The following is a 57671-nucleotide window of genomic DNA, read 5'->3' as shown; positions in this document are numbered from 1 at the left end:
AACGACTCGGAATAGCTCGCGTAGGGCGCCAGGCCGTTGTCTGCCAGGTACATCACACCGGTCCGCCACGTGAAGGCGTGATCGCGCTGCTTGAGGTCTGCCGCCGTATCGGTGGCGTAATGGACCGTTTTCGAGCGTGCCCAGTCTTGGCGACCGCCCAGGTTGAAGACCCAATGCTCGTCGAACTTGAGCTGTTCCGAGAGATACACACCCGCCTGGTCTAGCTGACGACGCTGGTTGATGTCGTAAAAAGCGTCCAGGTCGCTGTAATCCTGGTGATAGACCGGCGCATACATATCCAGGGGATCAACCACGTTGCCACCCCCCAACTGGTTGGTACTGGCGTGTTGCAAATCGATACCGACCAGCGTTGTATGTTCGAAACGGCCGGCGTTCCACTGGGCCTGGAAGTGGTTATCGAGCAGGGCATTCTTCACCTTTTCGTGGCCCAGATAACCGAAGCGGCCCACGGTGCGCTGGTCGTCATCCAGGCCGTACTGGTAAATCGTGCGCTGTTCCTGATAGGAGCGGCTGTAACGGGCGTTCTGGCGGAATGTCCAGATATCATTGAGGTGATGTTCAAACTGATACCCCAGTGACCACTGTTCTACATCGTACTTGTCGAAGTCAGGGTCGCCGACAAAACGATCCGTAGCGATCCGTCCGTAACGCGAGCTGTCGAGGGTGCCTATCCGCGGCAACGCGTAGTAGCCCAGCACATTGCGGTCTTTTTGAAAGGACGCCAGCACCGTCAGCGAGGTGTCGTCCGAGGGGCGCCAACTGATTGCCGGGGCGATGAATTGACGGTCATCACGGGCGTAGTCGATTTGCGTACCGCTGTCTCGCCACAGCCCGGTGAGGCGATAAGTCAAGACGCCGTCCTCGCTAAGCGGCCCGCCGAAGTCCGCAGCCAATTGCTTGCGATCAAAACTGCCTGCCTGCGCCACCAGTTCATGCAGCGGCTCATCGGTGGGACGCTTGCTGATCACGTTGACCATGCCGCCCGGCGAGCTTTGCCCGTAGAGCACCGACGATGGCCCGCGCAGCACTTCCACGCGCTCCAGCCCATAGACTTCACCCACGGCACGGCTCTGGTTGGCAAAGCTGTACTGGCGCAGGCCATCGCGATAGATACCACCGCCAGTCGTCGCGTCAAAGCCACGAATACTAATCGTGTCGCGCCGGGTATCGACACCGTTGGCTTCACCATTGACCCCGGCGGTGTAGCGCAGCACCTGCCCGATGCTTTGTGGCTGCTGGGCATCGATCTGCTTACGGGTGACCACGCTGATCGATTGCGGCGTTTCCATGATCGACGTATCGGTCTTGTTGGCACTCATGGTCCGGCTGGCGACCAGGCCATCGTTGCGGCCCAACGAGGTGTCGTATGCGGTGCCACTGATCGCAGTCGGCGCTAACTCCAACACGTCGCCGTTGCTCGGTACCAGCAGCAGGCTACCGTCGTCCTGGCGCTCATAGGTCAGCCCCGAGCCGAGCAAGAGCTGCGTCAGGCCGGCCTCAGTACTGAAATCGCCTTGCAGCCCCTGGGTTTTCTTGCCAGCCGTCAGCGTTGAGCTGCCCGCCATGGTAATCCCTGCCTGTGCGCCGAAACGTGACAGCGCAGAATCCAGGGGGCCAGCGTCGATGCTGTAATGCTGCGAACTACCCGCGGCAAAGACTGGAAGGCTGCAAAGCGGTTGCACGCTGAGCAACAACAGTCCAAGCGTACGGGCACGCAGGGCGCGGGAAGGTGAAGTCATACGGGGCTCCTAAGGGGTCAAGACCCACCTCTGGCGGGTGGGTGATCCCTATAGGCCAAGCGAGTACGAAAAAACTATCGTGCAGCGGAAAAAATATTTCAGGCGGGCACGATCGAGACCCAATAACGCGTCATGCGCTCGATACGCACCGGCAGCGTGCGCGCTACCAGGGTCAAGGCTGCGTCGGTGTCATCCAGCGAAAAACTGCCTGTGAGGCGTAACCCTGAGACTTGCTCATGACAACGTAAAACACCGGGACGATAACGCGAGAGTTCCGCCACCAAGGCATCCAGGCGCAGGCGATCCGCCGGCAGAATCCCGCGCAGCCAGGCCTGGGCGACCAGCAGGTCGGGGCGGCTCGGTACGCCGATACCCAGGCGATCCACCCGTGCCTGCCATCCGGCCTCAAGTGAAGAGGACGTTGGCTGGCCGCGTGAGTGCACCTGCACCTGGCCGCCCATGACGGTGACCTGCGTGCCCTGCCGGTCATGGCGCACTTGCAACTGCGCATCGCGGCTCTGCAGGATCGCGTCCGGCGTGATCAACTGCAGCGGGCGCGATTCTGCTCGCACATTCAAGGCCAGCTCGCCCTCTATCATCTGGATGCGCCGCACCTGATCATTAAAATCCAGGTTCACCGCACTGGCCGTGTTCAGCCATAGCGAGCTGCCATCAACCAGGGTCCACTGGTGACGCTCGCCTGTTCCTGTGCGGTGGTTCGCCAGCGCGGCGCGCACTGGCGTGGACCCCGCGCCTTGCCAGGCAACGGTGCCAACCGCACCAAGGACCAACAGGCGCTTGAGTAACTGCCGACGTTTCTGCATTTCCGGCCCAGCCGACGCCAGTGCCCTGCGCGCGGTGGCATCGCGCAAGAGATTCGCTCCGGGCTGCTGCAACAGCGGCAAGCTGGCGACACGTTGCCAGGCCTGCTCATGCTCATCGCTCGCCTCGCGCCAACACCGCAATGCCTCCAGATCAGGCGCACTCATAAGCCCGGACTGCGTCCTGACAAGCCAATCAATGGCGATATCGCGCACCTGCGGATTAATCTCGGCCCTCATTCGAAACGGCTCGCATAGCAAACACTGAATGCCTTACCCATGGCCCGTTGCACTTGAGCCACAGTCAAACCCAACTGCGCAGCGATCTGCGGGTACGTCAGGCCGTCGAGCTGGGACATGAAGAAAATCTGCCGTATGCGCTCAGAGAGCCCAATCAGCAGCGAGTCGAGTTGCAACAAGGTTTCGATCACCAGATACCGGTCCTCGGGTGACGATTCCCCCCCTTCGGGCCGAGCAGCCAACGCTTCAAGATAAGCCCGCTCGATCTCCTGGCGGCGCCAGCGATTGACCAGCAGTCCATTGGCAATCGCCGCGAGAAACGCCATGGGCTGGCGCAACTCGCACACCTGCTGAGGGGTGCGCAGCACACGGATGAACGTGTCGTGGGCCAGATCCTCGGCGTCGGCACTGTGCCCCAACCGCCGGTTCAGCCAGCCCTGCAGCCAGCCGTGATGATTCTCGTACAACTGTTCGACGGACGATGTTGGGCTGGCATCCTGCATGTGAGGCTCGCACTGCGTGAATGATAATGCTTCTCATCGTATTGATCGGGCGCATGGTTGTACAGTGTTTACACCTGTTTGATGGGGTGGAATTCTCCGTCCATATTCCTGACGGCCTTTGAATTACCCTGGCCGGGTTTGTTTTCTTGCAGTTGCCGATATTCATTCAAACGCCAAATAGCACCAAGCCCCGAGTTACGGGGCTTGGTGCTGTGGTGCGCTTCGCGGTCACCTTGCAAACTAGAGGTCGCTCGATACGGATACGCAGTGATAACCAGCTCCCGGCAATCGAGTACTGGAGACGCTTTCCCTGCATGAGGGAACGCTCCAGCATTCCCAGGCTGTTGAGAATGTGGAAGACGGCTGCCTCCCCCAATTCCCAATCAGTGGCGTTGCCGGCATCAGTATCTGCAATGTCTTTCTGCACGGCTTTAAATGCCAGCACTCAGCGGTCACGTAGCGGCTCCAAGCCCGCTGCAGGGGGGTATTGACGATCTCGGTCGGTCGCCCGCGCCAGTTGATCCAACTCGCTGACAAGTTCGGGCTTTACTCGGAAAGACAGAACGGGAGAGGCTGCCATAACGTTGTTCCACACGTGTTCTGTATGCGCTGTGTACATGGTATGCGGACGTTATGCTTCGGCTGGTAGTCGGCCACCAATAGCGGTTTGTCGGTTTGGGGAAGGATTTACAGGCGAGCGACTGGGTTGTATTAACCCAGAAACAACAAAGCCCTCACATTTCTGTGAGGGCTTTGTTTTGTATGGGCACCAGACGAACGGTATGTTCCGGGGAGGCTAGGTTTTCTGCGGGTCTGGAAGTCAGTGGAAAATTTGGCGTGCCCCAACTAGTAACTATAAATAAATCAGCTAGTTATGGCGTTCGGTGGAATCGAATCGGGATTTTTGAAATGTCAGTACGTTGTCGGTCTGCAAGTAGTTCAGAGCCGCATACGGAATGGTAAACCTCCTGAGATCGAACGTTGTCGATCATCCCCTCCGTAGAAAATAGGCAGGAGTCTTCCAGAACCTACCCGTGGCGACAGGCAGCAGACGGCCGATTGTGTTGAAAAAGTCGGCTTCGGTTTCCACGGCAGAAAAGTATTCCTCGCCCAATGTCGCCTGGAATTTATGGCTCTGCATTATCTGTCGGGAAGCTCGCTGAAGAACTCAAGGAGGTGCTTAAGGCATAAATCCAGCGGAAGAAGCCATACGCTGCTAGCCTTCGAGGATGCCTGATATCGGAAAAAGGCTGCATCAATCGATTGCACATTGACATCATAGAGAAACGCGCCGAAACTCAAAAATAACCCCATCAGCGATAGGGATATCTCATAATGAAAAAGCGTCCTTTTCTGCTTCCTCTGGCTACTCTGGCCGCAGCCATTGTCACAGAACAAGCTTCAGCGATAGCTACCCATGAGGTTGTCGAGCCCAGTACCGACGCCACGAACACGCTCCAGGCCGATGCCCAAGGCGAAAACCTTTTGGTACGCAGTGGCAATGATCAATTCGCCTTTGTTCTCAAACGCGGGGACCAAGGTCAGATGATGGCCTACCACAGTTCTCACAGCTCTCACGCCTCTCACGTTTCTCATGCCTCCCATACCTCGGGCTCCTGATGGCACTCTCGGATATGCTTGTCTTTGACGAGCGGCTTTATGACGCGCAGGTTCTGCAAAAAGCCGCTTATCGCTCAATCAATTCGCTGACGGTTGATATCACATCAACAGGGGGGCAATTTTTCTGTGCCTTATCCTCGAACATTGGTGTTGACGAGACTTCCTTTCTGACTGCCGTTCAAGAGTTCAAGAAGGACGTACTCGACTACCAACTGCGCCACCAGCTGAATGCTGAGACGCAGCCGATCAAGAACCTGATCCTTGGGCTGGCTTTTTCAAAAACCGGGCTGACTAGTGAGTAAATTCCAGAAGCTGGAGTTCTACGCGCAGCAACACACCTATGAGTTGCTGCCCTTCAAGTTTGACCGCCTGAATGACGATGAGTACGTCATCACCAACATGGTAGGCGAGTTTCACGTCATACCGGCACCGATGCTTGAGCCGATCATAAGCAAGTCGCTTGCACTTTCATCAGAACTGATCGCTACGCTGCGGTCCAAACAGTTCATTCGCTTCACCAACGAGCAGGCGCCACTTCAGCTTCTGGCACTCAAGATTCGCACGCGCTTGTCCAGACTGGCCCAGTTCACCAGTCTACATATCTTTGTTGTGACCCTTCGCTGCGACCATAGCTGCCCATATTGCCAGGTATCGAGACAGTCGGAGAACAAAGGCGAATTCGACATGACCACGGAGATGGCAGACAAGTCGTTAGATTTCGTTTTCAGATCTCCGAATTCGGCCATCAAAATTGAATTTCAGGGGGGCGAGCCGCTGCTGAACTTCGAGATGGTGAAGTACGTCGTTCTTGAGGCAAAAAAACGTAACCTCAAGGAAGGACGTGACCTGCGGTTCGTCATTGCGACTACTTTATCGTTACTGACGGATGACATGCTCGATTTCTGTAAGCAGCACAACATCGTGCTTTCATCTTCTCTCGATGGGCCAATGGATCTGCATAATGCAAATCGCCCACGCCCAGGTCGAGATAGTCACCAGCGTTTCGAGGAAGGCTTGAAGAAAGCCCGTGCGGCCCTCGGCTATGACCAAGTGTCAGCCCTGATGACAACCACAGATAAGAGCCTGCCACGAGCACGTGAGATCATTGATGAATACTTGCGCCTGGGCTTTGATGGCATCTTCCTGCGCACGCTTTCCCCTTACGGCTTTGCTATCAAGACCAAGAAATTCATGTCGTATGACACGGAGCGCTGGCTGGAATTTTACAAGGAAGGTCTTGAGTACATCATTGAGCTAAACAAGTCGGGCATACGATTTGTTGAGCAGTATTCCGCGATCGTGCTGACAAAAATGCTGACATCAGGGGACCCCGGGTTTGTTGATTTAATGAACCCTGCCGGTGCTGGTATCGCAGCCATCGTGTTCAACTATGACGGATCGGTCTACGCCTCAGATGAAAGCCGTATGCTTGCCGAAATGGGTGATCATACGTTCCGGTTGGGGAGCATTCTTGAGCATTCATATGAGGAGATCATCCTCTCGGATCAGCTTCTGGATGCACTGGAAAACTCCTTCACTTTAAGTGCCCCCATGTGTTCTGACTGTGCATTCGAACCTTACTGTGGCGCTGAGCCTGTCTACCATCACGCAATACACAAGGATGTGGTGGCAAGAAAGCCTGAGTCTGCTTTCTGCAAACGGAATATGTCGATCTTCAAACACCTCATAGAACTGATGGGAAGCGATGAGCAAACGAAACGGATTTTTATGGGGTGGGCCAACCGATGCTGAAGCTCGGCGGAAAGATTATCCGAATACATGCGGTTGATGTTGATAAGACCATCGCCTTGGCCAAAGTATCAACCAGTCGGAATTTGCCTGAAGTTTTGCGACGAGAAATGGCCTACCTGGTTTCCGATAACCAGATCCCCCAAGGATTCGCGCACTATCTGCTGGTTGAGAAACATCGGTATCTGGTTGATGCGCTCCCTTTGAACTCTGATTTTTCAATTCTGCCGAATGACTACAGCTATATCGGTGATGGCGACGTTATCCGGCTTTCAGCGGATCGTCAGAGCATCCGAGTGTTGTTTCGTGCATCGTCGCCCCACAACAGTATCCTGGTCACAGAGCAGTGTAATCATTACTGCCTCATGTGTTCCCAACCGCCGAAAGCCGCTGATGACTCATGGATACTCGACGAAATCGAGAGCCTGATTCCGCTGATTCCAAAAGATACCCGCGAGCTGGTGTTTACCGGAGGCGAGCCGACGACCAGCCGGGAGCGTTTCCTTAATATTATCAACCTGACAAAAAGTTATCTTCCAAGAACCGCGATTCATATACTCTCGAACGGGCGCAGTTTCAAGGACCCAGCGTTCGCTGAACGGTATGCGCAGATTGAATTGCCCGACGCTATGATCGGAATCCCTGTCTATTCAGACGATCCAACTCTGCATGACTACATTGTCCAGGCTCAAGGCGCGTTCGATGAAACCATTCAGGGCATTCTCAATTTGAAGCGCTTGGGCCAGAAGGTTGAGATCCGAGTCGTCATTCACAAGCTATCGATACAACGCCTTCCTGAACTATGTGAGTTCATCGCACGCAATCTTTTGTTTGTTGACCATGTCGCGCTGATGGGCCTTGAGATGATGGGTTTTACCAGAGCCAATCTTGATGAGCTGTGGATCGACCCATTCGAGTACAAAGACACGCTCAGCAAATCGGTTGGCATTCTGGCCAAGTATGGCATGCATATCTCGGTCTACAATCATCAACTCTGTCTAGTAAACTCAGACATTTATCCCTATTACCGCAAATCAATCAGTGACTGGAAGAATGAATACGCCACCGAGTGCGAGGTATGCACTCGCAAGTCGGACTGCGGAGGATTTTTTTCGTCAGGGATCAAGCATGGCTACAGTAAGAGCCTAATACCTTTTTGTTGATCTACGTTAAAGGTCAGCATCAAGATTATTCTGTAATTTATTGCGCTGCGGAGTAAATATAATTATAGAAAAATACAGTCGACATAAAAAGCCAATATCCAATGAGCCATCAAGTTTTTTGGCGAGAGAGATATCAGGGCTGGATTTACCTGAAGGGTCTCTTGCTCTTGATTTGGGGTGCGGCTATGGTCGTAATTCCATCTTATTATCAAGGCATTTTGCGAATGTAATAGCCGCTGATTTTTCTTATAAAGGTTTCAGCGACTTATGGTATTTAAGTTGCAAAAACATACACCCGGTGATTCTAGATTGTAGGCAATTGCTGCCGTTTTTAAATAATGCATTCTCAGCTGTCATAGTTGTTCATTTATATCATGAAAATTTAATTGCTAATTTGATTGATGTAATCCAGCCGGACGGTTTTTTTATTTATGAAAGCATTGCTGGCAATGGCGAAAACTGGCGAGAGCTGAGTCTTTCCGGAGAAGTGAAAAGGCTTTTAGAAAAACAGTTTATTATCAAGCATTACTTAGAGCGATCTGTAGGTCCTGATAAAAAAAATGCCACCGTGAAAGTGGTTGCCCAGAAAAAACATGAATCGCTCGTAGCTTTATAGGCGCGTCTGATCGTTGGCTTCGGATTCAGACTGTGTGAAAACGCCGAGGATTGACTGAGCAGGAAAGGGGACGAAAGGGGACGGATCTATTTTCCTGATTAAAAATGGGGTGTCTGCGCGCAGTGGTGCTAGCTTTGAACACAACATCTACTTGCTTGCTAATGCTTCGGTATCGAGCTAGTACCCACCTCAAGGAAAACCCGTAATGGATCTACACCACGAGTTTGAGAGTAGCAAATTCTTCAACCGCGCCCGAATCGATCGACGCGCCGCCGATGCCTTGGTCGGGTTGGCCGCTGGGATTACGGCCGACGGTGTTGTGAACATCACGGAAGCGGTTTTTCTAAAGCAATGGTTGGAAAACAATCTCGCGTATCTGAACGATCCGGTGATCAATCTGCTGTATTCGCGTTTGGCGTGCATGCTTCAGGACAATGCTCTAGACATGGATGAGTCCCTGGAGCTGCTTAACATTCTGCGTGGTTTTTCTGGAGTGGGCATTGAGAGACCAAAGGTTGGCGGTGCTGTTGCTGTTACTCCTACGGACCTTCCTTTCAATTCACCGATCCCTGATTTGGTGTGGGACGGCCGGATGTTTGTATTTACTGGTGTCATGGCCTTTGGGCCGCGTAAGGATTGTCAGGCGCTGGTCGAAGAACGAGGTGGTTTGATTGGGGGCAGTGTGAGCAAGAAGGTGCATTACCTGGTGGTTGGTAGCGTGGGTAATGAGCAGTGGCGCCACAGTACTTATGGAACGAAGATCATGAAGGCAGTGGAGTTGCGTGAGGCGGGAGCTTCGATTGCCATTGTGGGTGAGGATCATTGGCAAAAGATGCTGTTTGGTTGAGGTTGCTTCGTTGTTGGTGTTTTGGGAAAGGCACCCTTTTGTCTTGGCCCGCAGATCGTCGGTGGGTTTGACGGCCTCATCGCGAGCAGGCTCGCTCCCACAGATTCCGGTGTGTGGACAAAAAAGTGGACGCTCCAGAAACAACAAAGCCCTCGTATTTCTACGAGGGCTTTGTTTTGTATGGTGCGGCACCAGACGAACGGTAACTTGCGGCGGGGCTAGGTTTTATGCGGGTCTGGAACTCGGTGGGAAATTTGGCGTACCCAAACGAGTAACTATATATAAATCAGCTAATTATGGCGTTCGGTGGAATCGAACCCGGATTTTTGAGATGTCAGCAAGTTGTCGGCCAGCAAGTAAACCATTCAGAGCCGTATACGAAATGGTGACCCCCCTGAGTTCGAATATCCCCCCGTAGAGAATAGGCAGAAATCGGCCAAACGCGGTCGGCGGACACCCTACTGGCGAAACTGTAGCCTACCGCTAGGAATTCTCAACAACGAATCTTGTGTCGCCTATGTCGCGTTTCTGTTTGAGCCATGTCGAGTCTGTCACGAGCACCTTGATGATTAAGATGGGCTTACGGAGTGGCAAGGAACTTTATGCGGTAGCCTGTCGCATTTGAACGTGACATAGTATTTCGCCTAATTGTAGTTATACAAAAACTGAAAGCGCTAATGGCATTCGACAAAAAAACTTATATAAAGCCATCGATGCTTTAATTACGCTACCAAAAAGATAACCATAGTTTCAAAAGAGAGCTTTCGTAGTATCTATGGCTCGGAGACAGTCGAAAAAAACAAGAACATAGAATTCTTGAGTAGTTCTTTCGTAAGGCAAGCCAGCAGACAGAAGCTAATTAATAAGGGGCTAGTTAGCCCCTTGCGTAGTTTATAGCTTGGTTCAAATGGAAGGTCCGGAGACTCTACCAAGATAATAAGATATGGCGGAGCTGCTTTTGCCTGAGGCCTCAAGTTGTGCTTTGTCAACAAAAGTATCGAGCTCTTGAATCGCTTCAGTTTCTTCCTGGCTCTCCTTTCTTAATCTCCAGCGTAGTGAGCTATACCTAAATAGCTGGAGTAAGTTTATGAGATCTTTGTTCATGGCGAAGTGTTTCCATAACACACTACGGCATTGAACAAGAAGCTTGTCCATTTTTTCATCACTCAAGTGATGATATATGCTAATAAGCGAACTCTTTGTTTTTTCTTGCAACGGCTTGTCGAGCTGAAGCATCGTTGTTCCCAATTCGATCAGCGCACGTGCTTTGTTGTAAAAATCTAGATTGTTATGGGAGTAATCAACGATGCCTTGCAGTAGTTCTGATTTTTTTTCAGGGTCTGTTATCCGCCTCGACCTTGATAGGGCGATATTTGATACAACTTTATGCGCGCCGCTTTTTCTGGCTTTGGTCTCAAGTTCAAAAAGTTCATTCGATTGATTTTTATGTTTTGAACAAGTTAATATTATGTGCTTTGCACTAAGAAGAACTTTCCCTCTGCTGATTTTTGCTGCCTTTTCTGCATGTTCTTTAGCTAAATCAAAATTTCTAAGGGATTTGTAGGCTAGAGCCATGTTGATATGGAGGTTGGCAATAGTTTTATTATCCTGGATATGCGGCAGGGCATCCTTCAGTTTTTCTATGGCGCGCGAATAGTATTCATCGCCATCAAACATCCTCAAAGCTCGGCCATACTGATATATGAGATACCAATAAGAGTTATCTGGATTTTCAGGAGATAACATTGGGGTGATGGCGGTACATAGGTCATGCACGACTTTGTAATGTGACTTTTCCATAGCTTTTGCGCAAAAGTGCGACGCTAAAGCCATCGATATTTTTTGCTTGCGAGAATTATTTTCTGCATCTGAGAAAATCTTCTTTAAAAAAAACTTAGCATTGCTGAGTTCTGCAGACTTCTCGACCAAATCCCCTCTTATGAAAGATGAGTGAAGTTTGAATGTTCCAGATTCCCATTGGTCTCCGAAATAGAGCTTGAATGCCGCTGAATAAATTCGCGAAACCTCTGCTTGTTTTGTGTTGCTATATATCCAGTCCTTAACAGCTCTTGTCGCAATTAATCGCTTTCTTTGATTTTGGTTATCTGACTTTGCTAGCTCATCCTGCTCTTCTACATAGATGAAACCTTGCTGCTGCAGAGTGGTAACATGTGAAATAGCAAATTTCTTGGTTCTGTCGACTCTCTTGAGATTCTCTAAATATTCGCCATTGGGAAATATAGAAATGAATTTTAAAAGTGTGAAAGCATATTTCAATTCTTGTTGATTTGACGATGATAGATTTAGCATGGCGGAGTGGAATCTTCCAGCAAGCATGCTAATTGAGTGCCCCTCTTCGGCGACAACCTCACTTAAGGAAGCGACAGCTAGTTTGTTTAAGTCGTCAGTTATTAGCTTTGGCACTCCGTTGGTGTGTTCAAAAAGAAGAAGAATCTCATCATGACTAAGGTTGTTTTTATAGTTTGGGTGGCCCTCAATATAGGAGCGACTATCAGCCTTGTCTAAAGCCGCTAGTTCAACCCAAGATATTTTAGTAGGTGGTGACTGCCTACTTATCAATATTACTTTTAAGTTTTCACAGTATGACGCCAGGATGTTTGTGAGGTCTTGTAGATCATTTTGAAGGGCCAATGATTTATCGTGATCAGCGTCAAACGGTATATCATCTAGTATGAGATAGGAATTATCAAAACTCCCTAGCGCAGTACAAAATGACTCGAAGGAATGTCCGATTAGTGATTCAATTTTTTCATAAAATGACTCCCTGCTTGTGTAGCTGCTCGCATTGATTAAAAACATTTCAGCGGAGATATTTTGCCCGCGCTGTATTATCGACCATAAAAACTCTTTTTCATTCATTCCCCAGTCGGCAGTTAGCCAGAGGTATTTATTTCCATCAAGAAATTTGCTGGCCGTGAATACCTGCGCATGTCTAATGCCCAGAGCTTGCGGGGAATTTGGTAGGTAGCATTTGATTGAGTTAAAATCAACGGGTTTCAGCCCCTGCTCCATATTTCCAACAAGCAATTCCTGTGGAAGTGACGCTTTTTTTTCTATATATAAGTGGGCGAATAGATCCCTGAGATAATCTGGTAGATCCGAATGGCTATCTCCAAAACCGATGGGGTCAACGAAATTTTGCCAGCTTGGATCCTTTAGTCGCTTTTTAATATCCGTATTTAGGACTAATGCAAAGTGGTTTGAAATAGCAGAATTAAATTTACTCTTGAGCCATGTGGACAGATTTGAAATATTTGCATCTTCAAATGTGCTGCCACACCCAACAAACAAAAGTGTATTTAATGAGGCGAGACTTCTTTGAAAAAAATCTCTTACTTCATTATTTAAGGTCTTTTCGTAGTCGCGAACACCCAAAACGCAGCTTTCCGGCTTATCCCATATCCCATGCAAATGCAAAATTGCCGATTTCTCACCTCTTATCCACGCTATAACATCCTTTGATTCCGAGACGCAAATTGAAGGTAATGAGGTGACGTCTTCCAAAAGCGTGTCGTAGTTCAGGGTGCATATCTTTATGCCGGAATCAGATATTCTCTTTATTATGCGCTGAGTGTCTTCGTCAATTGGCTTTAGATTGTTAAAGGATTTCCTGAGCCATTCCGTGTAATTGGCTCCTTCGGGAGCCCCTAGCTTCTTGCCCAGCAGTTCGGCAGTTAAAACTATTTCGTCTACATCATTTGTCGCTGAAAGTCTATTTATCCAGTTGTCATGCGTGTCAGGATCAATCAGGCCCCTGTCTAGCGCAAATTTATAACCGCTTTTTATAAGCCCCACCCATGAAAGCTGTGGATACTGATTTTTTGTTAAGCTGATGCTTAAGCCTGTACCTATAACTAAAATAGTGTCTTTGTTTGGGATGTATTTCTGATCGCAGTTGCTTGTACTCATGATGATTCCATTCTTTTTGGTTGGCGGTATTTAGCTCAAGAGCGAATTGAATATCGTCCTTCTCGGTCCTTGAAAGCGCGATCTCCTCCTTCAAGCAGGATACAAACTGCCTGGCGAATGCCAATAAAATCCTCGTCCAATTGGCTATGCTCGAGAGAGCCTGAAATATAAATTATTCGCGGATGCGGCTGGCCAGAGAGTCTTTCGGATACAGCAACGATTATCTGTTCCGCATCCGTAGCTACTACCAAGTTTGGGTTGTGAGTAACCAGAATTATTTGACGATTTTCTTTTGCCCGTCTAATGTACGGTACTAATTGAAGATAGATAGATGAGTTATCAAGGTTGCCCTCTGGCTGGTCTATTATCAACGGGCGCTTGTCATCTTCGTCCATCAATAAATACAGCACTAACAACGCTATACCTCTTGTTCCGGGAGACAGGTGTTCAAGAGAGGTGCCGCCATACTTTATTTTGTAGGTCGTATCTATATGGTCGGTGGAATACATCCAATCCAGTAAATCGACTAATTTTAGGCTGGGAGAAGCGTACTTCGCCATAAATTCTACCGGACTGACCATGGCGGTAAACTGTTGCATTGCCTCCTTTATGCTTTGGATTTCACCACTATTCCAAGCAGACGATAGTATATCTGCCACAAATTTCTCAATTTCATCCTTCTTAGCGGAAGCTTGTACTTTTCTCCCATCAAAGAACCTAGCAGACTTTTCGATCCAGTCCTGGGTTTCAATTCGATAGCCAGCGGACAGCTCAAACTTCATATCTGAACCAAGTTTGTCGAGTTGATCCTTCATCGGGGCATATAGTTCTCGAAGTCCTTTTTCGTCTTCTGCAAGAGCTTCAAAATACTTTAAATGTAATTCATTTCGTTCTTGCTCTCGTTGAATAAGCTGTTTAGATGTTTTGCCATCAAGCTCTTCAATCTCTTTGTCTAAGCGTTGAGCTGTTGCCTCTTGAGCGGTTATTTGTTTTTGCAGATCTAGTAAGCGCTTCTTATTTGTTTCATCTTCGCTTAGAGACTCTTGTAGCGCTTGAATACGCTTGGATATTTCGTATAAAGTGCCGCCAACAATTTGAATGGAATGTTCATTGCCTCGCATAAAATCTATCTCAGAATTTAGACGCTCTGAAACTGAATTTATTATTGACTCGGCTGTCTCATCCCACTTAGGAGTTAGTAGTCTTACCGTGTCGCTTGAAATGAAATCATCGAATTGCGCCGCCTCAATAAGCTCTCGAACTTGCCGCATTGTCCGATCTTTCAGCTCAGAATAGGACTTTAAAAACTCTTCGATGTTACGCTTCCCCCTACTCTTCTTGGATATTGACGCTTCCAACGACCTAAGATTGTTGCGCTCAATCTGCAGAAGTTTTAATGTCTCCACATCAGCCGCTTGAGTAACTGCCGGGAGTTGTTTCTTTATTTCTTCAATTTGTTGAAGAATCTGATCGCGACTGGCGACCTTGACTGGTCGTTGTTCTATGCTTGTGTGCAAGCGCTCAATTTCACGATGTAGCGAAACAATTTGCCCTCGAAAATCATCTTGCCGTGACTGAGATGCGGACTCACGTGCAGCTCGTAGCTCTTCAAATGAAGAATATCCTTCACGGTGAACTTCATCGAGATGCGAAAATACAACTTCTTCGATTGCTTCTTGTAGTTCGTTGCCTTGGTGGTCCACCGAGCACAGACGCTCTACAAAGTCTTGGGACAAATATCGAACAAGAGGTTTCGAGGATACGAAAGGCTTATCAGTCAGCGAGGCATCGGTCAAGGAGCCTGATACCCAATTTAGTTGAAGACCTACCCCACCCAAGTGGAGGCGCCCTTTAGCAATAAAGGAAGATTGTGACTTTGTATCGACGGGGACACCCGAAGCAAATGCTATCAGGTCCGCAATAGCAGTCTTTCCAGCTCCCTTTTCTCCAATTATCGCAACTAGACCAGCGTTCAGGTGAATCTCGTTTTGAGTAAACCAACCATTGGCGCCGCTGATACTTAGCTTATTAATTACACGGCTATTATCTGAGATTTGAGGTTTAACCTGGCCTATGGCGACTCGACATTCAGGCTCCCATAGGACTTGCCTGAGACCCTCGAAAGTTGGGTCAGATTTAATCCAGCAGTAGCGTTCAGCGTCCGGTTTAAATAGCGTTCGAACCTCATGAGCATCTGACCCATGCAGGCAGGGTTTAAGACTGCCATACATCCTGCAAATTTCTTCTGGTGTAACTCCAACCTTCTTCCCTAAATAATAGATTCGGTCGTTTGGGTTAGCCGAAAATACAAAATGACAATTTTTCAGTAACTGATCGCGAATCGCAGAGAATCCATCAGCAGGCAAACCACTGACTCCATCTTTTCCATTTGCAATTCCAATGATGCTATTACTATTTAGCCAACCTTCGTCGCGTATCCATGCAAGAATTTGGTCGTAAGATGGCTTGAATTGTTCTATTCCGTATTTGTATGCTTGAGCATCATCGTGTAAAGCAGAGTTCTGAGCCCTTGCAAATTCAATCAAATCTTCGCGTGTACATCCATAAGTGTGCCTGCCCTCGTTTGAGGTATATTCAACTTTAAGATTTCTCAGCGCGCGCTTGATTTTCTGTATATGGTCGGGATCGGACGGGTCAATAAGGATATGAATATTAAGAGCCTTTCCGTCCTTAGTAGCAGGCATAGCCCGAAGTTCAATGTTGGGGAGTATAAGGGATACCGATTGTAATCTAGGTTTCTCCTCATCATACCGCGCGGCATAAAGACGCTCATATCCATCAATCGACATATAGTCGGTTACACCAATGACCGCTATTTCGGCCTGTTCGGCTAAGCGTTCCAATTCATCTGTGTATTCATCCCACGTCACACCTACAAATGAAGTGCCGAGCTTGCTGTCTGGTGTATGGACATGAAGATCCCATCGCCGCCACTCTGACCCGTTTGGAAATTTTGAGACCTTGATGCTGTCTTTATTCACATTCCCCCCCTGAGGGCCATCCCTGAAAGAACTCGCGAATTGGAGGCAATTTGCGTTTAGAACAACTTATTTATCCATTGCCGGCAAATTCTTTGCCATTCGATGTCGAGCTTCGCTCGGTGTCCATATGGACTAAATAGCCATCGAAGCTAGCAAATTGCCATGGTTAGGTCCACCGCCCGTTTGTGGCCGTTTTCTGACCTTCGCTTAGCGGTTGAACTGCCAGGGTTTTCCTAGGCGATGAGTGAGTAATTGCATGGTCAGTAAATAGTAATAGCGTGTCGATTCAGTGCGCTGGTTTAGGTGGTGATTCAAAAACCACGCAAGGTGTTTTCTCTGCCAAGTCCATGGATTGTCGCGTTGCCAGCGCTCAGCGATTGCTGCTTGGATAGTTTTCGCCTGACGAAGGTGGCGTTGGCGGGTGGTATGCGACCCGCTCAGGACGCCTGACAGGAACAACTCCATATCGAACGCCGTGCTCATGCTCGACCACCAATGTAAGCCGACACCACGTCGATACGGCCGTGCCCCAGCTCATAGCTGATTCGTACTCGGGCATCCTGATCTAGGCGTCGGTCAAGGTGATAGCAATGGCCACCGTTGATGGATGCGGGATGATGGGTGATTTGCTCATAGCGTTCGCAAGCATAGGCTGCCCGCAATTCATGGAAGCCGTTGAGGTTGTGCTGATGGAGGATGTCCCGTGCAGGACGGACGATTCTCCTTTGGAAATAGAGGTAGCTTTCGTTCGGTGCAAGTAGGTTGCGGCTACCGTCGGGCGAGACCTGATCGGCGAACCTCAGCGCGTCACGAATATGCTCATCTACCATAATCCAGCGAGGTGCTGACGCTCCGGAACGGCCACCTTTGGTGCCGTCCTGGATGTTGATTCTGCCAAATTGTTCTGCTTCACGTTGAAGTCGGGGCAGATCGGCCAAAATGGTCTCGCGCATGCGCATGCCGGTGGTTCGCGCCAACTGCACGATGGCTGCGGCGCGCGGCTGCTGATGTTCGCATAGCACGTCGACAATCCGTTTCACCTGTTCGCGGTCTTGGCCTTGCGGCACCGAGCAGCGAACACTGGTGCGCCGCATTCCCAGCGCCTTGCTCGGATTTGGCACTTTCACATACTCATCACCGCGAAGCGCGGCGAGGGTTCGGTTGACGCTGGACAACTGGTTTTGCGCGGTCGCGATGGCTAGCGCACCTTGTTCGACTTGGTTTCGGAGATGGCTGACGTAATCCAACAACGTCTGTCGATCTATCTGCCGCGCATCATTAATCCCTGGTCCATCCTCTGACCGACACCAGCGCACAAACGCCAGCCAGCGATCACTGTGCGCCTTGACCGTGCCGTAATGCCCACCACCAAACAGGTCTTTCAATGCCTGCAGTCCTGCGTAGCTCAATTGCCGGCCATAGCCAAAATTGCGCCCATCTCGCCTACCCACTAATCCCATGATCGAACTCCTCTCGAGGCGAACCCTTAAAAACCTTTCCCCACGTCATCCCGCCAAGAATGTTTAGTGTTATCAGGGATCAAGGCCCCTGCGACCTGTGAGGGTTGTTCGCTAACGCGGGACTGGCGGCTCTTTACGACCGGGAGCATGGGCATCTCATGATCTGGCCTCCTGAACACCGATAGCGGTGGGCGGGTGGAGGCTGCGCTGGCTGACGAGACCAATGCCGCGAGATCCTGAGTCGGGTGAAGGCAGTGAAGCGATGACCGGGGCATGCCTGACTGTCAGTCAGGTGCAGTCCATTCCGTGGGCTGCGGCACCATCATCTGCATCGCTGTTGCTGGCGACTTCGGTGTTTGTCACGCCGATTGTCACGAGGGGGAATGCCGCAAAGCCTTGTACGAGTTGGGCTGCAGCAGCGGTAGGAGCGCCCGTCTCTTTCCGGAAGAAAGAGACGGGCGCAGGTTGGCGCAGTGAAATGGCCAAGCGGATAGGTTGCTGCAGAGCAGCTATGAAAGGGGATGAGTTGCCGCAGTGGGCACACTGTTAAAAGTAGGCATCCATCACATCGCTGTGAGCGTGCGAGCCGCCGGACGCTAATCGCACTTTGGGAGAACCACCACGGTGTGGCGTAACCTTAAAGGTTCTGGCTACCTGGGTTGCTGTCAAAGACAGCGCTTTGCCCGATCTTTTCTACGCCTGTGGATAATTTGGGTCAAGGCTCGAATTTTCGGGAATTCTGCGGCTGTGGATGAAATTATCCACCGGTGGGAATCTATGGTTTTCCACAGACAATTTGCGTGGGCTTTAGATTTTTTAAATGAGGTCCATCCAAGCAGGGCGGCTTTGCAGCCCCGCTTGGATGGACCCGCGTGGAAGGGCGGACAACGGTGATCTCACAGGCTTACCCACGTTTGGATGCGCCACGGCTATTTTGTAGGGCCGTGATGTTGTCGCCGACTGGGTGAGCGAATTCGTGGGGTGTCACATGCCCATGGCGGTTGGCGTCGATGTAGTTACTCCACCACGCCATGATCAGCCTGCGCTGCTCCAGAAATTCAGCTTTGTGGATATATGCGGCGCGCACGCGGTTGCGTTCCTTGTGGCTCATTTGTCTTTCGATGGCTGCGTCGGTCCATAACCCGGACTCCAGCAGGGCGCTACAGGCCATGGTCCTGAAGCCGTGGCCGCACACGTCCTTGCTGGTGTCATAGCCGACGTTGCGGAGCATGGTGTTCACCGTGTTCTCGGACATGGGCTTCCAGTACTTGTGGTCGCCCGGTAGCACCAACTCTGAAAAGCGACTGAGGCTGCGCAGGCGCTCCAGTATTTCGATGACCTGCGGCGAGAGCGGGACCATTTGAATGTCGCCGTTCATCTTGGTCCCACGTGTGGAGTTGCGTACCCCTTCAATCGGTGCGCGTGTATCGGGGATTTCCCACATGGCGCGTTGGAGGTCGAACTCACTCCATCGCGCGAAGCGCAGTTCGCTGGAGCGGACGAATACATGCAGCGTGAGCAGGACGGCAAGGCGCGTCAGTTCGCGGCCGTTGTAGTTGTCGATACGGTGCAGCAGTTCGGGTAGGCGGTTGAGTGAGAGGGCCGGGCGATGGACTGTGCGCGGCGCGTGAAGCGAGCCTGCCAGATCCAGTGCAGGATTCATGGTGATCTGCCGAGCCCTTTTGGCCCCGCGCATGATGGTGGATAAGTAGTTCTGTACCCTTAACGCCACATCCATGGTGCCGCGTTCCTTGATGCGCTGGGTGATCTCTAGCAGGTCATGGGTATCGAGTTCAGCGATGGGTCGTTGGCCGATCAGCGGGAAGACGTGGGTGCGCAGTCGGCTCATTACGGTTTTTGCATGGCCTTCGGTCCAGCGGCGGGACATATCAGCGTGCCACTCCAGGGCGACGGTTTCGAAAAGCAGTGCCGCCCGCTGGGCTACGATCTTGGCCTTCTTCTTTTCTTCCATTGGGTCGAGGTTGTCGAGCAGCAACGCCTTGGCTTCGTCTCGCTTACGTCGTGCGACGGAAAGGGTAACTATGGGGTAATTGCCGATGATGAGCGTACCTTCCTTGCCGCTGGGCTTGGTGTACTTCAAGCGCCAGGTCTTCACGCCATTGGGTTTGACGAAAAGGTACATGCCGCCACCGTCGAACAGTTTGTAGGCGCGCTCGCGGGTTTTGGCCGTGCGGCATTGCAGGTCGCTGAGAGGGATCGCTAGACGTGGCATAGGGGTACGCGCTCCTGACCGGGAAATCGCAGTACCCCTAACATACCCTCGGGGAAGGGGGATTTTGTTGGATCCCGACAGAGGGTCCTGGAACGAAAAAACCCGCCAAAGGGCGGGTTTTCGGGGCTTCCAGAGCATTCGGTGGAATGCAATGGAGCCTAATGTGGTGCCGGCACCAGGAGTCGAACCCGGGACCTACTGATTACAAGTCAGTTGCTCTACCAACTGAGCTATACCGGCGTGTTAGGGCGACGATTATAGCGATTGGCAACGTTCTGTAAACCCCTGAATTCTGACTATTTTTGCAGAACCCGAGCTTTTTTCACGAACGCCCCTTTTTCCGGCAAGCACGGGTAGGATTCTTCCCTCGTCGCCGGGCGGTCTGGCCAGTGCGATCTTGAGTTCATCCCTGCCTAAGGAAGCCCCACGTGAAACGGATTCTCTCCCTGTGCCTCATCCTCCTCGCCGCCGCTCTCAGCGCGTGCTCCACTACCAAGCCCGGCAACGACCCCGCGCTGGTCGGTACCTGGAAAGGCCTGCGTTCGGAAACCGGCAACTGTCAGTTCCTGTCGTGGACCAACCACCTCAAGGCCGATGGCCGTTTCACCATTACCTTCTTTCGCGATGCGCAGCAGACGCAGGTGATTCAGACCGAGCAGGGTTCGTGGTCGGCGGCCGACGGTAAGAACGAGTTGCGCACCGATGGGGTGCGTTCGCCGGATGTGTACGCCTATAAGCTGGTGGATCCGGACACCGTGCATTACGTGAGCGTGGCAGCGGCCCCTACCAGTGATTGCCAGGGTGATTATGAATTCACCGAGAGGCGGGTTCATCAATAAGCCTGAGCCAATGCCCGCAGGCTGACGATGGTCAACGCGTTTGCGCTCGTGCTGGGTATCCTCTTGGTTCAATGGGTGGGTTCATTGAGGGTCGAGGAAGTGTCCAGCGGCGTGGGTTTTGCTTAGTTGTGCATAGACGTCGCGGGCGACCGCCGGGTGGGTTTTGCCTTGAATCCAGCTGCGGTTTGCGTATTCTGTCGCGCGATATGAATAGTAGGTTTAATCGCAAAATCGTGTAGGCAAATTTTCGAGACAGATTTGAGGCAATGGATTATTTGTTTGTGGGTATGTCAGATTTGTGCCGTTTTTGACCAGCAGGCCAACAAAAATCACGATAAATCAGTGCAAGTTCATGTTCTTACAAGGAATGCATTTTTTTCGGCGAAATAGTCATAAAAATGGCGCCAGGCCGTTCGTCGGATAAGATCGGGCTAAAAGCATCAAAATACTGACACCATCAATGTGATATCACAGAATGCCTCGGCCAACACATAACTATAAAAATACAAGGTCAGCTCTTCGCTGACCTTTTTATCGCCTTTAAAGCGCAAACCAGGTGGGGAGGGGCAGTGAGTGAGTCGAGCAGATGACATTTCAAAACTATTCAACAAGCTGGGTGCCAACCCGAATGGCTACCGCGAAATCGACTTTATCCATGAGTTTATCGAGGACGAAGTAGAGGTCCTGGAAAGCCCGGAGGTTGTTGCTCCCCCGCCTGCAGTGGCAGCTCTCTTGGACGAAGCCCCATCGGCCCCGTTGTTGCGTTTGCTCGAAGAGCTGAACCATGGCGCCGCCGACCACCTGCCACGGTCCGAAGTGGTACCGGGCACGCAAGGCGAGGTGTATTCGGAGCAGTCCACGCCGAAAGTGGTGGTGGTGGTTTCGGTTAAAGGGGGCGTGGGCCGTAGCACCTTGTCTGCTGCGATTGCCAGTGGCTTGCAGCGCCAGGGGCACCCGGCGCTTGCCCTCGACCTGGACCCGCAAAACGCCCTGCGTCACCACCTGTGCCTGGGCCTCGACTTCCCTGGCGTCGGTGCCACCAGCTTGCTTAACGAAAGCTGGGAAGCCCTGCCTGAGCACGGCTTTGGCGGTTGCCGCCTGGTGGCGTTCGGTGGCACTGACCACGAGCAGCAGCAGAGCTTGAATCGCTGGCTGGGCCAGGATCCGGAGTGGCTTGGCAAGCGTTTGGCCAGCCTTAAGCTGAACGGCCAGGACACGGTCATCATCGACGTACCGGCCGGCAACACCGTGTACCTCCGTCAAGCCATGTCGGTCGCCGACGCGGTGCTGGTGGTGGTGCAGTCGGATGTGGCGTCGTTCAGCACCCTGGAGCAGATGGACAGCGTGCTGGCGCCATACCTGCAACGCGCAAAACCGCCACAACGCTTTTATGTGATCAACCAGTTGGACGCCGCCCACCGCTTCAGCCTGGACATGGCCGAGGTGTTCAAGACGCGCCTCGGCAGTGCCCTGCTGGGCACGGTACACCGCGACCTGGCGTTCAGCGAAGCCCAGGCCTACGGGCGTGATCCCCTCGACCCTACCGTCAACAGTATCGGCTGCCAGGACGTCCACGCCCTGTGCCGCGCCTTGCTCGAACGCATCGACTCGGACCTTCCATGACCGACAATACGTCCTCCACGCCCTTCGTCGAAGGGCGCGCTGAACAGCGCCTGAATGGCGCCATCGCGCGCTTCAATCGCTGGCCTGCGGCGCTACGTACGGTGCTGGTATTTGCCAGTTGCGTGCTCGGTGCCCTGCTGTTTTTTGGCGTTATCAGTGCGCCGCTGGACCTCTACAGCCAATGCCTGTTTGCCGCTGTGTGCTTCATGGCGGTGCTGGTGCTGCGCAGGATCCCGGGGCGCCTGGCAATCCTTGCGCTGGTGGTGTTGTCGCTGGTGGCCTCGCTGCGCTACATGTTCTGGCGACTCACCTCCACCCTGGGCTTTGAAACCTGGCTCGACATGTTCTTCGGCTACGGCCTGGTCGCCGCCGAGTTCTACGCCCTGATCGTGCTGATCTTCGGCTACGTACAAACCGCCTGGCCGCTGCGTCGCACTCCGGTGTGGCTCAAGACCGAGCCGGAAGAATGGCCGACGGTGGATGTGTTCATCCCCACCTATAACGAAGCGTTGAGCATCGTAAAGCTGACCATCTTCGCCGCCCAGGCGATGGACTGGCCCAAGGACAAGCTGCGCGTGCACGTGCTCGATGACGGCCGCCGTGATGACTTTCGCGAGTTCTGCCGCAAGGTCGGGGTCAACTACATCCGTCGCGACAACAACTTCCACGCCAAGGCCGGCAATCTCAACGAAGCGTTGAAGGTCACCGACGGCGAATACATCGCGCTGTTCGACGCCGACCACGTGCCGACGCGCTCCTTCCTGCAAGTCAGCCTGGGCTGGTTCCTCAAGGATCCGAAGCTGGCGATGCTGCAAACGCCGCACTTCTTCTTCTCGCCGGACCCGTTCGAAAAGAACCTCGACACCTTCCGCGCCGTGCCCAACGAGGGCGAGTTGTTCTACGGCCTGGTGCAGGACGGCAACGACCTGTGGAACGCCACCTTCTTCTGCGGCTCGTGTGCGGTGATTCGCCGTGAGCCGCTGCTGGCAATCGGCGGGGTGGCCGTCGAGACCGTGACCGAAGACGCCCACACCGCGCTCAAGCTCAACCGCCTGGGCTACAACACGGCGTACCTGGCGATCCCGCAAGCCGCGGGCCTGGCCACGGAAAGCCTGTCGCGCCACATCAACCAGCGGATTCGCTGGGCGCGGGGCATGGCGCAGATCTTCCGCACCGACAACCCGCTGCTGGGCAAGGGCCTCAAGTGGGGCCAGCGCATCTGCTACGCCAACGCGATGTTGCACTTCTTTTATGGTTTGCCGCGTTTGGTTTTCCTCACCGCGCCGCTGGCCTATTTGGTCTTTGGCGCGGAGATTTTCCATGCCTCGGCGCTGATGATCGTCGCTTATGTACTGCCGCACCTGGTGCATTCAAGCCTGACCAACTCACGCATCCAGGGCCGTTTCCGGCACTCGTTCTGGAACGAGGTGTACGAGACCGTACTGGCCTGGTACATCCTGCCGCCGGTGCTGGTGGCGCTGGTCAACCCCAAGGCCGGTGGCTTCAATGTCACCGACAAGGGCGGCATCATCGACAAGCAGTTCTTCGACTGGAAGCTGGCGCGCCCTTACCTGGTGCTGTTGGCCGTGAACCTGGTCGGCCTGGGCTTTGGTATCCATCAGTTGATATGGGGCGATGCGTCCACGGCCGTGACGGTGGCGATCAACCTGACCTGGACCCTCTACAACCTGATCATCACCAGCGCCGCCGTAGCCGTGGCCTCGGAGGCGCGCCAGGTGCGTTCAGAGCCGCGCGTCAGCGCCAAGCTACCGGTGAGCATTATCTGTGCCGACGGCCGTGTGCTGGATGGCACTACCCAGGATTTCTCGCAGAACGGCTTCGGCCTGATGCTCACCGATGGTCACTCGATCACCCAGGGCGAGCGCGTGCAACTGGTGCTTTCGCGCAACGGCCAGGACAGCCTGTTCGATGCGCGCGTGGTGTTCAGCAAAGGGGCGCAGATCGGCGCCCAGTTCGAACCCCTCAGCCTGCGCCAGCAAAGCGAATTGGTACGCCTGACCTTCTCCCGCGCCGACACCTGGGCCGCGAGCTGGGGCGCCGGCCAACCGGATACGCCGCTGGCGGCCCTGCGCGAAGTCAGTTCCATCGGCATCGGCGGCCTGTTCACCCTCGGCCGCGCCACCCTACACGAACTGCGTCTGGCCTTGAGCCGCACCCCCAAAAAACCGCTTGATACGCTGATGGACAAGCCATGACCTCGAAGATTTTCGCTCGCCCTCATCCGCGCCGTGCACTCGCGCTGATGATCGCCTCGCTGATGGGTTTCAACACCCTGGCGCAAGCTGCCGAGCAAGCGGTGACCACCGTGCCCGTGCAAAGCACCGACAACGGCTACAGCCTGACCCTCAAGCAATTGGGGCGTCGCGACACCATGAACCTGCAAGGGGTGGAGTCTTCCGACAGCGTCAACTTCGACATTCGTGCCGACGAAGTGGTCAAGGGCGCGCAACTGTTGCTCAAGTACAGCTACTCGCCGGCGTTGCTGGCGGACCTGTCGCAGATCAACGTGCTGGTCAACGGCGAAGTAGCCGCCAGCCTGGCGTTGCCCAAAGAGGGTGCCGGTACTCAGCAGGAACAACTGGTGCAGATCCCGCCGAAGTTGATCACCGAATTCAACCGCTTGAGCCTGCAGTTCATCGGTCACTACACCATGTCCTGCGAAGACCCGTTGCACAGCAGCCTGTGGGCCAAGATCAGCAACAGCAGTGAGCTGAAAGTGCAGGTCGAGCCGATCGTCCTCAAGGACGACCTGGCCGTGCTGCCGCTGCCATTCTTCGATAAGCGTGACGCGCGCCGGGTGAGCCTGCCGTTCGTGTTCGCCACCGCGCCGGACAGTGCCGCCCTGGAAGCGGCCGGTGCGTTGTCGTCTTGGATCGGCGGCCTCGCCAGCTACCGTGGCGCGACCTTCCCGACCACCCTCGGCGAGCTGCCGGCCAAGGGCAATGCCATCGTGCTGGTGCAAACCGCCGAAGCCATGGATGTGCACGGTGTCGCCATCGCCAAGCCGACCGGCCCGACGTTGACCCTGATCGCCAACCCCACCGACGCCAATGGCAAGCTGCTGATCGTCACCGGCCGTGACGCGCAAGAGCTCAAGCGCGCCGCCACCGCCGTGGTGCTGGGTAGCCCGGTATTGGCCGGCAACAGCGTGGTCATCACCAAGCTCGAAGCCCTCGCGCCGCGCCGTCCCTATGACGCCCCGAACTGGCTGCCGAGCAACCGCCCGGTGCGCCTCGGTGAGTTGGTCGAGCAGCAGAAACTCAGTGTGTCGGGCTACAATCCCGGCGCCATCAGCGTCGACATGCGCCTGCCGCCTGACCTGTTCAACTGGCGCGAAGAAGGCGTGCCGCTGCACCTCAAATACCGTTACACCCCCCAGCAGGTGTCGACCAATTCCGCGCTGCTGATCGGTCTGAATGACCAGTTCATGAAGTCCGTGGCGCTGCCGTCGGTGACCAACCTGGGCGGCGGTCAAACCCTGCTCGACCAGTTGAAGAAAGACGAAAGCCTGCCCCGTGAAGTGACGACCCTGTTGCCGATCAGCTCGGCATCGCCCAAGTCCAAGCTGCAGCTGCGCTTTATGTACGACTACATCAAGGAAGGCGAATGCCGCGACATTATCGTCGACAACATGCGCGGTTCCGTCGATCCGGACTCGACCCTCGATGTCACCGGTTACCAGCACTACATCGCCATGCCTAACCTGGGTGTGTTCAACGACTCCGGTTTCCCGTTCACGCGCCTGGCCGACCTGTCGGAATCCGCCGTGGTCATGCCGGACAACTTCGGCACCGATGAAATCACCGCTTACCTGACCGTGCTCGGCCGCTTCGGCGAAGCCACCGGTTACCCGGCGACTGCGGTGAAAGTGGTACAGGCCAAAGATGTGCAAAGCGTCGCCGACAAGGACCTGCTGGTGCTCGCCACCGCCGCCAACCAACCGCTGCTCAAGCAGTGGCAGCAGTACCTGCCGGCGACCAGCGATGGCGCGCAGCATCAGTTCCTGTTGTCGGACCTGCCGCGTTATGTGCGCAGCTGGGTCAGCCCCGATCCGGCGGCCAATATCCACAAGGCCAATACCGGGATCACCTTCAACAGCTTGAGCAGCAGCACCTGGCTGGCCGGTTTCCAATCGCCGCTTAAGTCCGGGCGCAGCGTGGTACTGATCGCCAGCAACCAGCCGCAAGGCCTGCTGGAAGCTACCTCCGCCCTGATCGGCGGCGACGACTACAAAGATTCGATCCAGGGCAGCCTGGCGGTGGTGCAAGGCACGCAGATCAGCTCGCTGGTGGCGGACGAGCAGTACTACGTCGGCAAGCTCAACTACTTCAAGTTCATGCAGTGGCAACTGTCCCAGCACCTGGGGTGGATGCTGTTGATCACCTTCCTCAGCCTGGCGGTGGTCACGTCGCTGATCTACCTGTCGCTGCGTGCCCGTGCAAAACGGCGGTTGGCATGAGCCCGCTGCGTAGCATGGCCCTGATAGCGCTGGGCTCGCTGATGTGTGCTGGTGTGGCGCAGGCACAGAGCTGCGACTGGCCGTTGTGGCAGAACTATGCCAAGCGCTTCGTGCAGGACGACGGCCGCGTGCTCAACTCCTCCATGAAACCTACCGAGAGCAGCTCGGAAGGGCAGTCCTACGCGATGTTCTTCGCCCTGGTCGGCAACGACCGTGGCAGCTTCGACAAGCTGTGGACCTGGACCAAGGCCAACATGTCGGGGGCCGATATCGGCCAGAACCTGCCAGGTTGGTTGTGGGGCAAAAAGCCTGACAACACCTGGGGCGTGATCGACCCCAACTCTGCCAGCGACGCGGATTTGTGGATGGCCTACGCCCTGCTTGAAGCGGCCCGCGTGTGGAATGCACCGCAATACCGCGCCGATGCGCAATTGGTGCTGGCCAATGTGGAACGCAACCTGATCGTGCGTGTGCCGGGCCTGGGCAAGATGCTGTTGCCGGGGCCGGTGGGGTACGCCCATGCCGGTGGTCTGTGGCGGTTCAACCCGAGCTACCAGGTGCTGGCGCAGCTACGTCGCTTCCATAAAGAGCGGCCGAATGCCGGCTGGAACGAAGTGGCCGAAAGCAACGCGCGGATGCTCGCCGACACCGCCAGCAACCCCCATGGCCTGGCGGCCAACTGGGTCGGTTACCGTGCGACCAGTGCCAACACCGGGCTGTTTGTGGTCGACCCGTTCTCCGATGACCTGGGCAGCTACGACGCGATCCGCACCTACATGTGGGCCGGCATGACCGCCAAGGCCGATCCACTCGCGGCGGGCATGCTCAAGTCCCTGGGGGGCATGTCCCGGGCGACGGCTGCGGCGGCCACCGGCTTCCCGCCGGAGAAAATCCACGTCACCACCGGCGAAGTCGAGAAGAACAACGGCTATTCGCCGATCGGCTTCTCGGCGTCGACCATTGCCTTCTTCCAGGCCCGTGGCGAAACCGCCCTGGCACAACTGCAAAAGGCCAAGGTCGACGACGCGCTCAACAAAGCCTTGGCGCCCTCGGCGCCGGACAGCGCGCAGCCGATCTACTACGACTACATGCTCAGCCTGTTCAGCCAAGGCTTTTCCGATCAGAAGTACCGTTTTGAACAAGACGGTACGGTCAAACTTTCCTGGGAGGCAGCATGCGCCGTCACACGCTAGCCATTGCGATTCTCGCCGCCCTGGCCTCGACCGCCAGCTTCGCTGAAACCAGCGACCCGCAGTCCCTGCTGATCGAGCAGGGCTACTACTGGCAGGCGAAGAAAAACCCCGAGCGGGCCCTGGAGACCTGGCAGAAACTGCTTAACCTGAGCCCCGAGCAGCCGGACGCGCTTTATGGCATCGGCTTGATCCAGATGCAGCAGAACCACCCGGCCGAGGCGCAAAAGTACCTGGCCCGACTGCAAGCGCTGAGCCCGGTGCCGCGCCAGGCGTTGCAGCTGGAGCAGGACATCACCGTCAACATGCCGGAAAATGCCAAGCTGCTGGAGCAGGCGCGTGAATTGGGTGAGCCCGAAGACGAGCGCGAAAAGGCCGTGGCCTTGTACCGTCAGATTTTCCAGGGCCGCCAGCCCCAGGGCCTGATCGCCCGTGAGTACTACAACACCCTGGGTTTTACCGCCAAGGGCACCAATGAGGCCATTGCCGGCCTGCAGCGCCTGACCCGTGAGCGGCCCAACGATCCGATCGTTGCGCTGTTCCTGGCCAAGCACCTGGCACGCAACCCGGCAACCCGGCCGGACGGTATCCGTGCGTTGGCCAAGCTGGCCTCGAACAACGATGTGGGCGGCAACGCCGATGAAACCTGGCGCTTTGCGCTGGTCTGGCTCGGCCCACCGAAGCCGGACCAGGTGTCGCTGTTCCAGCAATTTCTCACCGTGCACCCGGATGACACCGAGATCCGCGCGCTCATGGACAAGGGCATCGCCCAAGGCAAGGGCGGCGGTGCCTGGCAGCGTGATCCGCAGATGACCAAGGCGTTCAAGGCCCTGGACGACGGCGACTTGAAAACCGCCGAGCCACTGCTCACGGCGCGCCTTGCGCAAAAATCCAATGACGTCGATGCCCTTGGTGGCATGGGCGTGTTGCGTCAACAGCAAGAGCGTTTCAGCGATGCGGAAAACTACCTGGTGCAGGCCACGCGCTTGCCCGGTGGCGCCGCGTGGCAGTCGGCCCTGAACGACGTGCGTTACTGGAACCTGATCAGCCAGAGCCGTGACGCCCAGCGCGCCGGCCGCGGTGCCCAGGCCCGCGACCTGGTGGCCCAGGCCGAGCGCCTGAACCCGGGCCAACCGGGTGCGGCAATCGCCTTGGCCGGTTTCCAGGCCCAGGACAACCAGTTCGACGTTGCCGAAGCCGGCTACCGCAAGGTGTTGGCCCGTCACCCTGGCGACCCGGATGCGCTCAGCGGTTTGATCAACGTATTGTCCCAATCCGGCCAGCCGGATGAAGCCCTGAAGCTGATCGACTCGGTGTCGCCGGCCCAGCGCGCCAAGTTTGCGCCGAGCGTGAAAATCAACGCACTGCGCGCTACCCAGGTCGGCAAACTGGCCGAGCAGCGCGGTGACCTGAAGGCCGCGCAAGCCGCCTACCGCCAGGCCCTCGACGCCGACCCGGAAAACCCCTGGACCCGCTTTGCCCTGGCGCGCATGTACCTGCGCGACGGTCAGATCCGCAATGCGCGTGCCCTGATCGACGGCCTGCTCAAGACCCAGCCCAACCAACCGGATGCGCTGTACACCAGCACCCTGTTGTCGGCTGAACTGAGCGAGTGGAAACAAGCCGAGGCCACCCTCGGGCGCATCCCAACCGCCCAGCGCACGGCGGACATGAACGAGCTGGCGATCGATATCGCCCTGCATCAGCAGACGGACATCGCCATCGAAACGGCGCGTCGTGGCCAGCGTCCGGAAGCCCTGGCGCTGCTTGGTCGTTCCGAGTCGCTGACCCGGCAAAAACCTGAGCGCGTGGCGGTGCTGGCTGCTGCTTATGTTGAAGTGGGCGCCCCGCAGTTCGGCCTGGACATGATGCAGAAGGTGGTGGAGAACAACCCCAACCCGACTGTCGACCAGAAACTGCTGTACGCCAACGTACTGCTCAAGGCCAACAAGTACAGCGAGGCGGGCGAGATCCTGCGCGAAGTGCAAGGCCAGCCGTTGACCGAGATCGGTCGCCAGCGCTATGACGATTTGATCTACCTGTACCGGGTCAAGCAGGCCGACGCCCTGCGCGAGAAGAACGACCTGGTGGCGGCCTACGACATGCTTTCCCCGGCCCTGGCCCAGCGCCCGAACGACGCATTGGGTGTCGGTGCCCTGGCGCGCATGTACGCGGCCAGCGGCAATGGCAAGAAGGCCATGGAGCTGTACACGCCGTTGATCCAGCAGAACCCGAACAATGCGCGCCTGCAATTGGGTCTGGCGGACATCGCCCTGAAAGGCAACGACCGCAGCCTGGCGCAATCGGCCAGCGACAAGGCCCTGGCGCTCGAACCGGGCAACCCGGAGATCCTCACTTCGGCGGCACGCATCTATCAGGGCCTGGGCAAGAACAGCGAAGCCGCTGAACTGCTGCGCAAGGCCCTGGCGATTGAAACCGCGATGAAGGCCAGGACCCAGGTGGCCCAGGCCGAACCTCAGGGCAAATCGTCTAACCCCTTCGTGGGCTTGCCGGGCCAGCGCCGCCAGGTCACCGACCTGACTGTCGCCGGCGCCGTGCCGCCGCCGATCGATGCACCGACCAAGACCGTCACGTCCAGCGCTTTTGCCAGCGCGACGTCCAACGACCTGAGCGACCCGTTTGTGCCGCCGTCGACCATCGCCTCCATCGACAGCCCCGAGCTGAGCCCGGCACGGCGTGCGCTGGATACCATCCTGCGTGACCGTACCGGGTATGTGGTGCAGGGCTTGAGCGTGCGCAGCAATAACGGCGAGAAAGGCTTGAGCAAGATCACCGATGTGGAAGCGCCGTTCGAAGCGCGCATGCCGGTGGGCGATAACACCATAGCGTTGCGCGTCACGCCGGTGCACTTGAGTGCGGGCAGCGTGGGCAGCGATGCGTTGTCGCGTTTCGGCAAAGGCACCACCACCCCGGCGGGCTCCCAGAGCGACACCGGTGTTGGCTTGGCCGTCGCGTTCGAGAATCCGGATGAAGGTCTCAAGGCCGACGTCGGGGTCAGCCCTCTGGGCTTCCTCTACAACACCCTGGTGGGTGGCGTGAGTGTCTCGCGTCCGTTCGAGGCCAATTCGAACTTCCGCTATGGCGCCAATATTTCCCGGCGTCCGGTCACCGACAGTGTCACTTCCTTCGCGGGTTCCGAAGACGGCGATGGCAACAAATGGGGCGGCGTCACCGCCAACGGCGGCCGTGGTGAGCTGAGCTATGACAACCAGAAGCTGGGCGTCTACGGCTACGCGTCGCTGCATGAATTGCTGGGCAATAACGTCGAAGACAACACCCGCCTGGAACTGGGCAGCGGCATCTACTGGTACCTGCGCAACAACCAGCGGGACACGTTGACCCTGGGCATCAGCGGCTCGGCGATGACCTTCAAGGAAAACCAGGACTTCTACACCTACGGCAACGGTGGTTACTTCAGCCCGCAGCGCTTCTTCTCCCTGGGCGTGCCGATTCGTTGGGCACAAAGCTTTGATCGCTTCAGTTACCAGGTAAAAAGTTCGGTAGGCCTGCAGCATATCGCGCAAGATGGGGCGGATTTCTTCCCTGGCGAAAGTACGCTGCAAGCGTCCAGGAATAATCCCAAGTACGAGAGCACCAGCAAAACCGGCGTCGGCTACAGCTTCAACGCGGCGGCCGAATACCGTCTCAGCTCGCGGTTCTACCTGGGGGGTGAAATCGGACTCGATAACGCCCAGGATTACCGCCAGTACGCGGGTAATGCTTATCTGCGCTACTTGTTCGAAGACCTGAGCGGACCTATGCCTTTGCCGGTCAGCCCGTACCGTTCCCCTTATTCCAACTGATTAAATCGGAGTCATTCATGCCTGTTTCTGCGATTGCCGGCCTAACCATGCTGGTACTGGGCGAAAGTCATATGAGCTTTCCCGATTCGTTGCTCAACCCGCTGCAAGACAACCTGACCAAGCAAGGCGCGGTGGTTCATTCCATCGGTGCCTGCGGTGCTGGTGCGGCGGATTGGGTCGTACCGAAAAAAGTCGAGTGTGGCGGCGAGCGCCTGCCCACCGGCAAAGCGGTGATCTACGGCAAGAACGCCATGAGCACCACGCCGATCCAGGAACTGATCGCCAAGGACAAACCCGACGTTGTCGTGCTGATCATCGGCGACACCATGGGCTCGTACACCAACCCGGTGTTCCCCAAGGCCTGGGCCTGGAAAAGCGTGACCTCGCTGACCAAGGCGATCACCGACACCGGCACCAAGTGCGTGTGGGTCGGTCCGCCGTGGGGCAAGGTCGGTTCCCAGTACAAGAAGGACGACACCCGCACCAAGCTGATGTCGGCCTTCCTGGCCAGTAACGTGGCGCCGTGCACCTACATCGATTCGCTGACCTTCTCCAAGCCGGGCGAGTGGATCACCACTGACGGCCAGCACTTCACCATCGACGGCTACCAGAAATGGGCCAAGGCCATTGGTACGGCCCTGGGCGACCTGCCGCCATCAGCCTACGGTAAAGGAAGCAAATAATGAAACGCATGACCCTGGGCCTGGCGACCTTGCTCGCCAGTGTCAGCGCCTACAGCGCCGACATCCCGTTGTACCCCACCGGCCCGGAGCAAGACGCAGCGTTCCTGCGTTTTGCCAACGGCACTCCCGGTGAGTTGAGGCTGGTGGCGGACGGTTCCAAGGCCAGCCTGGTGTTGAGCGGGGATAAAGCCGTGTCGGCCTTCCTGCCGGTGGTGGGGGGTGACAAGCCGATCAAGGGCGTGTTGAGCCGCGACGGCAAAAACGTCGACCTGTCGGTGACCGTGGCCCCCGGCGAATTCGCCACCGTGGTCGCGTTGGTCGACGCCCAGGGCGCCACGCGCCAGTTGGTGGTGCGTGAGCAACCGGACGACTTCAACGCGCTCAAGGCTTCCCTGGCCTTTATCAACGCCGATGCCGCCTGCGCCGACGCCAGCCTGGAAGCCGTGGCCCAAAAGGCCGAGCTGTTCAAGAAGGTGGCCGAAGGTTCGTTGCAACGCCGCATGATCAACCCGCTGGAATTGTCGGTGCAGCTCAAGTGCGCCGGTGCTCCGGTGGGCCAGCCGCTGACGTTCACCCTCAAGGCGGGTGAGCGCTATAGCGTGCTGGCCGTCCCTTCGGCTGCAGGTTCGAAGTTGCTGTTCGCTTCCGACGCACTCGCTAACTGATCGGGCCCGACACCACCATGGTCTTTGCCTCACTCGAATTCCTCACGCTGTTCCTGCCGGCCTTCCTGTTGATCTATGCCCTGGCTCGTCCGAGCTGGCGCAACGTCATCCTGTTGATCGGCAGCTGGTTGTTCTACGGCTGGCTGAGCCCGTTGTTCCTGTTCCTGCACATGGTGTTGACCGTGGTGGCATGGGTCGGCGGCCTGCTGGTGGACCGTTCCCGTGAGGACGGCAAAGGCCGGGTGCGCCTGTTGATCGCGTTGATTGTGTTCAACACGGCGGTGCTGTGTTGGTACAAGTACGCCAACATCGTCGCCGGTACCGTGAGCGAGGTGATCACCTGGTACGGCGCCATGCCGCTGGATTGGCAGCGCGTGGCCTTGCCGGCCGGCTTGTCATTTATCGTGCTGCAGGCGATTTCCTACCTGGTGGACGTGCACCGTCATACGGTGCCGGTGGAACGCAGCTTCATCAATTACGCCACGTACATTTCGATGTTCGGCCACTCGATTGCAGGCCCGATCATCCGTTATGACTGGGTTCGCCGGGAGCTGAACCAGCGTTATTTCAACTGGCCGAATTTCTCCCTCGGTGCGCGGCGCTTCATGATCGGCATGGGCATGAAAGTGCTGGTGGCGGACACCTTGTCGCCGTTGGTGGACATTGCCTTCCACCTGGAAAACCCGAGCCTGGTGGATGCGTGGATCGGTTGCCTGGCCTATTCGCTGCAACTGTTCTTCGACTTCGCCGGCTACAGCGCCATGGCCATCGGCCTGGGCCTGATGCTGGGCTTTCACTTCCCGGAAAACTTCAACCGCCCGTACCTGGCCAGCAGCATCCAGGACTTCTGGCGTCGTTGGCACTTGTCGTTGTCCAGCTGGTTGCGCGACTACCTGTATATCGCCCTGGGCGGTAACCGTGACGGCGTGTGGCGCACTTATCGCAACCTGTTCCTGACCATGGCGATCGCCGGGTTGTGGCACGGCGGCGACAGTTGGAACTACCTGTTGTGGGGGGCGGCGCACGGTATCGCGCTGTGTGTGGATCGCGCCTGGTCGCGGTCGAGCCTGCCGCGTATTCCGCCGGTGCTGTCGCACATCCTGACGTTGCTGTTTGTGTGCCTGGCCTGGACCTTGTTCCGCGCGCCGGACTTCCATTCGGCGCTGACCATGTACGCCGGCCAGTTCGGTATGCATGGCGTGGCCTTGGGTGACGCCATGGCCGTGGCCATGCGCCCGGCCCACGGCATGGCGGCGTTGCTGGGCCTGGTGTGCATCATTGCGCCGATCTGGCAGGTGCGTTGCGAGCAGCGTTTCGGTACCCAGCCCTGGTTTGTGGTGGCCGCTTCGTTGTGGCCGGTGGCCGGGTTTGTGTTGTCGTTCGCGCTGATCGCCAGCCGCGACGCCGTACCGTTTCTGTACTTTCAGTTCTAAGGACGCCCGACCATGCCCGCTCCTACCGCGCCGACTCCTCCGAGCGACTTGGCTGTTCGCACCAGCCCCCTGGCGGCCTGGGTGCTGGTACCCTTCCTGGCGGCGGGGCTGCTGTCCTGTGCCTGGCTGATGGTGAAGGGGCCGATCAGCTTCTTGCCCGCCAAGGTCGACAGCGACATGCTGCTGCACGGTGAGTTGACCCACCGTTTCGCCAAGGAACTGGCCAAGGCGCCGATGGCGATCCAGGCGGCCAACCTGGAACGTGGCGCAAGCTGGCTGGCGTTCGGCGACACCGGCCCACGCGTGCGGCCGGGTTGCCCGGGCTGGCTGTTTATCAGCGATGAACTGCGCATCAACCGCCACGCCCAAGCCAACGCACAGACCAAGGCCCAGGCCGTGATCGACCTGCAGCGGCAACTGGGTGAAAAAGGTATCGAGCTGCAAGTGGTGGTGGTACCGGACAAGAGCCGCATTGCGGTTGCCCAGCTGTGTGGCGTGTACCGACCGGCAGTGCTCAACAGCCGGATTCAGGACTGGACGGCCACTTTGCAGGCCGCTGGCGTGTCCGCGCTGGACCTCACCGATACCTTAAAACCCCTCGGGCCCGAGGCATACCTGCGCACCGACACCCACTGGAGCGAAATCGGCTCCAACGCCGGCGCCCAGGCGCTGGCAAAACGCATCCAGCAACGTGAGATCAAGGCTACGCCCGAGCAAACCTTTGAGATCACCCAGGCACCGCTTGCCGTGCGCCCCGGTGATCTGGTGCGCCTGGCCGGTCTCGACTGGTTACCGCCGAAGTTGCAGCCCCCGGGGGAATCGGTCGCGGCCAGCTCCGCCCACGAAGCGGGTGGCGCCACCAGCAACACTGACGACCTGTTCGGCGACGCCGGGTTGCCCAATGTGGCACTGATCGGGACTTCGTTCTCGCGCAATTCCAACTTTGTCGGCTTCCTGCAGAAAGCCCTGAACGCTCCCGTGGGCAATTTCAGCAAGGACGGCGGCGAGTTCTCCGGCGCAGCCAAGGCGTACTTCGACAGCCCGGCGTTCAAGCAAACCCCGCCGAAGTTGTTGATTTGGGAAATTCCAGAGCGGGATCTGCAGACTCCCTACGACACGATCAGTATTGGTCGGTAATTTGACGCCTTGCCGTTTATCTAAAAAATAGACGGCTTATCCATCAAAATAATGACACTTTTGTGCGCTTGAAGCAGACTGCCTGTACAAGGGCGACCATAAGAAGACCTGCGGTAAGCAGTCGTATCAGCTGACCTTTTCACGTCTTTAAGCTTCGCCGTGAGGAGGGTGCGCTATGAGCTTTACCGACGGTCTTCTTGCTCTGCTTGGCAAAGATGTCAGCCGTGACCCCCGTGGCCTGAATTCGCGACTGCACTTTTTTGGCAGCATTCCCGTGGAGGATGGCACCCCCTTTCCCCCTCAGGATTCCACTGTACAGTCCGCGCTGATGGAGAAGGCCGAGCGGCGCCCTTGCGTGGTGGCGCTGGTGTCGGTCAACGGAGGCGTGGGGCGCAGCACCCTGGCCACCCTGTTGAGCAGTGGTTTGCAGCGCCTGGGCGAATCGGTGGTGGCGGTGGACCTGGACCCGCAAAACGCCTTGCGCCGTCACTTCGGTGTCGCTCCGACCTCACCGGGCATCGGCCTCGCCAGCCTGCAGAATGCGCATTGGAAACACATCCAGCAGCCTGGTTTTGTCGGCAGCCGCGTCATTACCTTTGGCGACACCGATATCCAGCAGCAGGACACCCTGCAGCGCTGGCTGAAACATGAACCGTACTGGCTGGCGCAGCGGCTGCACGCCTTGGGCCTGGACGCCCGCCACACGGTGATCCTCGATACCCCCGCCGGTAACAGCGTCTATTTCCACCAAGCCGTGAGCGTGGCGGATGTGGTGCTGGTGATCGCCCAGGCCGACGCGGCGTCCCTGGGAACCCTGGACCAACTCGATGGGCTGCTGGCGCCGCACCTTGGGCGCGACCGGGCGCCGCACGTTCACTACGTGCTTAACCAGTTGGATGAGGACAGCGCCTTCAGCCTGGATATGGTTGAGGCATTCCGGCAGCGCCTGGGGACGAAAGAGCCGTTTGAGGTGCATCACGACGTAGGGATCAGCGAAGCCCTGGCGTTCGGTGCCGACCCGCTGGACAGCCAGGCGTTGAGCCTGGCCGGTGACGATATCAATGAGCTTTGCCGCCTGCTGATTGCCCGCAAAAAGCAACTGTAAATGCCGGTTTATGTCCTTGACGCCAGATGCTTATGCACAATTGGTTGTTTGGGCTGTCGCGAAATGATCAGGTTGTGGAGCCATTCTCATCACCCCGCAACTGCCTGTTTTACGTGCGTTTTATTCTGTGAACAAAAAATGAACAACGTGGCTTTTTGCCTGTAGCGCAGATGACCACAGGCCTTGTAACGATTCCATCAACAGAGTTATCCACAGGCTGGGGTGCGACAATCCTGCCCCTTAATCGCGCTCGGCAAGCACCATCAAGTTGCGTGGTGTCAGTGCGGTTTCGCAAAAGGTGCCCACCTCGACCCTGTAGCCACGTTCGGCCAGAAACAGTGCCCGATCCAGGACCAGCCACAGCTCAAGTGAGCGCCGAAACAGCCCACGCAGCAACTCCAGGTTCCTGACCTCGGCCAACCGTTGCCAGCCGTGCGCCTCCAGCGCCGTCCAATCCTGTTCACCTGTGGATAACCCTTTGAGGCTGGCCAACGCCTGGCAGTAGTCGGCGAAGGGTTTGTCCAGCCAACCGGCGGGCAGGGACGGTGTGGGCAGGTACTCATCGCAGTGGCGTAACTGGCGTTGTAACTGATCGAAACCCAGGCGGCGGGCCATTGAGGTGTCCCGCTGCAGCCGCACGCGTTTGCCGGCCGTGACGGTTTCGCTGAGGGGCAGGCCAAGGTCGTCGACCGACAGCTGCAAGGTGGAAGCACGGCCCGCTTCGGACAGCGGTTGGTAGGCGCTCGCGTGGATGCGGTTGTAGCAGCACGGCGCTACGGCCAGTTGCTTGCAGCCGGCGGCACTGGCCAGTTGCAGCAGGCGCACATGCAGGTCGCCGCAGGCATGCAGGGCGACGGGGGTGTGCTCGGGGTCAAGGGCCACGTCTGCCATGACATCTTGCAGGCGATGGGTGACGGGCAGGCCGTGGTGGTCGCTCAAGGCCTGGCCTGCCGCGATCAGCGCCGGGTCGTATTCCAGGCAGGTCAGTTGCTGGCCGGTGTGCAGCAGGCGGCGGCCGAGGTGGCCCTTGCCGGCGCACCAGTCCAGCCAATGCCGGGGTGTTTGCGCAAACTGCAGCGCGGCGCCGAAGGCTTCGATTTGCTGCCACTTGCGCCCGGGTACGTCGACATTCAGGCGGCGCGCCGCGGGTTGCAGGGGCTGCGTCGGTAACTTATCCACAGCACTGAGGCGCAATGCTTCGCGGGCCAGTGAGGGAAAAGGCGCCGGCGCGGGTAGGGTGTGGGGATGGTTATGACTGGTTTCCGCGTCGGACAACGAGCGTTGGCGCAGCCATCGGGCCAGTTGCGGATGCTCGGTTTCCCAAGGCAGCTGCCGATGAACAAAGGGCCGTGGTCGCCACAGCCCTTGGTGCTCGATCAGAAACGCATCCAGCGCCTCGAAGCGGGCTTCAACGTCCCTGGCAGGCATCGACGCGCAGCCAGCGTTCCAGCAGCTTGAAGCCGCGTACCAGCAGGAAGGAGATCAATAGGTAGAACACGCCGGCGGTGAAGAACATCTCCACCGTCAGGTAGTTGCGCGCGATGATCGTCCTGGCCATGCCGGTCAGCTCCAGCAGGGTCACGGTGCTCGCCAGCGAGCTGGCCTTGAGCATCAGGATCACTTCGTTGCTGTAGGCCGGCAATCCGATGCGTGCGGCCCGGGGCAGGATGATGTAGAACAGCGTCTTTGGCCTGGACATGCCCAACGCACGGGCGGCTTCGATTTCCCCAGGCGGAATGGCCTGGATGGCGCCCCGCAGGATCTCGGCGATGTACGCGGCGGTGTGCAGCGTCATGGTGGCGGTGGCACACCAGAACGGATCGCGCAGGTACTTCCACATGAAGCTTGAGCGGATGCTGTCGAATTGGGCCAGGCCGTAATAGACCAGGAACAACTGCACCAGCAGCGGCGTGCCGCGAAAGAAAAAGATATAGGCGTAAGGCAGGGCGCGCACAGACAGGTGCCTGGACGAGCGCGCGATACCCAGGGGGATGGCCAGGATCAGGCCGAGGATCACAGCGATGCTCACCAGCTCCAGGGTCAGGATGGCGCCCTGGATAAACTTCGGCAGCCACTTGATGATGACTTCCCATTCCATTACGTCGTCCTCACGAAGCCGCGGGCGGCGCGTTGTTCCAGGAAGTGCATGGCCACCATCGACAGCGACGTCAGGCCCAGGTAGATGAACGCGGCGACCATATAGAAGGTGAAAGGCTGTTTGGTGACGGTCACGGCGATCTGCGCATGGCGCATGATTTCTTCGAGGCCGATGACCGTGACCAGCGCGGTATCTTTCATCAGGATCAGGAACAGATTGCCCAGGCCCGGCAGGGCGATGCGCCACATCTGCGGCATGATCAACCGGGTAAAGATACGAAACTTCGACAGGCCCAGCGCCACACCCGCTTCGCGGTGGCCCTTGGGAATGGAGATGATCGCTCCACGCAGCACTTCCGTGGCGTAGGCGCCGAAACACAGGCCCAGGGCGATCACGCCTGCGGCAAAGGCGCTGAGGGACAGGTCGGGAATATCGAGCAGCTCACCCAGTGAGCGCATGGCGTTGATCGTGCCGAAGTAAATCAGCAGCACCCACAGCAGCTCCGGCACACCGCGGACGATTGTCGAGTAAGTACCGCCCAGCCATTGCAACGGCTTGTACGGGGAAGTCTTGGCCAGGGCACCGGCGAGGCCGAGTACCAGCCCCAGGCATAACGCCGTGAGGGCCAGTTTGACGGTCATCAGCGCGCCGGCAGCGAGCGCCGGGCCGAATCCGTAGAGATCGAAATTCATGGTGTCTTCATATCGCGGCAGGCATTGCTGAAAGCCGGCGCGCTCAAGTGAGCGCGCCGGGCAGGCCGTTCAGGTCATTCGATGCTGAACGGGAAGTACTTGTCGTTGATCTTCTTGTAGGTGCCGTCTGCCTTGATCTCTGCCAGGGCTTTGTTCAGGCGCTCGCGCAGCGGGTCGCCCTTGCGTACGGCGATACCGATCTTGTCGCTCTCGACAACCGGGTCGCCCTTGAACTCGTAGGCCGAACCGTCTTTGCTCTTGAGCCATTCGTACTGCACGTACTTGTCGGCGAGGATCCCGTCGAGGCGGCCGGACGTCAGGTCAAGGTAGGCGTTTTCCTGGGTGTCGTAGAGCTTGGCTTCGGTGTCAGGCAGCTCGTCTTCCAGGTAGGTACCGGCCAGCGTCGCGCGTTGGGCGCCGATGACCTTGCCCTTCAGGTAGGCGGCGTCGGTCTTGAAGTCTGCGGTGGCTTTGGGCGCGATGAACTGCAGCTTGTTGGAGTAGTACGGGTCGGTGAAGTCGACGGCTTGCTTGCGCTCGTCGGTGATCGACAGCGAGGACACCAGGAAGTCGAATTTCTTGGCATTCAGGGCCGGGATGATGCCGTCCCAGTCGGACACGTACACGTCGCACTTCTCGACTTTCATCTTGGCGCACAGGGCGTCGCCGATGTCTTTGTCGAAGCCGACCACTTGGCCGCTGGCGTCTTTATTGTTGAACGGCGGGTAGGCCGCTTCGATCCCCATGGTCAAGGTTTCTGCCATGGCCGTGGCGCTGAACGCCATCGAGACGGCCGCGGCCAGAAGGAATTTTTTATAGTTCTGCATGCATGTTGCTCCGTTAGCGGTTGCTGGACATGAATTGTTTGCAGCGCGCCGAAAGCGGGTTTTCAAACACCTGCTGTGGCGATCCTTGCTCTTCGATCAGGCCCTGGTGGAGGAACACCACTTCACTGGACACCTGACGGGCGAAGCCCATTTCGTGAGTGACCAGCAGCATGGTGCGGCCTTCTTCGGCCAGCGCGCGGATCACATTAAGTACTTCCTGGACCATTTCCGGGTCAAGGGCTGAAGTGGGTTCGTCGAACAGGATGACCTTGGGCTGCATCGCCAGGGTGCGCGCGATGGCGGCCCGTTGTTGCTGGCCGCCGGACAATTGCGCGGGGTAGGCATGGCGCTTGTCGGCGATACCGACCTTGTCCAGCAGGGCTTCGGCCACTTCTATGGCCTCGGCCTTGCTCTGGCCGAGCACACGGCGAGGGGCCTCGATGATGTTGTCGAGGATGCTCATGTGCGGCCACAGGTTAAAGTTTTGAAACACAAAACCGATTTCGCTGCGCAGGCGGTTGATCTGCTTGCCGTCGGCGGCCTGCAGCTCGCCGTTTTTCGCGGCCTTGAGCTTGAGTTCTTCGCCGGCCACGAGGATCTGGCCCTGGTGCGGGTTTTCCAGCAGGTTGATGCAGCGCAGGAACGTGGACTTGCCGGAACCGGAGGAACCCAGGATCGAGATCACATCGCCGTCGCGAGCGGTCAGCGAGATACCTTTGAGTACCTCCAGCTCACCATAGCGTTTATGCAAGTTGCGGATTTCAAGCGCGGGCGTGGCCTCGGCCATGTGGGGTCCTCATTGTGTTCATTGCGATCTTCGCTGTTGGGCCGCCTTCCTGGCGAGGCGCCAAGCTAGCATAGCGTCCTGATGGCGGCCAACAGCGCGGCGGGCGGTAAACGGGCGGTGTGCGGCAGGGTGTCGCATCGGCACAGCAGGGTGTCGCGCCATCAACAACCGAACAACCGTTTTAAGCCGTGAATCCGCAGGCTTCGCGTGAAAAAGGGCGCGATGGTGCCAGCTTTGGCCGGGTGTTGGAAGGGTTAAACGGGCAAACGGTAGCTATCGGCCCTTTTATGGCGCGCTGCTTACTTTTCGTGTGTGGTTTTGGTGCACTTGTTCGTCTTGAAAGTGAGTCGCACGGTAACGCTATAGCGGAATGCCATTGTTCTCAATGACTTGCGATGACTGGTGAATCGTCCTGCAGGCCGCGTCAATCGCGGTTTTGTAACATTTTGGCGCAAATCTTGCGTAAAAAATAAAGAACGCCCTGTTGGTTTCTTTTCACGAGGAAGAGCCCAGGCCGGGCGGACCGTTTTCGCAATTCCTCGCAAAGGTGTGTCAATGAGTAGTACGCAAAGCTCCAATGACCTCGAACAGGGGCTCAAACCGCGTCACGTCACCATGCTGTCGATTGCCGGCGTCATTGGTGCCGGTTTGTTTGTCGGCTCCGGCCACGCGATTGCTGCCGCCGGCCCTGCGGTCCTGCTGGCGTATGCCGCAGCGGGTACGCTGGTGGTCTTGGTGATGCGCATGCTGGCCGAAATGGCCGTGGCGTCGCCGGACACCGGTTCGTTCTCCACCTACGCCGACCGTGCGATCGGTCACTGGGCCGGCTTTACCATCGGCTGGCTGTACTGGTGGTTCTGGGTGCTGGTGATTCCATTGGAAGCCAACGCCGCCGCGACCATTCTCCACGCCTGGTTCCCGGATGTGGCCATCTGGGCCTTCACGCTGGTCATCACGTTGCTGCTGACGGCGACCAACCTGTTCAGCGTGAAGAACTACGGTGAGTTTGAGTTCTGGTTCGCGTTGATCAAGGTCGTGGCGATCGTGGGCTTTGTGATCCTCGGCCTGGCGGCAATTTTCGGCTTCCTGCCGACCAGCCAGGTCAGCGGCGTTTCCCACCTCTTTGACACCCAAGGCTTTATGCCCAACGGCATGGGCGCGGTATTGGCCGCGATCCTGACCACCATGTTCTCCTTCATGGGCACCGAGATCGTCACCATCGCCGCCGCTGAATCGAAGAACCCAGGCCAGCAAATCACCAAGGCCACCAACTCGGTGATCTGGCGGATTGGTTTGTTCTACCTGTTGTCGATCTTCATCGTCGTGTCCCTGGTGCCTTGGAATGATCCGACCCTGGCGGCGGTAGGTTCCTACCAGACCGTGCTGGAACGCATGGGTATCCCGAACGCCAAGCTGATCGTCGACCTGGTGGTCCTGGTTGCCGTGACCAGCTGCCTGAACTCGGCGCTGTACACCGCTTCGCGCATGCTGTTCTCCCTGGGCCGTCGCGGCGATGCACCGGCCGTGGCCAAGCGCACCAACAAGAGCGGCACGCCTTACTGGGCGGTATTGCTGTCCACCGGCGCGGCGTTCCTGGCGGTATTTGCCAACTACGTGGCGCCGGCAGCGGTGTTCGAATTCCTGCTGGCCAGCTCCGGCGCCATCGCGCTGCTGGTGTACCTGGTGATTGCGGTGTCGCAATTGCGCATGCGCCAGAAGCGCATGGCGGCGGGCGAGAAAATTGTCTTCAAGATGTGGCTGTTCCCAGGCCTGACTTACGCGGTGATGGTATTCATCGTCGGCACATTGACCATCATGCTGTTCCAGGAAGCGCATCGGGTCGAGATCATCGCGACTGGGGTCTTGAGCTTGCTGGTAGTGGCGGCGGGGTTGATTGTGTCCAGCCGTCGCAAGGCGCAGAGAGTGGGCGCTGCGGTGCTGAATTGATGTGATGGAATGCGGTGCTTGATTGCGCCGCAGTTCAAATGTGGGAGGGGGCAAGCCCCCTCCCACATTTGGTTTTAGTTGGTGAGGGCCTCGGATGCGGCGACGTAATCCGCCTGGAACTGCGGCGATTCGATCCACGCCAGTGCGGCGGCTTCATCGTCGCTGTCGGTGGCCCACTGCCGATACTCGATCAGTGCCGCCAGGATAAAGTCGGTGGCTTCTTCTTCGCCTTCCTGCTCCAGCACCAGGGCGAGCAGCGGGTGGGCCAGGAATACCGCGCAGAGGGCCTGCTGGCTGGTCTCGCCGGCGGTGCGCATCTCCACGAACAGCTCGGTCAAATCCACTGACTCAAGGTCAATGCGGTCGTCATCGCCGGCAAACGCATCCGGTTTGCTCGCGACGGCGCGCTGGGTGCGGTTCTGCTTGGCCTTGGCCTTGGCCCGGTGGGCACGTTTTTGCTGCTTGTTCGGCGAGGCCATGGGCTCACGTCCTTGGGTCAGGATCTGGGTGGGGTATTGAAGCGCAGGTTGAGGGAAATCCCAAGGGTATCCGCCGTTAATTGACCGTGTTGCAGCCAGGCCAATGCAATCGGCCACAACCGATCCTGATACTCGCTGCGAAAGAACGCGAAATGTCCGACCTGTTTTTCGCCGATGTCTTCCGGGGCGATGCGCAGATGGGTGCGCTCGCTGCCGTCGAAGTAACCCAGCAACCGCTCAATCGCCGCCACAGTGCCGAAGGGGTCATCGGTGATGCTGATCGCCAGCACCTGCGCCTTTACGCGACTGAATGGCAAGTCCGCCAGGGCCCGCCCGCTGGGCCGCGTCTCATACCTGGGCGTTGGCGTGCTCCAGTCGCGCACCACGCCTGCCGGCGTATCCTCCAGCCAACCCAGGCGCTTGCCGGGGAAATACCCGCAGAATGCCGTGACCACCGGCATGACCACATGCCATTTGGCAAACATCTGCCAGCGCCCGGCGGCGGCGTAATCGCGCCAGTAGGCGAACTGCGCGCCCACGGTCACGATTCGCCGGATCACCGCGCCGGATGCGCCCAGCCCTGCCGCACAGCCACCAAAACTGTGGCCGACCACATCAATCGGCTGGCCTGGAAACTCCCGCTGTGCCCGCAGCAGGATCGCTTCGAAATCCAGCGTACCCCAATCCGACCACGACGCCTTGAACCCACGCAACGAACCGCTGCGGGACTCGCCGATGCCGCGATAGTCGTAGGTGATCACGTCAAAGCCGTTGGCGAACAGGTAGTCGGCGAAACGTGAGTAGTGGCGGCAACGCACGGAGGTGGCGGCGTTGATGATGACGACCGGGCGTTCGCGGTCGGTGCGCGGGTGGCGCCAGGTGAAGCCGCCGAGGGGATGGCCGTCTGCGGCGGATTCCTTGAAGGATTCGCTTTGGCTATTTCTGGGTGTAGTTGCAATTTTTACTACTGAAGAGGCGTCATTCAAATTCATCGTTTCGAAGCCCCTGCCTGGATTATTATTTTTTAGTAACAGTTAGCCAGTTTGCCAGCACTTGTCTGCCCTTTGATTGGGTCATTAACCTTCGGCGCTCGCAAAGCGTGCAGAGCCCCGGCGAAAGCCATACATCCGAGAGAAACGACAGCAAACCATGGACAGATTAGACTGGCAGGCACCTATTCCGGAGGTCTCCATGAGCATCCCACGTTCTCCCATCGTTTCAGAGTTTGAAACTGAAGAGCAGGCTGCCAGCTACGACCGTTGGTTTCGTGCCAAGGTACAGGCTTCCATTGATGATCCTCGCCCAAGCATTCCACATGATGAGGCAATGGCCGAAGTCGAGAGGATGCTGGAAGAGAGGCGCAAGGCTCGTCGTGCTGCTCGTTAAATGGCGACCTGAGGCTATCGTCGCCTTGACCGAAATTATTGATTACATCGAGCAGTACAATGCCGCTTCCGCCGCTTCGTTGCACCGTACGATTGTGGAGGCCGCTGAGGGTTTGTCGTCAATGCCATACGGATTCAGGCAAGGGCGCTTGTCCGGCACTCGTGAAATGGTTGTTCATCCAAACTATCTGGTCGTCTATCGCGTTATGGAACAGGTCGAGATCCTGACCGTATTGCATACACGCCAAGAATATCCTTCAGAGGCGACCGGTCCGCTGCACTCGACCTCGCGCCAGTAGACGCATAGGCTTGCACCTCTGCGATCCACCAGAGCGTTTTCATGACCCGCGACACCCTCGAACACCACCAGATCCCCCTCTACTTCGCCGCTGTCCTCCTGGCTGGTGCTTTCGGCCTGCTCGCGCCTTCGTTGGCCCATGGCCTCGGCGTGCTGGTCACGCCCGCCATTGCGGTGTTGATGTATGCGATGTTCCTGCAAATCCCTTTTCTGGATCTGCGCCAGAGCTTGAGTCACAAGCGCTTTCTGTCGGCGCTGCTGCTGGCCAATTTCATCCTCGTGCCGTTGCTGGTGTGGGTGTTGACCCGTGGCCTGGTGGAGCGCCCGGCATTGCTGGTGGGCGCATTGCTGGTGTTGCTGACGCCGTGTATCGACTATGTGGTGGTGTTTACCCATATCGGTAAAGGCGACTCGCGTTTGATGCTGGCGGCGACGCCGGTGCTGTTGTTGCTGCAGTTGCTGCTGTTGCCGATGTACCTGAGGTTGATGCTGGGGGCGCAGTCCGGGGTGGTGGTGCAGGCGGGGCCGTTTATCGAGGCGTTCCTATTGTTGATCGTGCTGCCCATGGCGCTGGCGGTGATCACCGCATTCCTGGCACGACGCTCATCGGGCGTCAGCGCCTGGAATGACGCCTGGGCGTGGTTGCCGGTGCCGGCGATGGTGCTGGTATTGGTGGTGGTGATCGGTTCGCAAATCACTTCGGTGGTGCGCGACATTAACCTGTTGCTGCCGGTGATTCCGGTCTACGTGGCGTTCCTGTTGCTGGCGCCGGTGATCGGGGCGTTGGCTGCGAGGCTGTTCGCGCTGCCGGCGGCGACGGCACGGGCGGTGACGTTCAGCGCATCGACGCGTAACTCATTGGTGGTGTTGCCGCTGGCCCTGGCGTTGCCAGAAGGCGTGCGCGGCGTGGCGGCGACGGCGGTGATCCTGCAAACCCTGGTCGAGTTGGTGGGCGAGTTGATCTACGTGCGCCTGATCCCGAGGCTGGTGTGGCCTGCAGGTCGGTGAAACGTGAATGTTCAGGTTTGTTCAGGTGCTATTAGGGATACGTTCGGCACCCTAGGTCGGCGTTCCCTATCCGACAGGCCAACCCATGGATCACTGCAACCGTTTCCGCCTGGAGTCCCTGGGCATTTTCCTGTTCGCGCTGTTGCTGTTCACGCTGGGTATCTGGGACCAGCAACCCCAGGGCTTTGACGGGCGCTGGGCGCTGTTCCTGCAGGAAATGTTTCGCCATGGCGCGAGTCTTTTCCCCACCACCTATGGGCAGCCTTATGCGGACTACCCTGGTACCGCGACCTTCTTCAGTTACGTATTTGCCCGGCTGTTCGGTGCGCCCAACCACTTGGCCAATGTGCTGCCCACTGCCCTTGCATCCGCCGGGGTCGTAGCCTTGATCTATCGCTTGCTGGTCCCGGCGAGTCGCCCGTGGGCGTTGCTCACGGTGCTGCTGACGTTGCTCACCACCCAATTGCTCGAGAAGTCCCGCTCGGTATGCCTGGACCAGATGGTGGCGTTGCTGTGTGTCGGCAGTTTCTACCTGCTGCACAGTGGTGAGCGCCTGGGCTCACGGCTCAGGCAACTTGCGGTGTTCCCGCTGTTCATCCTGGGTTTCGCGATACGCGGCCCGCTGGGCTTGATCGAAGTCTGCGGCGTGGTGTGCGTGTATTGGGCGCTGGGCAGTCCTGGACGACGGGTCAGGCAGGTGTTGATCCACGGCATCGTCGGCCTGGTGTTGCTGGCGGCCTGTTGGTGGCTGTTGGTGAAGCTGGCGCGCATCAGCGGCGGCGATGGGTTTGCCGATGAAGTGTTCAAGATGCAAGTGGGCGGGCGCCTTGATGAAAGCGGCGAGCCGTTCTATTTCTACTTCCAGCTGAGCCTGTACCGTTACTTCCCCGTGGTGCCGCTGGCGTTGGTCACATTGGTTGCGCTGCGTCATCGTTGGGCGCAGCGGTTTGATGATCCGGTGCAATTGGTGGTGCGGCTCGGTGCCTGTGGGTTGATGATCCTGCTTGGCTTGTCGGTGCCGCATTTCAAGCGTGCCTATTACATCCTGCCCATGGTGCCGATGTTTGCGGCTGTCGCGGCCTATGGGCTGCTTCAGGCGCAAGGCTGGCTCTCGGGCGTGCGCAGGGGCTATGAGTGGCTTGTCGCGGCGCTGCCGGCGCTGTGCGTGGTTGCCGTGTTTGTCTGTCGGCATGGGTGGCAGAAGCACGGTTACTGGCCTAACGTTTCGTTGCCGCTACTGATTGCTGTCCTGTTGGTGCTGCAAGTGGCGGCGCTGGGTGTCTGGCGACGGCCGCAGCGACTGGTGTGGCTCAGCCTCGTTGCATTGGCGGCGCAATGGCTGGTGTTGGTGGCTGTCGTGGAGCCGGCCAAGGATTTGCAGTTCGATACCCGGAGATTCGTGGGGCAGGTGGAGGCGCTTCGCGTGAAGCAGCCGGGTACCTTGGTGTTTCTCAATCTGGGGCGTGATACCTGGGCCGTGCGCTACATGATGAACCTGGACCACGACGAGCAGCCCGTGTTTATCGCGGGTAACGAGGTTGGACGGCTGGATGCTTTGCCCCGTCCTGCCTGGGTGATCGTGGCACGCAAGGAAACGGCGCTGTTGCCGGGAACGCCCCTGGATCGCCTGCAGCCGAGCCTAGAGGGGCGATTGAACGACAACCCGCTGGTGGTGTTTTTGCTGAAGTGACCTGGCACCTTGCTGTATGTTTGCCGATCGAGTGACCGGTCGGTCAAATTGGCTGTGCCGTTTTTTGAACTTGCCGTATTGGAAGCACAGGGATATGACGAAAAAGGACTTTAAGCGGCCCGTCAGTGGCTACGTAATTGAGCGCTCGCGAATCGGAAGGCTGAGCATTGGCTTTGATGGCGGTTGCAGCTATCCGGCGATGATCAATGTGTTGAGGGCGGTCTTCGAGCGTTACGGGCGCCTGGTACGCTTTGGCGAGCAGCTGTCAGCCCAGGGCTGGCTGGATCGGGTGGAAGAGCGCGGCTTTGAGATATCCGATCAGGAGCGGGTGGCAGTGTTCACATTGATGTCGGATCGCAGCTAGCTGAAATCCCCTGGGGCGATGCTCGATCGCCCCAGGCGGCATCTATAAATCCCGGACAACAAAAAGCCCGCACTGGGCGGGCTTCTTGTGGGCTTTCGGGTGGTTTTTGCACCACCTGAAACTAATTAGTGGTGCCCAGAGACGGAATCGAACCGCCGACACGGGGATTTTCAATCCCCTGCTCTACCGACTGAGCTATCTGGGCAACGGGGCGCATTAAACGGGTTTTTCAGGGGGTCGTCAAGCAAGTTTTCAAAAAAAATTTAATTATTACCGTCGCTTACGTGCCGACCCCGATTTTTGATCAATTATTGAGCAGGCGGCACGTAGCCGTCAGCCTTGGCGTAATCCTCGCCGGAAAAGAACTTGTCCATTTCGCCTGACAGGTATTTACGATCTTCGGCGTTCATCATGTTCAGGCGTTTTTCATTGATCAGCAGCGTCTGGTGTTTCAGCCAGTCGCCCCATGCCTGGGCGGAGATATGATCGAAAATGTCCTGGCCCTTCGCACCTGGGTACGGAGGGCGTTCCAGGCCTGGCAATTCTTCGTTGTACTTGCGGCACATTACGGTGCGGGTCATGACGACTCTCCTGCGTTCAATACATCGGCCGCGCGTTTCAGCAGTTTCTTTACCGGGGCGGCAAGGCCCAGGCGCGGCGGGGTGGCGAGGTTATACCAGAGCCAGTCGGCCTCGGCCACGTGATGGGCGGATTCCTCGACCTGGACCAGCCAGGGTTCGATGGCCAGTTGGAAGTGGCTGAAGGTGTGGATCAGCCCCGGCAGTGCCTGATGCTTGCCCAGTTCGAGTGCGTGCTGGTTGGCCAGGTGTTCGAGGTCTTGCAGGTCGTCCAGTTCGGGCAGGCTCCACAAGCCGCCCCACAGGCCGGTGGAAGGGCGACGGTAAAGCAGGATAGCGCCTTCGGCATTGGCCAGCATCGGCATCAGCGTGCGCTTCTGCGGGATGCTCTTGCGCGGCTTGGGGATCGGGTAGCGTGTCTCCAGGCCGAGCAGGTGGGCTTCGCAGCCTTTTTCCAGCGGGCACAGCAGGCAACTGGGCTTGCTGCGGGTGCAGAGGGTGGCGCCCATGTCCATCATCGCCTGGGTGTAGGCGTTGACACGGTCATGGGGTGTGAAGCGCTCCGCGGTGGCCCACAGCTGCTTGGCCACCTTGGGCTCGCCGGGGTAGCCCTCTTGTGCGGTGAAGCGCGCCAGCACGCGTTTGACGTTGCCGTCGAGGATCGGCGCGCGCAGGCCCATGCTCAGGCTGGCAATCGCGCCGGCGGTGGACAGGCCGATACCGGGCAACTCGGTGAGTTTTTCCACATCCCTGGGAAACTCGCCGCCGTACTCGGCCACGATGATTTTCGCGGTCTTTTGCAGGTTGCGCGCCCGAGTGTAATAACCCAGGCCGGTCCACAGGTGCAGCACTTCGTCTTCCGGCGCGGCGGCCAGGGCTTCGACCGTTGGCAGGGAGGCCATGAAGCGGTCGAAGTAATTGAGCACCGTGCTGACCTGGGTCTGCTGCAGCATGATCTCCGAAACCCACACCCGGTAAGGCGTGATGCCCTGCTGCCAGGGCAGGTCATGGCGGCCGTGGCGGTCGTACCAGTCCAGCACCGCCGTTGAAAACTGCTCGTTTTTCATCGTTTGAACAGGCCTTTCAAAGCATCTTTGAGCTGCGGATTGACCTTGTCGAGCTTCTCTTCCAGCTTCTCGCTGAGCTTGTTGCCGGCCGCCTTGATCGCGACCTGGCTCAGGCCGTCCTTGTCCAGGCGGCAGGCCTTGGCGCCGAGCTCCAGCGGGCCACGGCAGCGCAGCGGCACTTCGATGCCCTGGAAGTTGGCGCCGACTTCGCAGGCCGGGTCCGGTACTTCGCGCTGGTCGCCTTCGACGATGATGCCGACGCGGTAATCCATGCCCAGTACGCGCAGGTCGACGTCACCGTTGCCATTGACCGCCAGCCCGGGGATGCGCACTTTCAGGTCGGGGTTGTTGGCGACGCCGTTACGGAAGGTCAGGTTGCCCTTCAACTCCTGGAACGGTGTGTCCTTGCCGCGTTGTTCGCCGCTCAAGGTCTTGCGGTTGAGCAGGGCGATACCGGTGCACAGTTGCTGCTCGAGGTTGGCGTTGAGCAGCACGCCGTTGTTGATCACAAAGCTGGCGGTACCGTTGAGGCTGTCGATCAGGGCTTTCTGGCTGTTGCCGCGGCCGCTGAGGTTGCTGTCGAGGGTGACCTGGCCTTTCACCGGCGGCGTTTGCCCCTGGGCCTGCAGGATGCGTTCGACCGGCACCTGCCTGATCCGGCTTTGCAGGGCCAGCAGCGGAATGTCCTGGCGCACGTCCAGGCTGCCATTGGCCTGGAAGGTGCCGTTGTAGAGCCCGCCGCTCAGGGTGTCGAGCTTGAGTTGGCCGTCGACGCCGGACGCTTTCAGCACGGCATTCTGGATCGGCAATTTACTCAGGGTCAGTTGGCCGAAGGCGAGGTCGGCATTCACATCCAGCTTGCGCAGGTGGGCCAATGGCAGCAGTTTGTCCGTGCTCCAGGCGCCTTTGGTCGGTGCTTCCGGCAGTGGCGTGGTGCCCCCGGCCGCCATGGCGCCGGCTTCGCTGTTCTGCACTTCGGCCTGGCGGGCGGCGGTCGCGCCCTTGGCGGATTCGGACTTGGCCGGCAGGTAGTTGTCGGCGTTGAAGGTATCGCCCTTGAGCTGCACGCGCAGCGCCTGCTTGGCAAAGTCGTCCACGGCGACGCGACCGGTAAAGGTGCTGCCATCGAGTTTCAGGTTCAGGTCTTCCAGCGCCAGGCTGGTCGGCGTGCCCTTGAGGCGGCTGACCAGCTCGACCTTGCTCAGGCTGCCCTCGGCCATGGGCGGCAGCGGGTTGCCGACGCTGTCGAGGAACTTGGCCAGGTCAAACTGGGCGATGGACAGCGCGCCGCTGAGCTGCGGGGTCTTGTCCAGGTCGTTGACCTTCAGCTCGCCCAGGGCGCGCAACTGGTTGGCCGCGAGCTTCAGGTTGGTCCATTCGGCGATATTGGCCGCCTGGTCCACCAGTAGCTGGCCCTGGGTGGAGAAGGTCACGGTCTTGCCTTGCAGCGGCTCGCCAGTGGCTTCGCCGGTGACTTTCATGTCTTCGAACTGGTAGCGCTTGAGCGCGCGCTCGATACGCAGGTTGCCGTTGAGCTCGGTCTTGACGCGCATCACCGGCTGGTTGCTGCCGAAGAAGGCGGTGAGTTTCACCGGGATACTCGCACCTTCGTGCACGGCGCCGGTGCTCAGCTGGATACTTTCGGCGCTGAATTGCTTGCCGGTCTGTTCATCGTTGTATTCGACGCGGGCGTTGTTGACCGTCAGGCTGTCGATATCCAGGCGGATCGGCTTGGACGGTTTTTCTGCTTCGGGCTCGGCAGGCGCTTGCGCTGGCGCGGGGGTTCCGGCAGTTGCCACCGGCGCGTTCTTGCCGATGTCTTCCCAGTTGCCATGGCCCTGCTTGTCGCGGTTGAGGCGCAGGTTCAGGCCTTCGACCCGCACATCGCTCATCTGCACCTCGCGACGCAGCAGCGGCAGGACGCGCACCGACAGGCCAAGCATTTGCAGGTCGGCGAAGGGTTGGGTCGGCGTGGTCAGGGTCGCCACGCTGGCTTCGTGCAGTTCAAGGCCGAGCCAGGGGAACAGGCTCCAGCCGATATCGCCATTGAGCGTCAGCTCGATGTGGGCCTTGTCGCGGGCAATCTGGCGAATCTCGTCTTTATAGTCGTTGGGATCGAAGAGATGGGTCAGGGCAAAGCCCAGAGCCACAATGATCAGCAACAGCCCGAGAAGTACCAGACCCAGGATTTTGCCGAACGCTTTCATGGGCGAGTCCTTGTATGTCGATTTCAAAATTTAGCCGCAGAGTATAACGCCCGACGGCCTGCGTCAGGTCACCGATCGTTACATTGTATCCATAGGGGTGAAAACGGGTTTTTGACGCCAATAAAACCGAAAAATCGCAAAAAGATGATGTCATTTTGGTTTTTCTGTCACTCGCTAATGCTAATCTTCAGCCGTTCGTTCGCCTTCTGCGACTTATCGTCGCGCCAAAATGGAGCTTCACTCTACAAAAAACGGCCACGCTTTGCGTGCAAGGCCGAGGGAGAGAGCGCCTGACGAACGCATACTAATAACTGGGGGATACATCAATGAGCAGCAGCACTGTGGCGGGCACTACCGCCCCACAGCCTGCGTTCCTGTCCAAGGAGCGCATTATCGCCAAGCCCGGCTTCAACCGCTGGCTGGTTCCACCGGCCGCCCTGGCCATCCACCTGTGCATCGGCATGGCCTACGGCTTCTCGGTGTTCTGGTTGCCGTTGTCCAAGGCGCTGGGTATCACCAAGCCTGTCGCCTGTGCACCGGACATGAGCTTCATCGCCCAGGTCTTCTCATCCCAATGCGACTGGCCCATCTCCATGCTGGGCTGGATCTACACCCTGTTCTTCATCTTCCTGGGCTGCTCGGCAGCGATCTGGGGTGGCTGGCTGGAACATGCCGGGCCGCGCAAGGCCGGTGTTGTGTCGGCGTTGTGCTGGTGCGGCGGCCTGCTGATCTCGGCGCTGGGTATCTATACCCACCAGATCTGGCTGATGTGGATCGGCTCCGGGGTCATTGGCGGTATCGGCCTGGGCCTGGGCTATATCTCGCCCGTATCGACCCTGATCAAGTGGTTCCCGGACAAGCGCGGCATGGCCACCGGCATGGCGATCATGGGCTTCGGCGGCGGCGCAATGGTGGGCGCCCCGCTGGCTGCTGCGCTGATGGGCCACTTTGCTTCGCCGACCAGCGTAGGCGTATGGCAGAGTTTCCTGGTCATGGCTGCGATCTACTTCGTGTTCATGATCGGCGGCGCGCTGTCCTACCGCGTTCCACCCACTGGCTGGAAGCCTGAGGGCTGGACCGCACCGGCGAAAAAAGCCAGTAACGCGATGATCACCCACCGTCACGTGCACGTGAATGTGGCGTGGAAAACCCCGCAGTTCCGCCTGGTATGGCTGGTGCTGTGCCTGAACGTGTCGGCCGGTATCGGCATCCTCGGCATGGCTTCGCCGCTGCTGCAGGAAGTGTTCGGTGGCAAGCTGCTGGGTGTCGATGTGCCGTTTGGCCAACTGGACGCCGGGCAATTGGCGTCGATTGCCGCCATCGCTGCGGGCTTCACCGGCCTGCTGAGCCTGTTCAACATCGGTGGTCGGTTCTTCTGGGCGTCGTTCTCCGACTACCTGGGGCGTAAAAACACCTACTTCGTGTTCTTCGCCCTGGGCTTTGCCCTGTATGCGCTGATCCCGAACCTGGGGCACCTGGGCAACGTGGCGCTGTTCGTGGCGGCGTTCTGCATCATCCTGTCGATGTACGGCGGTGGCTTTGCGACGGTCCCGGCCTACCTGGCCGACCTGTTCGGTACCCAGATGGTCGGCGCGATCCACGGTCGCCTGCTGACTGCCTGGGCAGCGGCGGGCGTGCTGGGCCCGGTGCTGGTGAACTACCTGCGTGAGTATCAACTGAGCATCGGCGTTGAACGCGCTGCGGCCTATGACATCACCTTGTACATCCTCGCCGGCCTGCTGGTGCTGGGCTTTATCTGCAACATGCTGGTCCGCCCGGTGGCCGACAAGTACTTCATGACCGATGCAGAACTTGCCGCCGAACAGGCGCTGGGCCATGACAAAGGGGCTGATGCCAGCACTTCCCTGGAGTGGAAAGCGGCGCCCGGCACCGTGCCATTGGCGATCGCGGCCTGGCTGGTGGTGGGTATTCCGTTGGCGTGGGGTGTGTGGGTGACCCTGCAGAAGACGGCGGTACTGTTCCACTAAGTTGAATACAAGCGGGCGCACCATCCTGGAGCACCCGCTTGTGTATACATGTCTATCCCGGCATTCCCCGCCTCAACTCGTCAGTCTTATCCCCTTCGATGTTTCTGTTTAGCGCCCGCGCCCCTATAATGGCTGCCTTTTTCGCCCAATGATTTTGCGGAGCTGGTGATGGCCGAACGTAAGGCGTCCGTCGAGCGCGACACTCTGGAAACCCAGATCAAAGCCTCGATCAACCTGGATGGCACCGGAAAGGCCCGATTTGATATCGGTGTACCTTTTCTTGAGCACATGCTGGACCAGATCGCCCGTCACGGGCTGATCGACCTGGATATCGTCAGCAAGGGCGACCTGCATATCGACGACCACCACACGGTGGAAGACGTAGGCATCACCCTCGGCCAGGCGTTTGCCAAGGCCATCGGCGACAAAAAAGGCATCCGTCGCTACGGTCACGCCTATGTCCCGCTGGACGAAGCGCTGTCGCGTGTGGTCATCGACTTCTCCGGCCGCCCAGGCCTGCAGATGCACGTGCCGTACACCCGCGCCACCGTGGGCGGCTTTGACGTCGACCTGTTCCAGGAATTTTTCCAGGGCTTCGTCAACCACGCACTGGTCAGCCTGCACATCGACAACCTGCGCGGCACCAACACCCACCACCAGATCGAAACCGTGTTCAAGGCTTTCGGCCGCGCGCTGCGCATGGCCGTGGAGCTGGATGAGCGTATGGCCGGGCAGATGCCCTCGACCAAGGGCGTCCTGTAATGCAGACGGTCGCGGTTATCGATTACGGCATGGGCAACCTGCATTCGGTGGCCAAGGCCCTCGAACACGTAGGGGCCGGCAAGGTGCTGATCACCAGCGATGCCAGCGTGATTCGCGAAGCCGACCGCGTGGTGTTCCCCGGTGTGGGGGCGATCCGCGATTGCATGGCGGAGATCCGTCGCCTGGGCTTTGACAGCCTGGTGCGCGAAGTCAGCCAGGATCGTCCGTTCCTCGGCATCTGCGTGGGCATGCAAGCCTTGCTCGATCGCAGTGAAGAGAACGACGGCGTCGACTGCATCGGCCTGTTCCCCGGCCAGGTGAAGTTCTTCGGCAAGGACCTGCACGAAGACGGCGCCCACCTGAAAGTCCCGCACATGGGCTGGAACGAAGTCAGCCAGGCGGTGGATCACCCGCTGTGGCACGACATCCCGGACATGGCGCGCTTCTACTTCGTGCACAGCTACTACATCGCCGCCGGTAAACCGCGCCAGGTGGTGGGTGGTGGGCACTACGGCGTCGAATTCGCCGCAGCGTTGGCCGAAGGTTCGCGTTTTGCCGTGCAGTTCCACCCGGAGAAGAGCCATACCCATGGCCTGCAATTGCTGCAGAACTTCGCCGCCTGGGATGGGCGCTGGTAAATGGCCAGGAAGCCGAAGCTGCCGATCTTGACCCTCACGCCGGAGCAGGAAAGTGAGGCTACCCTCAAGATCAAGCGCTTCATGGAAGACCGCTTCGAGCTCAAGCTGGGCTCGTTCGAGGTCGCCGAGATTCTTGAGCTGTTCACCACCGAAGTGGCTCCGCACTATTACAACAGGGCGATTTTCGATACGCAGACGCTCCTTAAAGAAAGGTTCGAAAGCATCGAAAGCGACCTGTGGTCGCTTGAGAAACCCTGATTTCCCAAGCATTGCTGAATATCGAATAAGGTTTGCCAGATGCTGATTATCCCCGCTATCGATCTCAAGGACGGCGCCTGCGTCCGTCTGCGCCAAGGCCGTATGGAAGATTCCACCGTGTTCTCCGATGATCCGGTGAGCATGGCTGCCAAATGGGTGGAAGGGGGCTGCCGGCGTCTGCATCTGGTGGACTTGAACGGCGCCTTCGAAGGCCAGCCGGTCAACGGCGAGGTGGTCACCGCGATCGCCAGGCGCTACCCGAACCTGCCGATCCAGATCGGCGGCGGTATCCGCTCCCTGGAAACCATCGAGCATTACGTCAAGGCTGGCGTGAGCTACGTGATCATCGGCACCAAGGCCGTGAAAGACCCGGCCTTCGTCGCCGAAGCCTGCCGCGCGTTCCCGGGCAAAGTGATCGTGGGCCTGGACGCTAAAGATGGTTTCGTCGCCACCGACGGCTGGGCTGAAATCAGCACCGTGCAAGTCATCGACCTGGCCAGGCAGTTCGAAGCCGACGGCGTGTCCGCCATCGTTTATACCGACATCGCCAAAGACGGCATGATGCAGGGCTGCAACGTGCCGTTCACCGCGGCGCTGGCGGCGGCGACGAAGATTCCGGTGATCGCTTCCGGCGGCATTCACAACCTGGGTGACATCAAGTCGCTGCTGGACGCCAAGGCGCCAGGGATCATCGGCGCCATCACCGGCCGCGCGATCTACGAAGGTACCCTGGACGTCGCCGAAGCCCAGGCTTACTGCGATGCCTACAACGGCTGAGGACTGACCATGGCGCTGGCCAAACGCATCATCCCTTGCCTGGACGTCGACAACGGTCGCGTGGTCAAGGGCGTCAAGTTCGAGAACATCCGTGACGCCGGCGACCCGGTGGAAATCGCCCGTCGCTACGATGAGCAGGGTGCCGACGAGATCACCTTTCTCGACATCACCGCCAGCGTCGACGGCCGCGACACCACGCTGCATACCGTCGAGCGCATGGCCAGCCAGGTGTTTATCCCGCTGACCGTGGGCGGTGGCGTGCGCACCGTGCAGGACATCCGCAACCTGCTCAATGCCGGTGCGGACAAGGTCTCGATCAACACGGCTGCGGTGTTCAACCCGGAGTTCGTCGGCGAAGCCGCGCAGCACTTCGGCTCGCAATGCATCGTGGTCGCCATCGACGCCAAGAAAGTCTCCGGCCCGGGCGAAACCCCGCGCTGGGAGATCTTCACCCATGGCGGTCGCAAGCCGACCGGCCTGGACGCGGTGGAGTGGGCGATGAAGATGGAAGGCCTGGGCGCCGGGGAAATCCTGCTGACCAGCATGGACCAGGACGGCATGAAGAACGGCTTCGACCTGGGCGTGACCCGCGCCATCAGCGATGCGCTGGGTATTCCGGTGATCGCCTCCGGCGGTGTCGGTAACCTGCAACACCTGGCCGACGGCGTGATCGAAGGCCATGCCAGCGCGGTGCTGGCGGCGAGTATTTTTCACTTTGGCGAATACACCGTTCCCGAGGCCAAGGCCTACATGGCGGCGCGCGGTATCGTGGTTCGCTAAACGTTGCTGGACACCATGGCAGGCGCGCGGCACTCTCTGCGCTTGCCATGGATTCCGGTAGCCTTCATGTTCAAGACCCTGCTGCTTGCCCTCGCCAGCGCCTCCATCTTCATGGTGA

At 57.9% G+C, this 57671-nt stretch carries 48 protein-coding genes, 2 tRNA genes and 1 pseudogene (2 of these 51 cut by a window edge); 30 read left to right on the top strand and 21 right to left on the bottom strand.

The features are described 5' to 3' along the window. The 4 genes and pseudogenes from B9N88_RS14175 to B9N88_RS32905 form a co-directional block, all read right to left on the bottom strand. Window positions 1-1760: the 5' portion of a TonB-dependent siderophore receptor gene (locus tag B9N88_RS14175; protein WP_027605118.1), read on the bottom strand. Its footprint begins 664 nt before the window's first position; the window shows 1760 of its 2424 coding nt (coding positions 1-1760); it begins with the start codon at window positions 1758-1760; its stop codon lies off the left edge, out of view. Between the two features lie 98 nt (window positions 1761-1858). Further along, complete coding sequence (locus tag B9N88_RS14170; protein WP_027605117.1) at window positions 1859-2821, bottom strand: FecR domain-containing protein; 963 nt, start codon at window positions 2819-2821, stop codon at window positions 1859-1861. Continuing rightward, window positions 2818-3324 carry a sigma-70 family RNA polymerase sigma factor gene (locus B9N88_RS14165; RefSeq protein WP_027605116.1) on the bottom strand — a complete coding sequence of 169 codons (507 nt, stop codon included), beginning with the start codon at window positions 3322-3324 and terminating at the stop codon, window positions 2818-2820. Before B9N88_RS14165 ends, B9N88_RS14170 begins: the two co-directional genes overlap by 4 nt. A 364-nt stretch (window positions 3325-3688) precedes the next feature. Then, window positions 3689-3904: pseudogene (locus tag B9N88_RS32905) on the bottom strand (CopG family ribbon-helix-helix protein); the annotation flags it as partial. 755 nt (window positions 3905-4659) lie between these two features. Here B9N88_RS32905 and hxsA2 point away from each other — a divergent pair. The 6 genes from hxsA2 (at window position 4660) to B9N88_RS14130 (ending at window position 9319) form a co-directional block, all read left to right on the top strand. Continuing rightward, window positions 4660-4944: a His-Xaa-Ser repeat protein HxsA2 gene (gene hxsA2 / locus B9N88_RS14155; RefSeq protein ID WP_081744414.1), complete on the top strand. Its 285-nt coding sequence runs from the start codon at window positions 4660-4662 to the stop codon at window positions 4942-4944. After that, a complete protein-coding gene (gene hxsD, locus B9N88_RS14150; RefSeq protein WP_027605113.1) occupies window positions 4944-5246 on the top strand; it encodes a His-Xaa-Ser system protein HxsD in 303 nt (100 codons plus the stop codon). The genes hxsA2 and hxsD overlap by 1 nt, the downstream gene beginning before the upstream one ends. Then, a complete protein-coding gene (hxsB, locus tag B9N88_RS14145) occupies window positions 5239-6696 on the top strand; it encodes a His-Xaa-Ser system radical SAM maturase HxsB (protein ID WP_027605112.1) in 1458 nt (485 codons plus the stop codon). The genes hxsD and hxsB overlap by 8 nt, the downstream gene beginning before the upstream one ends. Beyond that, a complete protein-coding gene (gene hxsC / locus B9N88_RS14140) occupies window positions 6690-7856 on the top strand; it encodes a His-Xaa-Ser system radical SAM maturase HxsC (protein ID WP_027605111.1) in 1167 nt (388 codons plus the stop codon). The genes hxsB and hxsC overlap by 7 nt, the downstream gene beginning before the upstream one ends. 118 nt (window positions 7857-7974) lie before the next feature. Continuing rightward, on the top strand, window positions 7975-8472 hold the full coding sequence (locus B9N88_RS14135) for a class I SAM-dependent methyltransferase (protein ID WP_159457359.1): 498 nt from the start codon (window positions 7975-7977) through the stop codon (window positions 8470-8472). A 205-nt stretch (window positions 8473-8677) separates the two neighbouring features. Next, window positions 8678-9319: a BRCT domain-containing protein gene (locus B9N88_RS14130; protein ID WP_027605110.1), complete on the top strand. Its 642-nt coding sequence runs from the start codon at window positions 8678-8680 to the stop codon at window positions 9317-9319. Between the two features lie 903 nt (window positions 9320-10222). Here B9N88_RS14130 and B9N88_RS14125 read toward each other — a convergent pair. The 6 genes from B9N88_RS14125 to B9N88_RS14095 form a co-directional block, all read right to left on the bottom strand. After that, window positions 10223-13249 carry an SIR2 family protein gene (locus B9N88_RS14125; RefSeq protein ID WP_081744412.1) on the bottom strand — a complete coding sequence of 1009 codons (3027 nt, stop codon included), beginning with the start codon at window positions 13247-13249 and terminating at the stop codon, window positions 10223-10225. Between the two features lie 35 nt (window positions 13250-13284). Further along, window positions 13285-16251 carry a TrlF family AAA-like ATPase gene (locus B9N88_RS14120; protein WP_027605108.1) on the bottom strand — a complete coding sequence of 989 codons (2967 nt, stop codon included), beginning with the start codon at window positions 16249-16251 and terminating at the stop codon, window positions 13285-13287. A 207-nt stretch (window positions 16252-16458) separates the two neighbouring features. Continuing rightward, on the bottom strand, window positions 16459-16734 hold the full coding sequence (locus B9N88_RS14115) for a hypothetical protein (protein WP_081744411.1): 276 nt from the start codon (window positions 16732-16734) through the stop codon (window positions 16459-16461). After that, window positions 16731-17711 (bottom strand): integrase domain-containing protein, encoded by a 981-nt coding sequence (locus B9N88_RS14110; RefSeq protein WP_027605107.1) that lies wholly within the window; start codon window positions 17709-17711, stop codon window positions 16731-16733. Before B9N88_RS14110 ends, B9N88_RS14115 begins: the two co-directional genes overlap by 4 nt. 904 nt (window positions 17712-18615) lie before the next feature. Beyond that, window positions 18616-19944 carry a tyrosine-type recombinase/integrase gene (locus tag B9N88_RS14100; RefSeq protein WP_027605106.1) on the bottom strand — a complete coding sequence of 443 codons (1329 nt, stop codon included), beginning with the start codon at window positions 19942-19944 and terminating at the stop codon, window positions 18616-18618. A gap of 164 nt (window positions 19945-20108) precedes the next feature. Then, window positions 20109-20184, bottom strand: a tRNA-Thr gene (locus B9N88_RS14095). A gap of 188 nt (window positions 20185-20372) precedes the next feature. Between B9N88_RS14095 and B9N88_RS14090 the strand changes: the two genes are divergently transcribed. The 11 genes from B9N88_RS14090 to bcsQ (B9N88_RS14040) all read left to right on the top strand — a co-directional run bounded on the left by B9N88_RS14090 (window position 20373) and on the right by bcsQ (B9N88_RS14040) (window position 36923). Beyond that, window positions 20373-20783, top strand: coding sequence for a hypothetical protein (locus B9N88_RS14090; protein ID WP_027605105.1), 411 nt, complete (start codon window positions 20373-20375; stop codon window positions 20781-20783). Between the two features lie 573 nt (window positions 20784-21356). Then, on the top strand, window positions 21357-22406 hold the full coding sequence (bcsQ, locus tag B9N88_RS14085; protein ID WP_027605104.1) for a cellulose biosynthesis protein BcsQ: 1050 nt from the start codon (window positions 21357-21359) through the stop codon (window positions 22404-22406). Further along, the gene (bcsA, locus tag B9N88_RS14080; RefSeq protein WP_027605103.1) at window positions 22403-24622 is read left to right on the top strand and encodes a UDP-forming cellulose synthase catalytic subunit; all 2220 of its coding nucleotides are present in this window, start codon (window positions 22403-22405) and stop codon (window positions 24620-24622) included. The genes bcsQ (B9N88_RS14085) and bcsA overlap by 4 nt, the downstream gene beginning before the upstream one ends. Further along, window positions 24619-26886 carry a cellulose biosynthesis cyclic di-GMP-binding regulatory protein BcsB gene (gene bcsB, locus B9N88_RS14075; RefSeq protein WP_027605102.1) on the top strand — a complete coding sequence of 756 codons (2268 nt, stop codon included), beginning with the start codon at window positions 24619-24621 and terminating at the stop codon, window positions 26884-26886. The genes bcsA and bcsB overlap by 4 nt, the downstream gene beginning before the upstream one ends. Continuing rightward, window positions 26883-28079, top strand: a complete 1197-nt coding sequence (gene bcsZ / locus B9N88_RS14070) for a cellulose synthase complex periplasmic endoglucanase BcsZ (RefSeq protein ID WP_027605101.1) — start codon at window positions 26883-26885, stop codon at window positions 28077-28079. The genes bcsB and bcsZ overlap by 4 nt, the downstream gene beginning before the upstream one ends. Continuing rightward, a complete protein-coding gene (locus tag B9N88_RS14065; RefSeq protein ID WP_027605100.1) occupies window positions 28061-31900 on the top strand; it encodes a cellulose biosynthesis protein BcsC in 3840 nt (1279 codons plus the stop codon). The genes bcsZ and B9N88_RS14065 overlap by 19 nt, the downstream gene beginning before the upstream one ends. A gap of 17 nt (window positions 31901-31917) precedes the next feature. Continuing rightward, window positions 31918-32583, top strand: a complete 666-nt coding sequence (locus B9N88_RS14060) for an SGNH/GDSL hydrolase family protein (protein ID WP_027605099.1) — start codon at window positions 31918-31920, stop codon at window positions 32581-32583. Continuing rightward, on the top strand, window positions 32583-33248 hold the full coding sequence (locus B9N88_RS14055) for a DUF4397 domain-containing protein (RefSeq protein ID WP_027605098.1): 666 nt from the start codon (window positions 32583-32585) through the stop codon (window positions 33246-33248). The genes B9N88_RS14060 and B9N88_RS14055 overlap by 1 nt, the downstream gene beginning before the upstream one ends. A gap of 17 nt (window positions 33249-33265) precedes the next feature. After that, a complete protein-coding gene (locus B9N88_RS14050) occupies window positions 33266-34681 on the top strand; it encodes an MBOAT family O-acyltransferase (protein WP_027605097.1) in 1416 nt (471 codons plus the stop codon). Between the two features lie 12 nt (window positions 34682-34693). Then, the gene (locus B9N88_RS14045) at window positions 34694-35818 is read left to right on the top strand and encodes an alginate O-acetyltransferase AlgX-related protein (RefSeq protein ID WP_027605096.1); all 1125 of its coding nucleotides are present in this window, start codon (window positions 34694-34696) and stop codon (window positions 35816-35818) included. 175 nt (window positions 35819-35993) lie between these two features. Beyond that, the gene (gene bcsQ, locus B9N88_RS14040; RefSeq protein WP_027605095.1) at window positions 35994-36923 is read left to right on the top strand and encodes a cellulose biosynthesis protein BcsQ; all 930 of its coding nucleotides are present in this window, start codon (window positions 35994-35996) and stop codon (window positions 36921-36923) included. Window positions 36924-37163: 240 nt separating this feature from the next. Here the strand turns inward: bcsQ (B9N88_RS14040) and B9N88_RS14035 are convergent, their stop codons facing one another. The 5 genes from B9N88_RS14035 to B9N88_RS14015 all read right to left on the bottom strand — a co-directional run bounded on the left by B9N88_RS14035 (window position 37164) and on the right by B9N88_RS14015 (window position 41327). Beyond that, window positions 37164-38351, bottom strand: a complete 1188-nt coding sequence (locus B9N88_RS14035) for a methyltransferase (RefSeq protein ID WP_027605094.1) — start codon at window positions 38349-38351, stop codon at window positions 37164-37166. Next, entirely contained in the window at window positions 38332-39021 is a 690-nt protein-coding gene (locus B9N88_RS14030; RefSeq protein WP_027605093.1) for an ABC transporter permease, read from the bottom strand. Before B9N88_RS14030 ends, B9N88_RS14035 begins: the two co-directional genes overlap by 20 nt. Beyond that, window positions 39021-39713: an ABC transporter permease gene (locus B9N88_RS14025; RefSeq protein WP_027605092.1), complete on the bottom strand. Its 693-nt coding sequence runs from the start codon at window positions 39711-39713 to the stop codon at window positions 39021-39023. The genes B9N88_RS14030 and B9N88_RS14025 overlap by 1 nt, the downstream gene beginning before the upstream one ends. 74 nt (window positions 39714-39787) lie before the next feature. Continuing rightward, window positions 39788-40540, bottom strand: a complete 753-nt coding sequence (locus B9N88_RS14020; RefSeq protein ID WP_027605091.1) for an ABC transporter substrate-binding protein — start codon at window positions 40538-40540, stop codon at window positions 39788-39790. 13 nt (window positions 40541-40553) lie between these two features. Then, on the bottom strand, window positions 40554-41327 hold the full coding sequence (locus B9N88_RS14015) for an ABC transporter ATP-binding protein (protein WP_027605090.1): 774 nt from the start codon (window positions 41325-41327) through the stop codon (window positions 40554-40556). Between the two features lie 555 nt (window positions 41328-41882). On the opposite strand from B9N88_RS14015, the gene gabP reads away from it, so the two are divergent. Continuing rightward, window positions 41883-43274, top strand: a complete 1392-nt coding sequence (gene gabP / locus B9N88_RS14010) for a GABA permease (protein WP_027605089.1) — start codon at window positions 41883-41885, stop codon at window positions 43272-43274. 74 nt (window positions 43275-43348) lie between these two features. Here the strand turns inward: gabP and B9N88_RS14005 are convergent, their stop codons facing one another. Together B9N88_RS14005 and B9N88_RS14000 are read right to left on the bottom strand one after the other, a co-directional pair. Beyond that, window positions 43349-43753: a hypothetical protein gene (locus B9N88_RS14005; RefSeq protein ID WP_027605088.1), complete on the bottom strand. Its 405-nt coding sequence runs from the start codon at window positions 43751-43753 to the stop codon at window positions 43349-43351. Window positions 43754-43770: 17 nt separating this feature from the next. Continuing rightward, window positions 43771-44745, bottom strand: a complete 975-nt coding sequence (locus B9N88_RS14000; protein WP_027605087.1) for an alpha/beta hydrolase family protein — start codon at window positions 44743-44745, stop codon at window positions 43771-43773. A 199-nt stretch (window positions 44746-44944) separates the two neighbouring features. On the opposite strand from B9N88_RS14000, the gene B9N88_RS13995 reads away from it, so the two are divergent. The 5 genes from B9N88_RS13995 (at window position 44945) to B9N88_RS13975 (ending at window position 48498) form a co-directional block, all read left to right on the top strand. Beyond that, window positions 44945-45139 (top strand): type II toxin-antitoxin system RelB family antitoxin, encoded by a 195-nt coding sequence (locus tag B9N88_RS13995; protein WP_081744416.1) that lies wholly within the window; start codon window positions 44945-44947, stop codon window positions 45137-45139. After that, on the top strand, window positions 45129-45437 hold the full coding sequence (locus B9N88_RS13990) for a type II toxin-antitoxin system RelE/ParE family toxin (RefSeq protein ID WP_051429336.1): 309 nt from the start codon (window positions 45129-45131) through the stop codon (window positions 45435-45437). Before B9N88_RS13995 ends, B9N88_RS13990 begins: the two co-directional genes overlap by 11 nt. Window positions 45438-45478: 41 nt before the next feature. Continuing rightward, a complete protein-coding gene (locus tag B9N88_RS13985; RefSeq protein WP_027605086.1) occupies window positions 45479-46444 on the top strand; it encodes an arsenic resistance protein in 966 nt (321 codons plus the stop codon). An 85-nt stretch (window positions 46445-46529) separates the two neighbouring features. Further along, a complete protein-coding gene (locus B9N88_RS13980; protein ID WP_027605085.1) occupies window positions 46530-48134 on the top strand; it encodes an ArnT family glycosyltransferase in 1605 nt (534 codons plus the stop codon). A gap of 94 nt (window positions 48135-48228) precedes the next feature. Then, window positions 48229-48498, top strand: coding sequence for a hypothetical protein (locus B9N88_RS13975; RefSeq protein ID WP_027605084.1), 270 nt, complete (start codon window positions 48229-48231; stop codon window positions 48496-48498). Window positions 48499-48627: 129 nt separating this feature from the next. Here B9N88_RS13975 and B9N88_RS13970 read toward each other — a convergent pair. From B9N88_RS13970 to B9N88_RS13955, 4 genes are all read right to left on the bottom strand, one after another. Next, window positions 48628-48703: transfer RNA gene (locus B9N88_RS13970), tRNA-Phe, on the bottom strand. A gap of 103 nt (window positions 48704-48806) precedes the next feature. Next, on the bottom strand, window positions 48807-49079 hold the full coding sequence (locus B9N88_RS13965; RefSeq protein ID WP_027605083.1) for an oxidative damage protection protein: 273 nt from the start codon (window positions 49077-49079) through the stop codon (window positions 48807-48809). Further along, window positions 49076-50143, bottom strand: coding sequence for an A/G-specific adenine glycosylase (gene mutY, locus B9N88_RS13960; protein ID WP_027605082.1), 1068 nt, complete (start codon window positions 50141-50143; stop codon window positions 49076-49078). The genes B9N88_RS13965 and mutY overlap by 4 nt, the downstream gene beginning before the upstream one ends. Continuing rightward, window positions 50140-52350, bottom strand: coding sequence for an AsmA family protein (locus B9N88_RS13955; protein WP_027605081.1), 2211 nt, complete (start codon window positions 52348-52350; stop codon window positions 50140-50142). Before B9N88_RS13955 ends, mutY begins: the two co-directional genes overlap by 4 nt. A gap of 326 nt (window positions 52351-52676) precedes the next feature. On the opposite strand from B9N88_RS13955, the gene B9N88_RS13950 reads away from it, so the two are divergent. The 7 genes from B9N88_RS13950 to B9N88_RS13920 all read left to right on the top strand — a co-directional run. Then, window positions 52677-54338: an OFA family MFS transporter gene (locus B9N88_RS13950; protein ID WP_027605080.1), complete on the top strand. Its 1662-nt coding sequence runs from the start codon at window positions 52677-52679 to the stop codon at window positions 54336-54338. A gap of 168 nt (window positions 54339-54506) precedes the next feature. Beyond that, the gene (gene hisB / locus B9N88_RS13945) at window positions 54507-55100 is read left to right on the top strand and encodes an imidazoleglycerol-phosphate dehydratase HisB (RefSeq protein WP_017849940.1); all 594 of its coding nucleotides are present in this window, start codon (window positions 54507-54509) and stop codon (window positions 55098-55100) included. Continuing rightward, on the top strand, window positions 55100-55738 hold the full coding sequence (gene hisH, locus B9N88_RS13940) for an imidazole glycerol phosphate synthase subunit HisH (RefSeq protein WP_027605079.1): 639 nt from the start codon (window positions 55100-55102) through the stop codon (window positions 55736-55738). The genes hisB and hisH overlap by 1 nt, the downstream gene beginning before the upstream one ends. Further along, window positions 55739-55996: a DUF2164 domain-containing protein gene (locus B9N88_RS13935; RefSeq protein WP_027605078.1), complete on the top strand. Its 258-nt coding sequence runs from the start codon at window positions 55739-55741 to the stop codon at window positions 55994-55996. Between the two features lie 39 nt (window positions 55997-56035). Beyond that, window positions 56036-56773, top strand: a complete 738-nt coding sequence (hisA, locus tag B9N88_RS13930; RefSeq protein WP_027605077.1) for a 1-(5-phosphoribosyl)-5-[(5-phosphoribosylamino)methylideneamino]imidazole-4-carboxamide isomerase — start codon at window positions 56036-56038, stop codon at window positions 56771-56773. Window positions 56774-56782: 9 nt separating this feature from the next. Next, window positions 56783-57553: an imidazole glycerol phosphate synthase subunit HisF gene (gene hisF / locus B9N88_RS13925; protein ID WP_003171107.1), complete on the top strand. Its 771-nt coding sequence runs from the start codon at window positions 56783-56785 to the stop codon at window positions 57551-57553. A 66-nt stretch (window positions 57554-57619) separates the two neighbouring features. After that, window positions 57620-57671, top strand: partial view of a substrate-binding periplasmic protein gene (locus tag B9N88_RS13920; RefSeq protein ID WP_027605076.1) — the 5' end (the start) only. 704 nt of this gene lie beyond the right edge of the window; the window shows 52 of its 756 coding nt (coding positions 1-52); it begins with the start codon at window positions 57620-57622; the stop codon falls past the right edge of the window.

The sequence above is a fragment of the Pseudomonas sp. LAMO17WK12:I1 genome (assembly GCF_900177315.1).
Lineage (GTDB): Bacteria > Pseudomonadota > Gammaproteobacteria > Pseudomonadales > Pseudomonadaceae > Aquipseudomonas > Aquipseudomonas marginalis.
This window is presented reverse-complemented; position numbering and strand designations above follow the sequence as displayed.

Coding starts and splice junctions, on each gene's coding strand:
- B9N88_RS14170 (WP_027605117.1), bottom strand. CDS start 2,821: ATGAGGGCCGAGATTAATCCGCAGGTGCGCGATATCGCCATTGATTGG.
- B9N88_RS14165 (WP_027605116.1), bottom strand. CDS start 3,324: ATGCAGGATGCCAGCCCAACATCGTCCGTCGAACAGTTGTACGAGAAT.
- hxsA2 (WP_081744414.1), top strand. CDS start 4,660: ATGAAAAAGCGTCCTTTTCTGCTTCCTCTGGCTACTCTGGCCGCAGCC.
- hxsD (WP_027605113.1), top strand. CDS start 4,944: ATGGCACTCTCGGATATGCTTGTCTTTGACGAGCGGCTTTATGACGCG.
- hxsC (WP_027605111.1), top strand. CDS start 6,690: ATGCTGAAGCTCGGCGGAAAGATTATCCGAATACATGCGGTTGATGTT.
- B9N88_RS14130 (WP_027605110.1), top strand. CDS start 8,678: ATGGATCTACACCACGAGTTTGAGAGTAGCAAATTCTTCAACCGCGCC.
- B9N88_RS14125 (WP_081744412.1), bottom strand. CDS start 13,249: ATGAGTACAAGCAACTGCGATCAGAAATACATCCCAAACAAAGACACT.
- B9N88_RS14115 (WP_081744411.1), bottom strand. CDS start 16,734: ATGAGCACGGCGTTCGATATGGAGTTGTTCCTGTCAGGCGTCCTGAGC.
- B9N88_RS14110 (WP_027605107.1), bottom strand. CDS start 17,711: ATGGGATTAGTGGGTAGGCGAGATGGGCGCAATTTTGGCTATGGCCGG.
- B9N88_RS14100 (WP_027605106.1), bottom strand. CDS start 19,944: ATGCCACGTCTAGCGATCCCTCTCAGCGACCTGCAATGCCGCACGGCC.
- bcsA (WP_027605103.1), top strand. CDS start 22,403: ATGACCGACAATACGTCCTCCACGCCCTTCGTCGAAGGGCGCGCTGAA.
- bcsB (WP_027605102.1), top strand. CDS start 24,619: ATGACCTCGAAGATTTTCGCTCGCCCTCATCCGCGCCGTGCACTCGCG.
- bcsZ (WP_027605101.1), top strand. CDS start 26,883: ATGAGCCCGCTGCGTAGCATGGCCCTGATAGCGCTGGGCTCGCTGATG.
- B9N88_RS14065 (WP_027605100.1), top strand. CDS start 28,061: ATGCGCCGTCACACGCTAGCCATTGCGATTCTCGCCGCCCTGGCCTCG.
- B9N88_RS14060 (WP_027605099.1), top strand. CDS start 31,918: ATGCCTGTTTCTGCGATTGCCGGCCTAACCATGCTGGTACTGGGCGAA.
- B9N88_RS14055 (WP_027605098.1), top strand. CDS start 32,583: ATGAAACGCATGACCCTGGGCCTGGCGACCTTGCTCGCCAGTGTCAGC.
- B9N88_RS14050 (WP_027605097.1), top strand. CDS start 33,266: ATGGTCTTTGCCTCACTCGAATTCCTCACGCTGTTCCTGCCGGCCTTC.
- B9N88_RS14045 (WP_027605096.1), top strand. CDS start 34,694: ATGCCCGCTCCTACCGCGCCGACTCCTCCGAGCGACTTGGCTGTTCGC.
- bcsQ (WP_027605095.1), top strand. CDS start 35,994: ATGAGCTTTACCGACGGTCTTCTTGCTCTGCTTGGCAAAGATGTCAGC.
- B9N88_RS14035 (WP_027605094.1), bottom strand. CDS start 38,351: ATGCCTGCCAGGGACGTTGAAGCCCGCTTCGAGGCGCTGGATGCGTTT.
- B9N88_RS14030 (WP_027605093.1), bottom strand. CDS start 39,021: ATGGAATGGGAAGTCATCATCAAGTGGCTGCCGAAGTTTATCCAGGGC.
- B9N88_RS14025 (WP_027605092.1), bottom strand. CDS start 39,713: ATGAATTTCGATCTCTACGGATTCGGCCCGGCGCTCGCTGCCGGCGCG.
- B9N88_RS14020 (WP_027605091.1), bottom strand. CDS start 40,540: ATGCAGAACTATAAAAAATTCCTTCTGGCCGCGGCCGTCTCGATGGCG.
- B9N88_RS14015 (WP_027605090.1), bottom strand. CDS start 41,327: ATGGCCGAGGCCACGCCCGCGCTTGAAATCCGCAACTTGCATAAACGC.
- gabP (WP_027605089.1), top strand. CDS start 41,883: ATGAGTAGTACGCAAAGCTCCAATGACCTCGAACAGGGGCTCAAACCG.
- B9N88_RS14005 (WP_027605088.1), bottom strand. CDS start 43,753: ATGGCCTCGCCGAACAAGCAGCAAAAACGTGCCCACCGGGCCAAGGCC.
- B9N88_RS14000 (WP_027605087.1), bottom strand. CDS start 44,745: ATGAATTTGAATGACGCCTCTTCAGTAGTAAAAATTGCAACTACACCC.
- B9N88_RS13995 (WP_081744416.1), top strand. CDS start 44,945: ATGAGCATCCCACGTTCTCCCATCGTTTCAGAGTTTGAAACTGAAGAG.
- B9N88_RS13985 (WP_027605086.1), top strand. CDS start 45,479: ATGACCCGCGACACCCTCGAACACCACCAGATCCCCCTCTACTTCGCC.
- B9N88_RS13980 (WP_027605085.1), top strand. CDS start 46,530: ATGGATCACTGCAACCGTTTCCGCCTGGAGTCCCTGGGCATTTTCCTG.
- B9N88_RS13975 (WP_027605084.1), top strand. CDS start 48,229: ATGACGAAAAAGGACTTTAAGCGGCCCGTCAGTGGCTACGTAATTGAG.
- B9N88_RS13965 (WP_027605083.1), bottom strand. CDS start 49,079: ATGACCCGCACCGTAATGTGCCGCAAGTACAACGAAGAATTGCCAGGC.
- mutY (WP_027605082.1), bottom strand. CDS start 50,143: ATGAAAAACGAGCAGTTTTCAACGGCGGTGCTGGACTGGTACGACCGC.
- B9N88_RS13955 (WP_027605081.1), bottom strand. CDS start 52,350: ATGAAAGCGTTCGGCAAAATCCTGGGTCTGGTACTTCTCGGGCTGTTG.
- B9N88_RS13950 (WP_027605080.1), top strand. CDS start 52,677: ATGAGCAGCAGCACTGTGGCGGGCACTACCGCCCCACAGCCTGCGTTC.
- hisB (WP_017849940.1), top strand. CDS start 54,507: ATGGCCGAACGTAAGGCGTCCGTCGAGCGCGACACTCTGGAAACCCAG.
- hisH (WP_027605079.1), top strand. CDS start 55,100: ATGCAGACGGTCGCGGTTATCGATTACGGCATGGGCAACCTGCATTCG.
- B9N88_RS13935 (WP_027605078.1), top strand. CDS start 55,739: ATGGCCAGGAAGCCGAAGCTGCCGATCTTGACCCTCACGCCGGAGCAG.
- hisA (WP_027605077.1), top strand. CDS start 56,036: ATGCTGATTATCCCCGCTATCGATCTCAAGGACGGCGCCTGCGTCCGT.
- hisF (WP_003171107.1), top strand. CDS start 56,783: ATGGCGCTGGCCAAACGCATCATCCCTTGCCTGGACGTCGACAACGGT.